The sequence below is a fragment of the Vibrio sp. OY15 genome, from assembly GCF_000742455.1.
GTDB lineage: Bacteria > Pseudomonadota > Gammaproteobacteria > Enterobacterales > Vibrionaceae > Vibrio > Vibrio alginolyticus.
Genome location: NZ_JPIL01000014.1, coordinates 57,672 through 115,342 on the forward strand (window position 1 = coordinate 57,672; position 57,671 = coordinate 115,342).

Annotated in this window: 46 protein-coding genes (2 of these 46 cut by a window edge); 21 read left to right on the plus strand and 25 right to left on the minus strand. The window is 43.3% G+C overall.

The window, feature by feature from the left end; translation table 11 throughout:
- Positions 1-182: the beginning of an electron transfer flavoprotein-ubiquinone oxidoreductase gene (locus IJ23_RS17920; RefSeq protein WP_033906967.1), read on the minus strand. 1,480 nt of this gene lie to the left of the window's left edge; the window shows 182 of its 1,662 coding nt (coding positions 1-182); it begins with the start codon at positions 180-182; its stop codon lies beyond the left edge, outside the window.
- Positions 183-320: 138 nt separating this feature from the next.
- On the opposite strand from IJ23_RS17920, the gene IJ23_RS17925 reads away from it, so the two are divergent.
- The gene (locus IJ23_RS17925; RefSeq protein WP_033906968.1) at positions 321-1,286 is read left to right on the plus strand and encodes an electron transfer flavoprotein subunit alpha/FixB family protein; all 966 of its coding nucleotides are present in this window, start codon (positions 321-323) and stop codon (positions 1,284-1,286) included.
- Between the two features lie 67 nt (positions 1,287-1,353).
- Here IJ23_RS17925 and IJ23_RS17930 read toward each other — a convergent pair whose 3' ends face one another.
- From IJ23_RS17930 to pdhA, 3 genes are read right to left on the minus strand one after another with little or no spacing between them, the layout of a single operon-like run.
- Entirely contained in the window at positions 1,354-2,502 is a 1,149-nt protein-coding gene (locus IJ23_RS17930) for a dihydrolipoamide acetyltransferase family protein (RefSeq protein ID WP_033906970.1), read from the minus strand.
- A complete protein-coding gene (locus tag IJ23_RS17935; protein ID WP_017634235.1) occupies positions 2,499-3,482 on the minus strand; it encodes an alpha-ketoacid dehydrogenase subunit beta in 984 nt (327 codons plus the stop codon). The genes IJ23_RS17930 and IJ23_RS17935 overlap by 4 nt, the downstream gene beginning before the upstream one ends.
- Entirely contained in the window at positions 3,475-4,569 is a 1,095-nt protein-coding gene (pdhA, locus tag IJ23_RS17940; protein ID WP_025998586.1) for a pyruvate dehydrogenase (acetyl-transferring) E1 component subunit alpha, read from the minus strand. The genes IJ23_RS17935 and pdhA overlap by 8 nt, the downstream gene beginning before the upstream one ends.
- A 65-nt stretch (positions 4,570-4,634) precedes the next feature.
- Between pdhA and IJ23_RS25045 the strand changes: the two genes are divergently transcribed.
- From IJ23_RS25045 to IJ23_RS17950, 3 genes are all read left to right on the plus strand, one after another.
- The gene (locus IJ23_RS25045; protein ID WP_152560954.1) at positions 4,635-4,829 is read left to right on the plus strand and encodes a hypothetical protein; all 195 of its coding nucleotides are present in this window, start codon (positions 4,635-4,637) and stop codon (positions 4,827-4,829) included.
- Positions 4,830-5,225: 396 nt separating this feature from the next.
- Positions 5,226-5,546 carry a DOPA 4,5-dioxygenase family protein gene (locus IJ23_RS17945; protein WP_005375836.1) on the plus strand — a complete coding sequence of 107 codons (321 nt, stop codon included), beginning with the start codon at positions 5,226-5,228 and terminating at the stop codon, positions 5,544-5,546.
- Between the two features lie 325 nt (positions 5,547-5,871).
- Positions 5,872-6,498 carry a hypothetical protein gene (locus IJ23_RS17950; protein ID WP_033906971.1) on the plus strand — a complete coding sequence of 209 codons (627 nt, stop codon included), beginning with the start codon at positions 5,872-5,874 and terminating at the stop codon, positions 6,496-6,498.
- A 350-nt stretch (positions 6,499-6,848) separates the two neighbouring features.
- Here the strand turns inward: IJ23_RS17950 and IJ23_RS17955 are convergent, their stop codons facing one another.
- The 4 genes from IJ23_RS17955 to IJ23_RS17970 form a co-directional block, all read right to left on the minus strand.
- Entirely contained in the window at positions 6,849-8,630 is a 1,782-nt protein-coding gene (locus IJ23_RS17955) for a sodium:solute symporter family transporter (protein WP_031781211.1), read from the minus strand.
- A gap of 685 nt (positions 8,631-9,315) precedes the next feature.
- Positions 9,316-10,032 (minus strand): 3'-5' exonuclease, encoded by a 717-nt coding sequence (locus IJ23_RS17960; protein WP_033906974.1) that lies wholly within the window; start codon positions 10,030-10,032, stop codon positions 9,316-9,318.
- A complete protein-coding gene (locus tag IJ23_RS17965; RefSeq protein WP_033906975.1) occupies positions 10,032-11,894 on the minus strand; it encodes a putative nucleotidyltransferase substrate binding domain-containing protein in 1,863 nt (620 codons plus the stop codon). Before IJ23_RS17965 ends, IJ23_RS17960 begins: the two co-directional genes overlap by 1 nt.
- A 142-nt stretch (positions 11,895-12,036) precedes the next feature.
- Positions 12,037-12,756 carry a FadR/GntR family transcriptional regulator gene (locus IJ23_RS17970; protein WP_005388529.1) on the minus strand — a complete coding sequence of 240 codons (720 nt, stop codon included), beginning with the start codon at positions 12,754-12,756 and terminating at the stop codon, positions 12,037-12,039.
- Positions 12,757-13,317: 561 nt separating this feature from the next.
- On the opposite strand from IJ23_RS17970, the gene IJ23_RS17975 reads away from it, so the two are divergent.
- The 3 genes from IJ23_RS17975 to IJ23_RS17985 all read left to right on the plus strand — a co-directional run bounded on the left by IJ23_RS17975 (position 13,318) and on the right by IJ23_RS17985 (position 16,753).
- On the plus strand, positions 13,318-14,034 hold the full coding sequence (locus IJ23_RS17975) for a FadR/GntR family transcriptional regulator (protein WP_017634231.1): 717 nt from the start codon (positions 13,318-13,320) through the stop codon (positions 14,032-14,034).
- Between the two features lie 189 nt (positions 14,035-14,223).
- Complete coding sequence (locus tag IJ23_RS17980) at positions 14,224-15,513, plus strand: MATE family efflux transporter (protein WP_025998585.1); 1,290 nt, start codon at positions 14,224-14,226, stop codon at positions 15,511-15,513.
- A 196-nt stretch (positions 15,514-15,709) separates the two neighbouring features.
- On the plus strand, positions 15,710-16,753 hold the full coding sequence (locus IJ23_RS17985; RefSeq protein ID WP_033906976.1) for a polysaccharide lyase family 7 protein: 1,044 nt from the start codon (positions 15,710-15,712) through the stop codon (positions 16,751-16,753).
- Between the two features lie 228 nt (positions 16,754-16,981).
- Here the strand turns inward: IJ23_RS17985 and IJ23_RS17990 are convergent, their stop codons facing one another.
- Complete coding sequence (locus IJ23_RS17990) at positions 16,982-18,727, minus strand: hypothetical protein (RefSeq protein ID WP_033906977.1); 1,746 nt, start codon at positions 18,725-18,727, stop codon at positions 16,982-16,984.
- A 570-nt stretch (positions 18,728-19,297) separates the two neighbouring features.
- Here IJ23_RS17990 and IJ23_RS17995 point away from each other — a divergent pair.
- Together IJ23_RS17995 and IJ23_RS18000 are read left to right on the plus strand one after the other, a co-directional pair.
- Complete coding sequence (locus tag IJ23_RS17995; RefSeq protein WP_017634227.1) at positions 19,298-20,071, plus strand: oligogalacturonate-specific porin KdgM family protein; 774 nt, start codon at positions 19,298-19,300, stop codon at positions 20,069-20,071.
- 76 nt (positions 20,072-20,147) lie between these two features.
- Positions 20,148-21,713, plus strand: coding sequence for a polysaccharide lyase family 7 protein (locus tag IJ23_RS18000; protein ID WP_017821221.1), 1,566 nt, complete (start codon positions 20,148-20,150; stop codon positions 21,711-21,713).
- Between the two features lie 469 nt (positions 21,714-22,182).
- Here the strand turns inward: IJ23_RS18000 and IJ23_RS18005 are convergent, their stop codons facing one another.
- The 3 genes from IJ23_RS18005 to IJ23_RS18015 all read right to left on the minus strand — a co-directional run bounded on the left by IJ23_RS18005 (position 22,183) and on the right by IJ23_RS18015 (position 28,605).
- A complete protein-coding gene (locus IJ23_RS18005) occupies positions 22,183-23,934 on the minus strand; it encodes a polysaccharide lyase family 7 protein (RefSeq protein ID WP_033906978.1) in 1,752 nt (583 codons plus the stop codon).
- A 322-nt stretch (positions 23,935-24,256) separates the two neighbouring features.
- Positions 24,257-26,437, minus strand: coding sequence for a heparinase II/III domain-containing protein (locus tag IJ23_RS18010; RefSeq protein ID WP_033906979.1), 2,181 nt, complete (start codon positions 26,435-26,437; stop codon positions 24,257-24,259).
- A gap of 2 nt (positions 26,438-26,439) precedes the next feature.
- A complete protein-coding gene (locus IJ23_RS18015; RefSeq protein WP_033906980.1) occupies positions 26,440-28,605 on the minus strand; it encodes a heparinase II/III domain-containing protein in 2,166 nt (721 codons plus the stop codon).
- 421 nt (positions 28,606-29,026) lie between these two features.
- Here IJ23_RS18015 and IJ23_RS18020 point away from each other — a divergent pair, with 421 nt between their 5' ends.
- The 4 genes from IJ23_RS18020 to IJ23_RS18035 all read left to right on the plus strand — a co-directional run bounded on the left by IJ23_RS18020 (position 29,027) and on the right by IJ23_RS18035 (position 33,240).
- Positions 29,027-29,362, plus strand: coding sequence for a cupin domain-containing protein (locus IJ23_RS18020; RefSeq protein ID WP_005450851.1), 336 nt, complete (start codon positions 29,027-29,029; stop codon positions 29,360-29,362).
- Between the two features lie 34 nt (positions 29,363-29,396).
- Complete coding sequence (locus IJ23_RS18025) at positions 29,397-30,329, plus strand: sugar kinase (protein WP_005437155.1); 933 nt, start codon at positions 29,397-29,399, stop codon at positions 30,327-30,329.
- 78 nt (positions 30,330-30,407) lie between these two features.
- Positions 30,408-31,031, plus strand: coding sequence for a bifunctional 4-hydroxy-2-oxoglutarate aldolase/2-dehydro-3-deoxy-phosphogluconate aldolase (locus tag IJ23_RS18030; protein WP_033906982.1), 624 nt, complete (start codon positions 30,408-30,410; stop codon positions 31,029-31,031).
- Positions 31,032-31,482: 451 nt separating this feature from the next.
- Positions 31,483-33,240, plus strand: a complete 1,758-nt coding sequence (locus IJ23_RS18035) for a sodium:solute symporter family protein (protein WP_033906983.1) — start codon at positions 31,483-31,485, stop codon at positions 33,238-33,240.
- A gap of 483 nt (positions 33,241-33,723) precedes the next feature.
- Here IJ23_RS18035 and IJ23_RS18040 read toward each other — a convergent pair whose 3' ends face one another.
- From IJ23_RS18040 to IJ23_RS18055, 4 genes are all read right to left on the minus strand, one after another.
- The gene (locus IJ23_RS18040) at positions 33,724-34,620 is read right to left on the minus strand and encodes an NAD(P)-dependent oxidoreductase (protein ID WP_309304222.1); all 897 of its coding nucleotides are present in this window, start codon (positions 34,618-34,620) and stop codon (positions 33,724-33,726) included.
- A 417-nt stretch (positions 34,621-35,037) separates the two neighbouring features.
- Positions 35,038-35,793, minus strand: coding sequence for an SDR family NAD(P)-dependent oxidoreductase (locus tag IJ23_RS18045; RefSeq protein WP_033906984.1), 756 nt, complete (start codon positions 35,791-35,793; stop codon positions 35,038-35,040).
- 607 nt (positions 35,794-36,400) lie between these two features.
- The gene (locus tag IJ23_RS18050; protein WP_033906985.1) at positions 36,401-36,874 is read right to left on the minus strand and encodes a copper chaperone PCu(A)C; all 474 of its coding nucleotides are present in this window, start codon (positions 36,872-36,874) and stop codon (positions 36,401-36,403) included.
- Between the two features lie 93 nt (positions 36,875-36,967).
- Positions 36,968-37,429, minus strand: a complete 462-nt coding sequence (locus IJ23_RS18055; protein ID WP_005375842.1) for a hypothetical protein — start codon at positions 37,427-37,429, stop codon at positions 36,968-36,970.
- Between the two features lie 439 nt (positions 37,430-37,868).
- Between IJ23_RS18055 and IJ23_RS18060 the strand changes: the two genes are divergently transcribed.
- Positions 37,869-38,918, plus strand: a complete 1,050-nt coding sequence (locus tag IJ23_RS18060) for a hypothetical protein (RefSeq protein WP_017634220.1) — start codon at positions 37,869-37,871, stop codon at positions 38,916-38,918.
- A gap of 476 nt (positions 38,919-39,394) precedes the next feature.
- Here IJ23_RS18060 and IJ23_RS18065 read toward each other — a convergent pair whose 3' ends face one another.
- The 4 genes from IJ23_RS18065 to IJ23_RS18080 all read right to left on the minus strand — a co-directional run bounded on the left by IJ23_RS18065 (position 39,395) and on the right by IJ23_RS18080 (position 42,213).
- Positions 39,395-39,673 (minus strand): hypothetical protein, encoded by a 279-nt coding sequence (locus IJ23_RS18065; protein WP_033906986.1) that lies wholly within the window; start codon positions 39,671-39,673, stop codon positions 39,395-39,397.
- Positions 39,674-39,676: 3 nt separating this feature from the next.
- Positions 39,677-40,258, minus strand: a complete 582-nt coding sequence (locus IJ23_RS18070) for a hypothetical protein (RefSeq protein WP_235213040.1) — start codon at positions 40,256-40,258, stop codon at positions 39,677-39,679.
- Positions 40,259-40,567: 309 nt separating this feature from the next.
- Entirely contained in the window at positions 40,568-40,864 is a 297-nt protein-coding gene (locus tag IJ23_RS18075) for a hypothetical protein (protein WP_033906987.1), read from the minus strand.
- A 149-nt stretch (positions 40,865-41,013) separates the two neighbouring features.
- On the minus strand, positions 41,014-42,213 hold the full coding sequence (locus tag IJ23_RS18080; protein WP_033906988.1) for a DUF5666 domain-containing protein: 1,200 nt from the start codon (positions 42,211-42,213) through the stop codon (positions 41,014-41,016).
- Between the two features lie 89 nt (positions 42,214-42,302).
- On the opposite strand from IJ23_RS18080, the gene IJ23_RS18085 reads away from it, so the two are divergent.
- The 3 genes from IJ23_RS18085 (at position 42,303) to IJ23_RS18095 (ending at position 45,251) form a co-directional block, all read left to right on the plus strand.
- On the plus strand, positions 42,303-42,971 hold the full coding sequence (locus tag IJ23_RS18085; protein ID WP_025767686.1) for a response regulator transcription factor: 669 nt from the start codon (positions 42,303-42,305) through the stop codon (positions 42,969-42,971).
- A complete protein-coding gene (locus IJ23_RS18090) occupies positions 42,943-44,184 on the plus strand; it encodes a sensor histidine kinase (protein ID WP_033906989.1) in 1,242 nt (413 codons plus the stop codon). Before IJ23_RS18085 ends, IJ23_RS18090 begins: the two co-directional genes overlap by 29 nt.
- Positions 44,185-44,321: 137 nt before the next feature.
- Positions 44,322-45,251: an SRPBCC family protein gene (locus IJ23_RS18095; RefSeq protein ID WP_033906990.1), complete on the plus strand. Its 930-nt coding sequence runs from the start codon at positions 44,322-44,324 to the stop codon at positions 45,249-45,251.
- A 146-nt stretch (positions 45,252-45,397) separates the two neighbouring features.
- Here IJ23_RS18095 and IJ23_RS18100 read toward each other — a convergent pair whose 3' ends face one another.
- From IJ23_RS18100 to IJ23_RS18120, 5 genes are all read right to left on the minus strand, one after another.
- The gene (locus tag IJ23_RS18100) at positions 45,398-45,853 is read right to left on the minus strand and encodes a hypothetical protein (RefSeq protein WP_033906991.1); all 456 of its coding nucleotides are present in this window, start codon (positions 45,851-45,853) and stop codon (positions 45,398-45,400) included.
- Positions 45,854-45,865: 12 nt separating this feature from the next.
- The gene (locus IJ23_RS18105) at positions 45,866-47,644 is read right to left on the minus strand and encodes a S8 family peptidase (RefSeq protein WP_033906992.1); all 1,779 of its coding nucleotides are present in this window, start codon (positions 47,642-47,644) and stop codon (positions 45,866-45,868) included.
- Between the two features lie 248 nt (positions 47,645-47,892).
- Positions 47,893-48,234: a hypothetical protein gene (locus IJ23_RS18110; protein ID WP_033906993.1), complete on the minus strand. Its 342-nt coding sequence runs from the start codon at positions 48,232-48,234 to the stop codon at positions 47,893-47,895.
- A 10-nt stretch (positions 48,235-48,244) separates the two neighbouring features.
- Complete coding sequence (locus IJ23_RS18115) at positions 48,245-50,158, minus strand: tetratricopeptide repeat-containing diguanylate cyclase (protein ID WP_081886429.1); 1,914 nt, start codon at positions 50,156-50,158, stop codon at positions 48,245-48,247.
- Positions 50,159-50,769: 611 nt separating this feature from the next.
- A complete protein-coding gene (locus IJ23_RS18120; RefSeq protein ID WP_033907092.1) occupies positions 50,770-52,026 on the minus strand; it encodes an aromatic amino acid transport family protein in 1,257 nt (418 codons plus the stop codon).
- A 379-nt stretch (positions 52,027-52,405) separates the two neighbouring features.
- Here IJ23_RS18120 and IJ23_RS18125 point away from each other — a divergent pair, with 379 nt between their 5' ends.
- From IJ23_RS18125 to IJ23_RS18140, 4 genes are all read left to right on the plus strand, one after another.
- A complete protein-coding gene (locus IJ23_RS18125; RefSeq protein WP_017634213.1) occupies positions 52,406-52,840 on the plus strand; it encodes a GNAT family N-acetyltransferase in 435 nt (144 codons plus the stop codon).
- Positions 52,841-53,132: 292 nt separating this feature from the next.
- A complete protein-coding gene (locus tag IJ23_RS18130) occupies positions 53,133-55,796 on the plus strand; it encodes a nitrate reductase (RefSeq protein ID WP_033906994.1) in 2,664 nt (887 codons plus the stop codon).
- 20 nt (positions 55,797-55,816) lie between these two features.
- Positions 55,817-56,722, plus strand: coding sequence for a uroporphyrinogen-III C-methyltransferase (gene cobA, locus IJ23_RS18135; protein WP_033906995.1), 906 nt, complete (start codon positions 55,817-55,819; stop codon positions 56,720-56,722).
- Positions 56,719-57,671, plus strand: the 5' portion of a protein-coding gene (locus IJ23_RS18140; RefSeq protein ID WP_033906996.1) for a glycosyl transferase family protein. 1 nt of this gene lie beyond the right edge of the window; only the first 953 of its 954 coding nucleotides appear in the window; it begins with the start codon at positions 56,719-56,721; only part of the stop codon is in view: it crosses the right edge, with 2 bases visible at positions 57,670-57,671. The genes cobA and IJ23_RS18140 overlap by 4 nt, the downstream gene beginning before the upstream one ends.

The window sequence follows — 57,671 nt, forward strand, 5'->3', positions numbered from 1 at the left end:
GTTTCAAAAACAGCGCCAGATAAAATATGTGCGCCCACTTCTGAGCCTTTTTCTACAACGCAAATTGAAAGTCCGTCATCTTCACTGTCTTGGTTGAGTTGAGCTAGTCGACAAGCTGCACTTAAGCCCGCAGGTCCGGCCCCCACGATCACGACATCAAACTCCATGCATTCTCGTTCCATCTCTATGCTTCCTTTCTATTATCGTCATCTGCGTGACAGGTTTTTGGTTTCTATACAGAAAACTATAGCTCAGTTGACGTTAACGTGAAGTGGACTAAGCTCAAGTAATGGATCTGACGTGTTATATGAGGCATGACCATGGAAGACCGACCATTAGCAACACTTGTGCTCGCAGAGCATGACAACCAATCGTTGGCTGTAGGGACGCTGTGTGCAATTAAAGCGGCATTTGAGATTAAGGATGATGATAAATCGCTTCCTGTTTCTGTGTTGCTTATTGGTTATCAGTGCCAATCAGTTTTGGATGAGTTGAATTGTGTTCAGGGTGTTGCAGAAATTATCTGGGTTGATGCGAAGGGATATGAACATGGATCAGCGGAAAATATCGCACCTTTGATCTCACAAGTAGCCAAAAACTACTCACACATTCTTTCTCCTGCCAGTACATTTGGTAAGAATGTGATGCCTCGTGTGGCGGCGTTGCTTAATGTTGGTCAACTTTCTGACGTGATGACAATCGAGTCTATCGATACGGTGATTCGTCCAATTTATGCTGGAAATGCATTGGCGAGAGTCACGTCGAATGATCTCTATAAAGTGATGACCATAAGAAGTACGGCTTTTGATGCCGCAGAGCTATCTGACACGCCAGTTGTCCCTAAGCTTACTCAAGTCGACACGGTGATTATCAATAAACTTAGTGAGTTTGTTTCGCAACAAACGCCAGAAAGTGAGCGACCAGAATTGCCAGCGGCTAGAGTAGTGGTGTCGGGGGGGCGTGCATTCGGGAGTAAAGAGAAGTTTGTTTTAGTAGAACAATTGGCTGACAAGCTAGGTGGAGCGGTAGGGGCGTCACGAGCGGCGGTCGATGCGGGCTATGTGTCTAATGACCATCAAGTCGGACAAACCGGCAAAATTGTTGCACCGGAGTTATACATTGCCGTCGGAATTTCTGGCGCGATCCAGCATTTGGCGGGAATGAAAGATTCCAAGGTGATTGTTGCAATTAATAGCGATCCTGATGCGCCTATTTTTGACATTGCAGATTATGGATTGGTCGGCGATTTGTTTGTGGTAATGCCTGAGCTGTTAGAGAAGCTGTAGATATAGTCTTGTTCCCTAAAACAAAAGGCTTCCGGACTGGAAGCCTTTATCATTTGATTTTAATAAGTTACTTTTCGCTCGGAAGTTGCAGGTGCTCTGCAAGTACTTTCGTAAACCTTGCAGCTTCACCACCAGTACAAGCGCGATGATCAAACGTTACGGATAGCGGCATTGCTTTCACCGAAATTGCTTGACCATTTCTTATCACAACTCGGTCGAGTATTCGGCCCGCGCCGACAATAGCGACTTGTGGCGGTGTGACGACAGGTGTTGCGTAAATACCGGCAATCGCGCCGAAGTTGGAAAGCGTAATCGTCGCGTGCTGCAATTGCTCACGACCGATTTTTCTCTCTCTGATCCCTTCAACGGTTTGATCGAGCCAACGACGAACATCTTGTGGCTCGTATTCATCTGCGTGGCGCAAAACTGGTACGTACAATCCATGACGGCTATCTACTGCAATTCCTACATTGACCGTTGTGTGTACACAGCGTGTCATGGTTTCGGCATCAAACCAAGCGTTTAAAGCAGGCTCTTCTTGACACGCATGAACAATCGCTTGAACAAGGCGGATACTGATATCTTCGTTTGGCAGCCAATCTTCCAACAACGCTTCTTCCGTAATGGTTACGGCGGCAACATGTTCGTGCGACTCGGTCATAGACGATACCATGGTACGTCGAGCGCCTTTCAAAACTTCGGTGCCTGGACGCTGTTTTCCGGCTTCGTCGTAAATATCGGCATCAACGATAAGTCCGTTCGGGCCACTACCTGACACGAGGTTAAGATCTACCCCAAGTTTTTGTGCCAACAAGCGAGCCGAAGGCAGGGCGGTAACGAGGTTACTTTCTGTCGTGTTGTGGTTGCCACCAATCCAGAAATCATCAACGTTAACATGATGCGCTTGGTGAGAAACGCTACCGACGACGGTTGCGGCGTCAGCAGTGGCTTTTTTCTCTGCCGTTACTTCTCTCCCGGCACCTGTTTCATCAATCTCTAGCAGTAATGCACCAATATTGACGATTTCACCTTCCTCACCATGACGGCTGACCACACGGCCCGAATAGGGGGCAGGGACGTCTACCGTCGCTTTTGCTGTCTCTACGGTTAAGATCACTTGATCTAATTTAACCATGTCTCCGACATTAACGTGCCATTTGACAATTTCTGACTCAGCGAGACCTTCACCGAGATCGGGTAAATTAAACGTCTTCATTTCCAATCCTCCACGAGTTCGCGCGCCGCGGTCACAATGTCTTCTTCCTGAACCATGAAATAATCTTCGTTACGGTAATAAGGCATAATGGTGTCCATTCCAGTTACTCGTTTAGGTGGGGCTTTAAGTAAGCACATGGCGTGTTCAGCGGTTCGAGCTAATAGCTCAGATCCCACACCACAAGTTTTACTCGCTTCATGAACAACGAGTAAACGTCCAGTTTTTTCTAGTGAGCTGAAAATCGTCGCGGTATCAATTGGCTTAATACTCGCCAAATCAATCACCTCGACTTCAATTCCCTGACTAGACAAGGTTTGCGCGGCCTGAAGTGACTCTACGACGCATGCGCCCCAAGTAACGAGCGTGATATCTCGCCCCTTACGTAAGGTGAAGCAGGTGTCGAGTGGGAGTGCTTCGCCGTTATCAACGACTTCAGATTTAACGGTGCGATATATGCGCTTCGGTTCGAAGAACATGACGGGATCATTGCTTCTAATTGCGGCGAGAAGTAAGCCGTATGCGCGTTGTGGTGAAGAAGGAATCACCACTTTAAATCCAGCAGTGTGAGCAAATAGCGCTTCCACGCTTTCTGAGTGGTGTTCCGGAGCGTGGATACCGCCGCCAAATGGCGCACGAAAAACCGCGGGACAAGTGAGCCGACCGCGAGTTCTGTTACGCATTCGAGCCGCGTGGCACATTAAGTGCTCCATCGCAGGAAAAACGAAACCTTGAAACTGAAATTCGGCGACAGGTCGTAATCCTTGCGTTGCCATACCGACCGCAACCCCGCCGATTAAGGCTTCAGCGAGGGGCGTATCGATTACTCGTTTAAGACCAAACTCTTGCTTTAGTCCAACAGTGGCACGAAATACACCACCATTATCGCCCACGTCTTCACCTAATACGACAACATTGGGGTCTTGTTGCATTTCGTGGTGCAGGGCAAGGTTTACTGCTTCAACCAACGTTAGCTCAGCCATGTCTGCCTCCCTGCATTCTCATTGCCTTGTTGATGAGTTCATCTCTTTGTGCATGAAGCTCTTGAGGTAGCGATTCATACAAATAATCGAAACCGGTTTCTGGTGCTTGTGGCGGTAAGCTCAGATAGCGTTCAACAGCTAACTCTACTTGCTCTTTACAGTAATCTAGCCATTGCTGTTCTTGTTCGTCGCTCCAAGCGCCTTGATTAAGGAGGTACGTTTTAAGACGTGCGATAGGTTCGTATTGCCATGCAGTTTGAACATCATCTTCTTTACGATAACGAGTCGCATCATCGGCCGTAGTGTGGTCACTCAGTCGGTAACTCACCGCTTCGATGAGTGTTGCACCTTTCCCTTTTCTTGCTCTCTCAAGGGCGGTTTTAGTTGCATCATAAACGGCGACGACATCGTTACCATCGACAGTAATACCCGGTATACCTGCACCTTGCGCTTTTTCTGATAAGAAATCGGCGGCACATTGGAGACTACGCGGCACTGAAATTGCCCACTGGTTATTGTTTACGACGAAAACAAGTGGAATATTCCAAGTACCTGCGCAGTTTATTGACTCAAGAAAGTCCCCTTTGGATGTACCACCATCGCCGCACATGACTAGCGCAGCTTCATGGTTACCTTGAATTTTTAGTGCGGAAGCCACCCCGACAGCATGCGTACATTGCGTCGCTATGGGTACACAGTAGGGAAGGTCTCGGCTAGGAACCGGACTGCCTTCAGGAGCAAAATCACTCCCGCGCTCATCGCCACCCCAGTATTGAAGGTTCTTTTCCATGCCAATGCCACGACACCACATCGCAGGCATATCGCGGTAGTAAGGAACAAACACATCATCGGCTTTAAGTGCTCTGCCGACCGCAATGCCTATGGCTTCCGCGCCTAAGTGTGAGGGATAGGTCCCTAGCTTACCGGTGCGTTGCAAGGCAACTGCTTTGTTGTCGTAAGTGCGAGTTAATACCATGTCTCGGTAAAACCCGACCAATGTTTCAGTGTCAGCCCAGTTGGGTAGTTGGCCGACGAGGTCCCCACGATGGTCGATAAACCGATGCATGGGTAATGCCTGAACGTTCATCTCAAGCTCCTTTTGACGCTGCGGGTCTTTTGGACTGCAGCTGTTCATACAAAACCAGAGTTTGTATGGGTACTCAAACTCTGATATCAGCGCAAAGGCCATACCTAAGGTTGCGTGTGCTTTCGATAGCGGTAGGCATCTGTTCGTCCCTTAAACTATTTGTCGATAACATCGCTGCGATTATTTCACCGCAAGATACAGAGAAAGGCTTTTCTGTATCTAACCCTCTAACTAAATCGTGGTATAGCCAGATACAATAAGTGTAAACAAATTGTTAAATTATGCTTCATTTTGACTTTCGCTCAGTAGTAAAGTTTTGCTTACACCCTGATTTTGCAGAGTAATATGCTGCTATTTTGTTGGTGGCATTTTTAAACTCGAATTTAATTACTGGTTAATGAAACATATTTGCAACAAAATTTGGCTGTAAAATTTGACAAAGTGAGTCATTATTAATGAATCAACTCAAACAGTTGCTATATGATGAATTGCAAATTTTTGTTGTGCTCGAAGCCTCGACCTTATGAGAATGCATAACTTCTTCCCAACTGAGTGGAATCAAGGTAGGGTGACGGCATTACAAATGTATACCCTCGGCAGTCCTTGAGCTTATCCAAAGTAGGTGGTGCTCAAGCGGAAGTGATTATGGAGAAGTTATGTACCACGCTCATGTTTATTTTCCCCTAAGAGAACAAGATAAAGCGCAAGCCTTGAACGAGATCATCCGTCAAGAGCGTCAAGATGTGCTGCGTGTGTTTCCATTAGTTGGACGGTTAGTTGGCCCACACAAAATGCCGATGTTTGAAATTCATCTAGAATCATTGAGTGAAGAGTTCTTGGCGTGGCTTGATACGATTCGAGGCGATTTTTCTGTGCTTATTCACCCAGTAAGCGAAGAAGAGTTGCTCGATCACACAGAACGCGCGATTTGGTTGGGCAGAGAGATTGGTGTATTTGAAGAAAAGTTAGAGAAATAGTTGCTTTCTCGCCCATGCATGACCGCTTTGAATCCTTCTCTTCTCATTGCGGTCGCAGCTTCTGCTTAACGCCTCATCTTCATTGATGGGTGCGGAAACCCTCTCTTACGCTTTGCTGTAGCTATTTTTGTGCTAAACCTAAAAGTAGGCTTTCGAACTTCACGCACAAAGCGTGAAAATATCGCTGTTTAGCATGCCATTAAATGAATTTTGGTGGTAATAAAATAATAAGTCTTTGATAAATCAAATAGGTATAGCAGGGAAGTGCAGTTTACGACCCCAACGCCATTGGCAGTGGCGCCGATAATTTATGAGGGGGAAGGGTATGTTTTCAATACTCTTGGTTATACTTGCACTCTATATATTTTGGCTGTTGTTTCGCTACGGGCCTGCGTTTGCCGGGCGTACCGCTCAAAAAAAACGTGACTGGGTTGGGCCTACCACCAACAAAGAAGAGTGGCGAGAATTTTGTACGGATGTATTTCAGCCGTTCAGTTCTCAAACGACTTTCTACGCCATTGCTTATTTTGCCAATTACGTAGCAGCAGCGAACGCAATATCTTGGTCAACGATATACGAAGGCGATTATCCGGTCATCATAAGCCGATTTGGTAGCTACTTCATTTTAAGCACGCATGATGCACTGGTCGTAGCTGGGTTTATTGCGCTTGCTTTCTTTATCATTAATTGGCAACTTGCCATGCGCTGCTCTGGTATTCTTAGCCAGTATCTAGTGCGGATTCTTATTATTAATCAAAAGCGCTTTGTCGCGATTAGCTTGGTGTTTTGCAGCTACTTTTCGTACCTACTGACGCTTGGTATATTCTGGCTGTTCCATGATGGGTATTCAATCTGGCATGGATTAATGCTTAGCCCTGTGTTCCTGCTGTTAGCTTTATTGGTAGCGGTTGTTGTGCCATCTGCAAAAAGAGAAAATAGTGTACCTAAGTAATCCCGAGATGGTTTGTTCAGCGGGAATAGTTTGGCTTGTAGACTAGGTAGTGGTGTAAAGGACTAGCCAGTCTAAATCACGAAGCGGCAACAAAGTATACGAGCCGAGATCTTTACTTCATCAGGTATTTGGATGGCTTTGGGGCGTTTACTTAAGCAAGGTAGGCTGCACTTTTAACTCGATCAGATTATCACGTTCTGGTTTAGCCTTATCGAATGACAAAATAAAGCTGCAATTCGATAACCCTAGACAAGATGATATGTCTTCGTAAAAGGGTGAAGTGTTCGTACTGGGAACTTAGAATTAAAAAACGCGGCCAAAGAATAGCCGCGTTTATTAGAATAAGAGATTTAACTTTCTGTCACAGGTTCAGAGGCTTGTTCAGCGCTTGAATCCACAGCTTTTACAAGTAGTAGACCAACACCTCCGACGATGGCACCACATAGAATAAACACTAAGCGCCCCCATACTGGGTTAGGTAGCAGAGCCATAAACATGACACCTATACCTGCGACCGCGATAAGTTTACCCAGCATTTGACGTTGCTTGTTATCGAGTTTTCTCTGTGCCACTGATTCCGCTACAAGAGGCGTTGATAGGTTTTCAAAGAACTTATCGACATCTGCTTGACGTTTGTCAGTTAGAGGCTTGTAGAATAGAGTCGACAACATGAAGAAGCCACCAGTTAGCGTCATGTGTCCGATTAGACCTATTGCTACTTTCACATCAGACCATTCTCGGCTAGTCAACTCCTCAAGGCCAAACGCCGATGACACCATATCAGCTGTGATAACAAACCCAACAAGGTAGGAAACGATGCCACCCACGACTAGAGTTCCCCAACCTGCCCAGTCTGGAGTTTTCTTGATAAAGAAGCCTAAAAACGCTGGAATTGTCATTGGGAATCCGATGAGCGCACCAACGTACATCATAGTGTCGAATAGACTCAGACCTTTTAGAGAGTTTATAAACTGCGCGATTAGAATAATTGCAACGCCAAATACCGCCGATGTTGCTTTAGAAACTGCGACTAGCTCTTTCTCTGATGCTTGGCCTTTACGAACGATCGGTTCATAAAAGTTCTTTACGAAAATACCTGAGTTGCGGTTAAGACCAGAGTCCATAGAGGACATCGTAGCAGCAAACATTGCAGCGACCAGAAGTCCAACCATACCTGCTGGCATGTATTCTTGAACGAAGTATAGGTACGCGAAGTCGCCTGCTTTGTTACCAGCATCTGGATAAGCTGCCGCTAAATCAACACCTTGGCCTGCAATATACCAAGAAGGCATGAACCAAATGAAAACTCCACCCAGCATCAATACACATGCTAGCAAAGCTGCTTTTTTTGCATTTTTAGAGTCTTTTGCAGCTAGGTAACGGTAAGAGTTCAACATATTGTTTGTAATAGAGAACTGCTTAACGAAGATAAAGAACGCCCAAATACTAAAGATGCTTAAGTAGTTCAGGTTGTTACCTGCAACAAAGCTCCCACTTTCTGCGACTGGGAAGTTAGAGATAATTTCAGTAACGCCACCACCTTGAACAATAGCAACGGCTGCACATGTGATTGTTACCGCCATGATGATGACCATTTGCATGAAATCGGAGGCGATAACCGCCCAAGAGCCGCCAGTTACCGACATCGCAAGTACAACTAAACCGGTAATCCAGATGGTTGCTGTCATATCAAAACCAAAAATACCTGAAGCTATAATAGCAAGGGCGTTAAGCCATACACCTGCAGAGACAACACTGTTTGGCATCGAAGACCAAGTAAATACTTGTTCGTTTGTTGTACCAAAACGCATACGAATGGCTTCTATGACAGTTACGACGCGTAACTGACGAAATTTCGGTGCAAAGTAAGCGAAGTTCATGAAGTAACCAAACGCGTTTGCAAGGAAAATAATAGCGACAGCAAAACCATCATTGTAGGCTTTACCAGCGGCGCCAGTAAATGTCCAAGCAGAGAATTGAGTCATAAACGCCGTTGCTCCAACCATCCACCAAAGCATGTTGCCGCCACCTCGGAAGTAGTCGCTTGTAGTACTAGTAAAAGTTCTGAACATCCAACCTATTGCGATTAAGAATAGAAAATAGATGCCCACAATGAGAGTATTGAGTTCCATCTTTAGACCTTTGAAGTAGTTTATTGTCCTAAGTAATAGTAACGTTCGCTCCCCTTATTTGTAGTACAATAATTCAAAATCGTGACCAGTAAGGCGTAATAAACCCTTTAATTAATCATACAAGTGATCGGTGTCAGATATTGCTTTTCTCTGAAGCTGCTAAAAGTGTCGAGTTTAGGCATGGGTTCTATGAATATACTTATAAAGAATCTTAAGTCCTCTAATAAGAATGGACGCGGATTTATGCATATCTGGCAGAGGGATATAACATCGATTGATGTAGGATTGTTAAAAAAAAGCCCATGCAAGCCTGTACTGCATGGGCCAAACGGTACCAGTACCGCGAGCTGTCGGCTGAAGTTCGCAACAGCGGCTTTACATGATTACTAACCACTGCAGATGACGTTCGAGGGGACATCACCTGAATTCGGTTGTTTATGTAACGCTGCTAGATCTTCGACAATCATTGCGCACATGCAATGCTAAGCTCTCTAAAATGTAGTTATGATATGGAGCAACTAATCAGTTTACACTCGCTCTGATGTTGGCAAGTGACAATGGCTATTCGTTGCATTTTGCTAACGTCGCCCCATTTATGATATTGTATTATTAATTAAGATAAATGCTGATGATACCAAATTGTGACAGAGAACATGTTTAGCAAATAGGCCTGTGATCTGGATGATTACAGGCTAAGCCGATAAAGGGGCCCGACTGTCGCTTTTGTCTGAGGTGCGATACGGGTTTGTTGAACTAATAGTAACTCTGCAGTTGCAATTGCATCTGCAAGTGCATTATGGCCGTTGTAAGCGGGTAACCCGTAACGTTCCCTTGTCGCTGCTAGAGTCACATCTGATTCATCGGAAGCATTGATAGCTCTTTGTAACCTTTTTTCTATTCGCAAGGTGTCTATCCAAATGAGCGGCAACTCTTTTATGTTGAAAACTCGCTGTAAATATTGATTAATAAAGCTAGTTTCGACTATACATCCGTGCGCAACAATAACTTTGTTTTCTGCTGCTTTAAAGAATGTCCGCATTGCTTCATGAATAGAGATTCCATCAGTCAGCATTTGTTGGGTAATATGGTTAACAACTATGGTTTCGGGCTTAATTTTTGAGTCGCTATGTACATAAAGGTGTTGGCTTGTTGCTAAGTCAATATGGCCTTGTCGAATCTCTACCCAGCCCATGGAAAGAATGACTTCGTCCTCACTGTCTAAGCCAGTTGTTTCAAGATCTAGAACGATGAACTCAGTGTCAAAAGCTCGTTGATTTACGTCCAGATTTGGCGAGCGAAGCAGCTTTTTAAGATAAAGAGGGATGTGCTTCTTTTTACAGTGCTTTTGTCTCTGACGATTTTTTCGTGTCAATGGATGAAAGTACTCAAGTAAGCGCTTCATTATCGGCTCCCAAAACGGAGTTTGGCGACTTCTTGTAGATCTGCAATGATGCGGAACGCGTCTTTTAAATGTTGACGTTCAAAACTACCGAACGTATTGGGGTCAATGTGGTTATTTGGCTCATCTCCACTTTTTAGTGCTTCTAATTGATGGGCAAATCGAAACGACAAGATGAATTGATATGCGTTTATTATATTTTTGTACGCGTCATGGCTGAGCAGCCCTTTTTCGTTGGCTGCTTTAAAACGCTCATCAGTTGCAGTGAGGTCACATTCAACTGCAAGACCATAAATCCTTGCAAGATCAATGATTAGATTAATCGCGTATTTTTTTACGTCGAGCGTTTTCTTGTTCTCTCCCGATTTTTGTAATACTAGGCTATTGAATATTCCTAGCGGTGGGTTTGTTTTCACCGCATCGTTAACTAACATCGTAAGGAATTCTCTATTAGCGTTGATGTTAGAGTGAAGCTCATCGCGAAGTATCTGTTCAAAGTCTTTGTTTCCATAAACGGTTCGGATTTCTAAAAAGACACTGATATTGAGGAGGCGCTCGTATTCAGGATTTGCCACCCATTTCTTATAGTACTTTTTCCAAACAGAGAGAGGCTGGCACCATTTAGGGGTCGCTGCCATAAACTTCCCTGGACACAATGGATAGTTACATTTATTCAGGCCATTACTTACTATCATTGCTAAATGTTTGAAGTAGATACGGTCGTTATCTGTTGCCGAATCATCTAATACGATGGCGCTATCTTGATCTGACAGCATATGTACTTCTTGGCGAGCATGAGAGCCTGCCACAATCCAAGAGAAGTCACAGGGAGGTGTTCCCAACTTATCAATGGCTATTTGTATTAACCTACGAGTGTACGCATCCATAATCATGGTCATCACTTTACCAATGATTTCTGGTGAAACCCGTCCTTCGACTAATGCTTCAAAAATAGCTTGGCGCTCAGACGTAAAACTAGACAACGCTTTGACACTGCCAGCATATTTGATCTTTTCAATTAAAAATATTGCTTGGACTCGATGGTTTTGAACCAAGTGCGTTGTTGTCAAAACGCCAACGACGTTATTGTCTCTGACTAGGGGTAAATTTCTTATGTTGTGCTGCATCATAATGGAGGCTGCGTGCAGAACTAAATCGTCAGGATGAATTGTTTTAGGATCAGGCGACATGACTTCGACGACTGGTGTTGAGATGCTTAATCCTTTGGCGATGACTCGCTTTGTCATATCTCGGTCGGTAATCAGTCCAACTATTTTATTATCACGATAAACGACAGCGCAGGGAGAGCACTTATCGATCATCTCGTTGGCGACTGACTGAATGGATTGCTCAGCGGTTACAATTGCAACTCGACCACTAGCAACTTCCTCTACACGCCGAATAAACAACCCTTTTTCTTTGTTAGACCACACGACATCTAATGCTGACTTTAGCCGTACCTGAGCTTGTGATGCAAAATGTTCAGCACATTCAGGATGAGAAGTGCACAACTTTTTCAGCGCAGCATTTGGAATTACATAAACTAATGAATTTTCGATTGCAATTGCTTTGTATTCTTTTCCGCTTTCGACTTCGTTACCAAGAAAAGTGAAGCCAAACAAATCTTCCGGACCAAGTTTAGCTCTCAATATGCCATCAGATTTACGCTGTTCGATAGAGCCAGTTCTAATAATATAAAGTGACTTTTCGTTCTTAGAAGAACATTGATCAACAACATCCCCCTTGCTTAAATAAGTGATCTTAACAGATGAAGCAAGCTCGCGAAGTGCACCTTTAGGTACCTTGTCAAACGGATCAATCTGGCTGATAAACTGTATGATATTTGGCAGTAGCGAGTCGGTCATAACACAACATTCTCAAAATACATTTGTATTACTATATATCAAAATATTGATGGTGTGCCATAAAGAATTGGAGGAAACGAAATTAAAAAAGCACGCGAGATGCGTGCTTTTGCCTAGTTATTAGATCGCCCAAGCCCTAAGCTTAACTGGCTTCGGGTAAGCGATGTTTTGACTCCAACAAGTGGTTAGCCGAAGCTTGACGTGCTTTTTCAGCATTGCCTGCCATTATTGCTTCATAAATCTCACGATGTTCTTCGATGCACGTATTGCCTTCCTCAGATGAGTGAGCAATAAAGTTAATGAACATTGTAGTCAGAACATGCCCAAACGGTAAGAAAAAGTCGTTTCCGGTTGAGTTAAAAATAATGCTATGGAAACGAATATCTACATCCATCCAGCGCGCTTTGTCCAGTTCGTCTGCTTTAGCGACTTCCAACATATCTTGGAATGCTTCTGATAGCTGAATTCGCTGTTCCGCAGTGGCATTTTTCGCTGCGAGTGCACAAGCTTCAGGCTCTATCGCGCGTCGTAACCCCAAAAATTGATGACAGAACTGATCTATCTCTGTTAGACCGTCCATCCATTCAATTAATTGTGGGTCTAAAAAGTTCCAGTACGCTCGGTTGATGACTCGAGTACCAACTTTTGGACGTGACTCGAGTAAACCTTTTGATGTTAAAAGTTTTACGGCTTCACGCAAAGCTGTGCGACTGATACCAAACTGTTCACACAGGGACATTTCTCCTGGAAGAATGGACCCTTGAGGGATCTTGCCTGACAAAATGCTACGAGCAATTTCGCGAGCTACTTGTACATGTAAGCTGCGCTTGGAACCGGAGATAGAATGAAATTCACCAGACATAAAATCACTTATCGTTAAAATTGTATTATTTAAGCTTGGACTATATCATCCAAAGTGTAGCTCACCAAGAAGATGTTTACGTAATAACAGCTGTCTTCACAAATCCATTTTGAATCTCCGACTGCTTTATGAAGCCTTCATGATTATGATACTTAGCGTATAACAGATGAGGCCACCGATTCTTACATCATTCCTTATTTATTTGTTAGCTCAATATGTTAGTTAACTCTAGTCGCGCCTACTTATTGTACTCACTGATTTTCAATACACAGCACACAATTTGAATAGAAGATCAGGTTTCTTGTTAAATAAAGTGATATTGTATTATTATATACTAAAGATCGGTGTGCATGATGTTACTACTCGACCATTCAATATTGAGTTTGGCCAATATACCTCGCGAGTAAAAATCATATTCATAAGATCGTTAGATTTTAGACGCTAAATAACAGTGCTTTACATTTACACAGAAAGTCTCCGCCTTCAAAGCGTGTTTCATTTGGCCTTTTCTTAATTATTAGCTAAACAAGTCGTTTAGGCTGCTGGCAATGAGGAATATAGATGGCAGAGTTTTCACTTCTCGGGAATTCAAATCACAAGATACATGTACAAGTAGCAAGACAGATTTCTCGCAAAATATTGTCAGGAGAATTAAGTCAAAATGAGAAGCTCCCGAGTGAAATAGAACTGTGTAAGTTGTTTGGTGTTAGTCGGACAGCACTACGAGAGTCGACGAAGTTGCTGTCTGCTAAAGGCTTAATTATCTCTAAACCAAAAGTTGGAACTACGGTACTACCAAGAAACTATTGGCATTTTCTTGATCCTCAACTCTTAGAGTGGATCCAAGATTTAGAAGATACTAAGCCGTTTCTATCTCAGTTTTTAGGATTGCGTAAAGCCATAGAACCAGAGGCGTGTGCGCTGGCAGCCCAAAATGCCAATGCTGAGCAAAGAAAGCTGTTGTCAATTGTATTTCAAAGAATGACGATGGCAGCACGATGTCACGATTATGATGAGTGGATTGCTAACGATCATTTGTTTCATCAAACGATATTCCTTTGTACCGATAATCAATTCTACGTTCCCTTCAGCAATATACTTTCGACCATATTTAAGGTGTTTATTGACAAGTCAGTTGAAGGAGGGAGGTTCTGCCTTAATGAGCACCGTGCAATTTATGATGCAATTATGGTCGGAAACTCATTTCAAGCTCGTTTAGCCTCTCAAACGCTGTTAAATGATGAGAATCAGAGGCTTTCCGACGCCGTGAATAGTTAAGATCTTGCGTACATTTTTATTGACTAAAAAGAGTTTTCTGTCGTTTCTTTTTGTCATGAACTTTGCCTAATGACAGGGCTCTTTAGTTTAAACGTTTAACCTCATTACAAAGGTTTACTAATGTTTTCCCAACCATATATAAAGAAAAACTTATCTCTTGCTTGGCCGCTTGCTCTTAATGCTTTGTTGATGCAATCAATGCTTATGATTGATACGCTGCTTGTTACGCCATTAGGTGAAGTTTCACTTGCTGCTATGGGGATTGCTACAACAATAGTTTCTTTTGTTTTAGGTATCCAAATGGCTCTAGCAAATGGGTCTCAATTGGTACTTAGCCGTGCCGTAGGCTCTGGTCATTATCTATCGTTAAATAAAGGTTTCTGGGCAGCTTTAGTTATCAACGTTCTAGTCGCATCCTTATTCTGGCTGTTGATTACTGTCTTTGATGAAGCGTTAATCAGTAAGTTGACGGATAACGTTGATCTCTATGCGGAGACAAAATGCTACCTTGCAATTGCTAAGTTCATCGTCATATTCAATGCCATTACTCAGGTTATGATTGCGGTGTTCAATGCGCTTGGACGGACCAAAGTTCCATTTAAAGGCTATTTGATTGAATTGCCAGTCAACGTGGCGATGTCTTATGTTCTGATTCACGGCCTGACTAATTTTGAAGGTATTGGCGTTCAAGGCGCCGCGGCGGGTAGTTTGGTTGCTATTAGTATTCGGCTGTTATATTTAACCATGTGCATTAAGCTTGATGATTCTATCATCTTGTCTATTAAGAAGCTTGATGCGTCATTGAAAAGCAATATACATAAGCATTTTAAAGAGATTTTCCCCGTCGCGGCGAACGTCACAATGTTACAAACTGGCGCAACGATATACATGTTGCTGTACTCGCAACTGACCTTAAATGCTTATGTCGCTATGACTATCGTGATGCCTTGGATCAAAGCGGGTACTCAGTTCATTACTGCTTGGGCGCATTCATCGGCAATCACGATTAGCCAAGCAATTGGATCAAGAAAAATGGATGAGCTGCGTAACAATGTCGATATTAGTATTGATATGGCCGTGATGATCTCGTTCGTTTCAGCATTTTTCTTTTTTGCACTTAGTTTCGTGCTTCCTGATTTGTATCCCGACTTAGACCCGAGTACTTACAAAGCGTTATCCGCGATTGCTCCACTTTACATACTGCTACCGATAGTACGTGGCTATAACACCGTTCATGGTCATATTTTGAGAGCGTTAGGTAAAACAACGGAGGTGTTTAAGATTAACTTTACCGGTCAGTGGGTAATCTCAATACCGTTATGTGCTTTGATGATTTTATACTTGGATCTTTCAGTATTTTGGGTGTTTGCAATCATGCCGTTTGAAGAAATTGTTAAGGCATGGCCATTTAGGCATTTAGCACGTAAGTCTCTGAAAGATTTCGATATTAATAAGGCAGACAAGCTAATGTACGATTGATCCTATGACTATTGGATTAGGTCGAAAATATTGTAGATGCTATGGACTAAAGAGGAGTATGTCTAGCTTATCATTTTGGGGTTTATCGAGTTTATAAATTGTGATCAATAGAGCACATCATAACTTCTTTCCTCGAATCATTCCTTTGCAAACCTTATTATATGTATGACAATATTACATATAATAAGGTTTAAACATGAAACTCAATCTACTCGTAGCCGCAATGGCTGTTACCTTACCAACTCTTGCTATCGCTTCTGATTTAAATAATGGCGTTGATTATCCAGTCCCTGCCGATAAATTTGATATGCGAAACTGGAAGATCACTATTCCTTCCGATATCAATGAAGACGGAAAAGTGGACGAAATCGAGGGTGTGGCGATGCTGAGTTATTCACACAAAGACTTCTTCTTCTTGAACGAAGAAGGCAACTTGGTATTTGAAGTGCAGAATAAAGCGGTAACGACAAAAAACTCAAAGAATGCACGCTCTGAACTACGTGAAATGCCTCGTGGCGCTGACTTTTCTATTCAAACCGATGATTTAGCAAACCATTGGGCTTTATCGAGCCACCCTCAGGCTGCTAAACACAGTCGCGTAGGTGGAACGTTGGAAGCGACCTTGAAAGTGAACCATGTTTCTGAACACGCCAAATTTCCAGAAAAAGGGCCTGCTCATTCTGTTGTTGTCGGTCAAATCCACGCGAAAAAAATTGATGCAAGAATAAAAGAGGGTAAAGGTTATGGACATGGAAATGAACCCATTAAAATCTTCTATAAAAAATTCCCAGAACACAAAATGGGCTCTGTATTTTGGAACTACGAGCGTAACCTAGCGAAGGAAGATCCAAATCGTATTGATATTGCATATCCAGTATGGGGAAATACTTGGGATAACCTTGAAGAACCAGGCCAAGCAGGTATCGCTCTTGGTGAAGAGTTCAGCTACAAGATAGAAGTTCAAGGAACTATGATGAACTTGACGTTTGAAACAGAACGCCACGAGACAGTGACTTATTCCATAGATCTCAGTAAGGGGATTGATAGTAAGGACTTTGAGCATGGCTACGCAGAAGACATGTTCTATTTTAAAGCAGGAGCTTATGGTCAATGTAGCGTCAGTGAGTCTCACCCTGTGTGGGGTACAGGATGTGCGGGCACCGGTGATTTTACAGTCGACAAGAAAAACGGTGACTATAACAGCGTGACATTTTCTAAGCTCAAGCTAAATCAAAATTGAAACTAATAGAAAACTAAGAGCTACTCGATTTCTACTTAAGCCTCATCGATTTGATGAGGCTTTTGTTTTCAGTGGAATTCTTTAAAAGGTAAGAAACAAGATAGAGCAAGCAATCACTGGGACTGGCTTGAATTTAGAGTATTGTGTTGAATTTTGTTCTTCTGAAGAGGTAAAAAAATAAAGCCAGGCTCGAAAGCCTGGCCTAGTATCAAGTGCTACAAAATAACACTAGAGTTGCTTTGAATCGATGTTATCGAAATATGCTTTTGTTGAAGCACCACTTGTGTCCCCTACGTAAATAGTTAGCTGTGATGGTGTATTCGTTGCGTCTAAGCCTGTTTCGGACTGGCTTGGCGCATCAACCGTTTTTCCATTAATAGAAACGTTAATCTCATCACCATCCCAAGCTAGGGACATTGAGTTCCAAGCGTCAGTCGTAATAGTGCCTATTTCTACGTCATCTGATCCTGCTTCGGCTTCAACTTTACCACTGCCCGAAATTCTCAATTCGTAGTAACGATCTGAGTTGTTTTTACCTGAGCCAACATTAATGTATGTAGTTTTTTCGTTGTCTGACGGAATGTAAACATCGAATGACACGCTACCGTTTGATGTTGCTCCGTTTGAAAACTCGCGCGTAACGTATGGTTTGTTGGTCGTATCTGTGTCGGATATTAGCAGAGAGTTAGCGCCGCTCTTTGATACGTCATCACTTACTACAGCCACGGACGTCAAGGTGGAGGAGTCATCAGCAACCGTATTGTATTCTTTCCAACTAGAGTTTGCTGAACTGATATTTGTTCCTACTGGGTATGAGTCAAAGTTTTCACTCACGTCTTCTGACGGTTTATCAGGATTAGAACTTCCGTCTGAAATGACAACCGCTTCGCTTGATGCACTGTTGTAAATTGTCGCGAGGTCTAAGCCTGGAATGTAGTTGTCAAAATCCTCTTCTAGAACCAACACTTCAGAGCCAGAATCACTAGAGTAAATCTTCAAGTTGTCTGCATTTAATTCAAAGTTTGTAGTGTTGCCATTATCACCTAGTCTCAGTGATACATAGGTTACAGCGGTGCCATCAGCGACAGGTAACATTTCACCTATTTGTTTACCGTTAACCGAAAAAGAGAAGAAGTTTTCTATCCAACTGACTTCTATCGCGAGGTTTTCACCTAACTCAAACGTGTCGCCTGTTTCCGTCAAGTTTCCACTTGCATCGCGGTATTTGATTTTGCCGTTTTCAAATGCCACTTCGCCATGCAAGTTGGAATTCGAGGTTTTTGCTGCATAAAATGAGATGTAAGCATTGTCACCAGAACCGTCGGCTTCCTGTTCTGTTTCTTCATGATGCTGGTAAGTTAGATCTACAGTTAGTCGGCCTGTTGAAATTTCTGAAACACTCGTTGAATCAGACAGCTTGATTCGTAACTCACCGGTGTCTTCTTCTGTTCCACCTTTATTGGTATCCAAAATTTGTACGACGTTGTTATCGCCAGCGTCATTATTTGCCGCTGCAACTGCATCTTTCACCGCATCGTTTTCTGATTCATCGTTACCGGTGAAGTTTCCGTCATTTGTTCCTGAGATGGTTAACATGCCGTTTGAAACTTCATAAGTCCCTGTTAACTCGGTAGGGTTACCTAGATCGCTCTCGTCATAAAGGTTGAATGTAAGCGTCTCTGTATCTTTATCTTCGGTATAAGTTGAAGTGTAGATTGTGTAAGTACCGAAGTTATCATCATCGTTATAATACTTTTGCGTACCGTCTTCAAAGACATAGACGTTTGGCAGGTCGTGCTCATCATCGGATTTCGCCACAGTGGCTGGTGTTGAAATATCCCACATACCTTGGCTCAACTCAGACTCAGTTTCTGTTGGTGGGGGAGCCGATGGTGCATCCCTTAAATCAGTGTTACATCCGGTTAACAAACCTGTGGAAATAGCAATTGCTGCTGCAATTTTTGTTACTTGCATGGTAGGTACTCACTTCTATGTGTTTTTATTTATGTAATATTGTTAGACAAATAATTTCTGTCATCTAGATGGTTTTATCAATAGAATGATCCGACTCACACTAGATACAATGATTGCTCACTGAAGTGATGAATAAGTCACACAAAATAGTTGAATATCAACATCAATAAGAGCTGAACCTTTATGAGGTTGACAGCTTTCTTTATAGAGGAACAGCAAAAACTAAAGGTGATTTAGGAAAGAAATTTGATTTTACATCAAGATTTTTGATTTTAAGCCATTGAAATTATTGTTGTTTATATTTTTTTAATCTTCTTCTTTATCATATGAAACGAGTTAAAACATTTCTCTGTAAGTGATGTCTACAAAGGTCGTTTTAGAATCAGACATAGCTAACACTTTTGAATATATAATAATACAAATTGTCAGTTGAGGGGCACTTACATGATTAATATCACAGAACTCTCATGATGAATTAACTAGTATTTGTCATACATTAATTCAATAGTGTTGAATCAAATCCAGGGATTTAAGTGGTATCCCAAAAAATATATACAGAGAGATATAATCATGAAAGCAGTTACAACAATGTCCCTATTCGTTGCTTCCACATTAATGGCGGGAGCGGTTTCCGCAGCAACTTTAGACTATCGCGCAGAATATAAGCATGAGAGTGAAACTTATGCCCAACGTATCAAAATTAGTGGTAGTTCTAAAATTAACGATCAGACCAAACTGAACTTTGGTGTAGAACAAAAATTCCATAGTTACGACAACTCGCATTTTTGGGATCAACTCGTTGCTGGTGATTCTGAGTTTGATTGGGGAGTTCGCTACCAAATAAATAAACAATGGTTTATCCAACCAGGGATGCCTATTACTTTTGGTGATGATGACGAAAAAACCACTTATAAACCACAAGTTCGTGTTGGTTACAAATCCTCTTTTGGCTTAAGTACCGCTTTACGTTACCGACACGAATTTCAAGTTTATTCAGATGGTGCAGGTAACAAAACACTAACGGATGGTACTTCGGTAAGCGTTGCTGGGAAAACAGTTGAACAAGGTAAGTGGACACTGACAGGCTCTTACGATATGCGTCAGTTTGATAACGAGTACCTTGATAACGTCAAGCTGAGCTATGAGATCAACTACAACAAAAACTATGACGAAGTGCGTTTATCTGATTGGAAAGATTCTGAGTGGGATGCTGGCTTAATTGTTGGTTACCAAATGGGAGATTTCCGTCCTTACTTTGAATTGTGGAATGTCAAAGGTAAGGATGGTTCAACCACGGATGACCGCCAATTGAGAACACGCCTTGGCCTTAAATACAGCTTTTAACCCGAGTGTTATTGCCTAATTGTTGTTACAGCAAAAGAGCTGTTAATTCATTTTTATATTGTAGGTGTTAGATTACATGAAGCATATTTTCTTCAAAAGCTTGTTAGCTTCTTCTATTTTACTTGCTGTGGGCTGTAATAGTACGGCGACCATGGTAGATCCATTTCCAAACAACCAAGAAACTGGTGCTGATATTCTGACTCCCGTTACGATAACGGCGAGTAGTCATGATGGTAATGTTCCAGAGCAGTTGTTTGACCAAGATATTATGACACGTTGGTCAGCAAATGGTGATGGTGAGTGGGCGATGTTGGATTACGGCTCGGTTTATGAGTTCGACGCAATTCAAGCCTCGTTCAGCAAAGGTAACGAACGCGTCAGCAAATTTGATGTTCAGTTTAGTACTGATGGTGAAAACTGGGTGACGGTTATTGAGGGTGCGCAAAGCTCTGGTCGCGCACTTGGCTTAGAGCGCTTCCAGTTTGAGCCTGCAGTAAAAGCACGCTATGTTCGTTACGTTGGCCACGGTAATAGCAAAAACCAATGGAACTCAGTTACTGAGTTAGCGGCAGTTAATTGCGGAATTAATGCCTGTCCGGCAAGTCACATCATTACTGATGACGTCGTTAACGCTGAAGCGGCTATGATTGCGCAAATGAAAGCGGAGCAAAAGGCACAAAAGGATTTACTCAAAAAGAATCGTAAAGGCGACTTTGGAGCACCAATCGTCCGTCCTTGTGAAACGACTGTGACGTGTGATCTTTCTAAAGCGATGCCTTACCCTACGTTACCGAAAGAGCCACTCGCTACAAATGCTCCGGGTGAAAACTTTGACTTAACACGTTGGAAACTGACGACACCTTTCGACCATGACAAAGATGGTCGTGCTGATGATATTGATGAGTGGGACTTGGCTAACGGCTTCCAACACTCTGATATATTCTACACAGCAGATGATGGCGGAATGGTATTCAAGAGCTATGTGAAAGGCGCTCGAACTTCTGAAAACACTAAATACGCGCGAACTGAGTTACGTACCATGCTTCGTGCTGGTGATAAGTCTTACAGCACAAAAGGTGTAAATCCTAATAACTGGGTATTCAGTTCTGCACCAGTTGAAGATCAAAAAGAAGCGGGTGGTGTAGACGGTACGCTTGAAGCTACTCTGAAGATTGACCATGCAACCACAACTGGTCAGTCGCATGAAGTTGGCCGCTTTATTATCGGCCAGATTCATGACAAAGATGATGAGCCAATTCGTCTTTATTATCGTAAGCTACCAGACCAACCAACAGGTACAGTTTACTTTGCTCACGAAAAAACCAAAACTGGAACAGAGGATTACTACAGCTTAGTGGGTGATATGACTGGTGAAATCGGTGACGATGGCATCGCGCTAGGTGAAAAATTCAGCTACATCATTGATGTGAAAGGCAACACAATGACAGTTACGGTAAAACGTGATGGTAAAGATGATGTTGTTCAAGTCGTAGATATGAGTGACAGTGGCTATGACGAAGGTGGCAGATATATGTACTTTAAAGCCGGTGTCTATAACCAGAATATGTACGGTAATCCAGATGATTACGCACAAGCTACTTTCTATAAATTAAAACAATCTTTTGGTAAGTACCAAGGCTAGTTCTATCACTTATAGTTGATTGAAGTCCTTTGCCCTCAGCTTTGTAGCTGAGGGCTTTTTTCTATAGAAGAATAAAACAGCTCAAATATTATTTTAATTGACATAGATAAATTAATTTAAAAATTTATCACTATAGATAGGTAATAATTATTGATTGCTTTTATCTTCTGACAATGTTTATTTTTAAGTGCGAATGTATATTAGAGTAGTTTAATTGGTTAAATTTAAAATAACTCTGCGTTAGGGTAGATAAATATCTCATGAAACTATAGAAGCTGTTTTTAAGCTGCCTAAGTGGAGGTTGATTTATATATTTATCGTAGAAGGAAACACTATGCGTGAAGCGAGTTGAATTGTGGTGTTCTAAAAGAAGAGGCCACGAGAAAATAAATTTCCCGTGGCGGCAGTATGAGCTTTGTTCGTTGCTTTAGAGCAAAGTAGCAAGCCTATTGCTAAGAGATTGAAATGACTATTGATGAAGAGTGCTCAAAGCACTAAAGCTCACATCAAAGATTTCTCCTCGATATGCATTATCAGGTTTAAACTGAGGGTAAATTCCGGCTTTGAAGTAAAACGCAATATCAGGCGACGCCCATCTTTCAGTCAGAGTATAGGACTTGTTGTTAGCGGTGTCTGAGTATGCTTCTCCCCACTTCAGTGTGTGCGAGACCATATTACTGCCATCTGCATCGTAGGTGGCTAAAAACAGTCCTTCCTTATCGGCACGGATCGTATATTGCCAGTCTTCGTTTACCGCGTAGGTACCAAGCTTAACGCTGAATGCGTTGCAATCAGTACAGTCTTTGTTGTTATCAAGTTTGTAGTTATCGTTCAGAATAACTCGGACTGGCTTATTGTCACCTTCCCAAAGTAGCTTCACGAGTGCTTGGCTGATTTTCCAACCATGTATCTGGCCTACCACGACTTTTGGTAATTGACCGTCGATTTTAGGGTATTCGTTAATTCTTAGTGTTGCGTTTAGCGTATGCGAAGTTGCGCCGGTACGACTATCTTCAATATACCAACTTGTCTCTTCATCGCTGGTGCTGCAATCCGGGGAGTTAGTACTGATGTAGAGCTCTCGCAATTCTGAACGGATGTAACTGGAGTTGGCCGTTGACGTGCCGTAACCCATATCGGCGCGGAAATGCATGCTACCGTCAATAACATTGAAGTATGATAAATCAATCTCGCGTTGGTAAACGCTCTCTTCGTTAGACAGAAGATCTTTACTTGAATTACAACGCTCAGGCTCTAATTCAGCCGCGCTGTCACCGCCAAAACCATACCAATCATTTTTGCTTGCAGGAATGGTTAATTTCCAATCGTCAATATTCCAGGCTATTGAATCAGTATGGTCAGTTTTGGTTAGTCCTAACTGCTTAAATTGTACCTTTGCTTCACCGTTTTCAAACTGGTTGTAAACTCCGGCTTTAAAGTAGCTCAGGAGGTGCTGCCAGTAGGATACATCTACATTTACCTTTTGTTCATCGTTCACTTTAATGGTTAATGTGTTTTCTCCGATTTTTACTTCGAATCGCGTGAATGCGTTGAGATCGGCTTTTCCTAAGTCATAACGATCATATGATGTTGCATAACAATCTGATGCGCTAGAAGGTAGACTGCAATCTATGGCATTGTTCTTTACTACCGCCCAGTAATGACCAGTGATACTGTTTCGTTCTTGTTCCCAAACGATTCGTAACAAAGGGTGTGGGATAGCACCTGTACCAGAAGTATCTGTGCCTTTGTTATGAATTTGCAGGAAAGTGACTTCATCATGGTTTGCAGGGGAGCTAGCCATTGCAAGGTTAATCTCTGGTAATCGAACATCTGCATACAAAGTTCTAGAGACGCCTTGTTCTGAAATGTTGAAGTTTTCTCGCTCACGAACTTCTGAGCGCATTTTGTAGTTCGACATTTTAAAGACAAGGTAATTGGAATCCTTTTCTGCGTAAAAGTGGTCACTCTTATAATCCGAGAATGCTCCATTTTTGACGTCACTGGTTTTATTTCCCTCCTTCCCATCGGGATCTGATACTTGTAAATCTGAATTTCTCAATATGTTTTGAAATTTTGCTATTGAGTATGGTGCTACATGCGCTTGGTGCGGAATATTTGGTTTATCATCTTGGCTTGTAGTGGCGGTATTTCCTCCACAACCTATTAATCCAAGCCCAGAGAAGCTTATTAGAAGCAATTTAGTTGATTTTATAAACACAGTAGTAAGCCTCTTACACTATTTAATATTTGTAATACAATATCATTTTAGTGTTGTTGGGGAGTAGTTTAGTCATAAGTTAAATAGTAAAAGTGTTAATTAAATCTCAGAAGAGTTCTATATCTATAAGTGGTGTCTTTGATAAGGCGTAAGGTTAAGTTATGTCTGTTTTTCCTAAGAGTTATTAACGGTTTTACTATGATTAAACGCTAATTGATAAGTTCATCTAGAGTCATGTAAACAATCAAAAAAAGCCGGACATGACGTCCGGCTTTGAATTAGTTCCCGATTTTTACATTAATTTTTAGTGACTAACTAAAGATTAAATTTGTGCGAATGCGCCTTTCCAAGTGTAAGTCACACCGTCGAACTCAACGCGATGTGCCGCGTTCTGTTTGTCTTCGTCTAGGTTGCAGATAGCGAAGTGGTAAGCGTTGCCTGTGGTTGTTTGCAGACGAATCACGGTACCCACTTCGTTGTTGCCAACGATGGTTACTGACTCTACTAGGCCACGAGCGCCAACCGATGCTTCGATAGACTCGTTGAAGTAACCGTGCGTTTCTAACACAGAGGCAAACACGTGGTTCTGACCAGATTGACGTAGGATCAGTGCTGGTTCGCTCTTCAAGTTGAAGTCTGGATCATTTGCGCCTGTGCGAGTGAAGAACACTTTGCCACCGCTCGTTGCGCTTGTGATTAGTGAGTAGTAGCTGTTGTCGTGCAACCAGCTTACAAGCGAGCTGCCTTCAACTTGGCCTGAACCCACATTCCATAGATGCTGGTAGCCGTTGTCTTCGCCCATTGGACGCAACGTGCTTTCGACATCGTATTCAAAATCCGTACGAATGATTTGACCAGAGTAGTGCACTGGCAGGTCGTATTGGTGCTCTTGATCTGCTTCGATGCGGTAAACATCAATCACAAGTGGTTTTTCGAATTCTGGCAACTCAGCAAGAATGATGCTGCGCTGCATGTCTACGCCGTTGTAGTAACCAGAAATACGACCGCTCATGCCTTGCAGTTTTTCGTCATCAGCTTTGAAGAAGTGCTTAGAACCGAACTTGGTTTCTGCTAGCGCTGTGTCGAAGTTGTTTTGCGTCTTTTGGTCAACCGTTACTGTGTTGTGCGCGACGGTCTGCTTACAGTAAGACTTGTTCTCTGGAATGTAACGACCGCCAAACTTAGGCTCAACGTTTACCCAGCGACCAAAGCCGTAATCGTGCAGCACTTCATGACCGCGGTTAAACACGCTCAGGTGCAGACCATCGTAGTGACCGTGGTCTAGCGCTGAGTGGTATTGGTGATCGCTGCCGTGTTGACCAAACCAGATAAGCGCCATTGTATCTGCGGTATTGGGGTCGTCGTCTTGTTCGTCACGGTGACGAAGAATGCTTACGCCGCCTTTTTCGCCTTCTGGACCGTCTGTTACGAATAGGCTACCCCAGTTGAATGGTTTGATGTTATCTGCAGCTGCAACTGCGTCAGACAATGTTTTGCCTGAGATATGAACCCAAACGTCTTGCTGGTGGTCTGCCATGCCAACTAGCGTTTCAGATTGCTCGTAACGGTGGAAACATACTGACGTTGCCATGATTACGCCTTCATCGTTAATCGAAATCGTCTTCGATGAATCGTTCAATGCTGGCAAAGTACCATCTGGGAATGCCGTCTTAAATACCGCGTAAGACGTGGTCTTGATGACCGAGTCGTTGAACTCGTAAATACCAAGCTCAGGCTGACGACGTTCAATCGCTTCTGCGAATAGGTAGATTGGACGCAGCGAGAAACGGTGGTAGTAAGGACCTTCCATGTAGTAGCCATCTGGCGAGAACAGTTGGTCTAGCTGAGCTAGGAAGCCGCCGCTCACTTTGTCCAGTTTCAAGCCGTAAAGCGCTTTGTCTACTGCACCTTGATCGTTGATTGCGTAACCACAGATACCTACTGCTGCTACCGCCCACAGACCGTGGTTGTGTACGATGTCGAAGTCGTGACCGTAAGTGACTACGAACAGCTCAATCATTTGTTTGAACAGGTCGTTTTCAATCAGTGTTTTTTGCTCTTCTTCCAACGTGTGGTAAATGCAGCTGTACGCACAAGAGGCGTATAGCATCCACATGTTCTCGTTCAGAGTTTGGTGGAAGATCTTACCCGGAGGGTTAGAGTCACGGCTGGTGTTGCTCTCTAGCGTCGGGTATACCTTCGCGTAAGCCGTTAGCATGTCCACGATGTAATCGCGGTACTTCTGTTCGCCAGTGATAAGGAATAGGCGACCCGCTAGATCAATGTGGATGTAGTTTTGCTTGTGACGGTTGTGCTCGTAACCGCCGCCTTCGCCGTGACCTGGAACTTCAATACCGACCTCAGCCATGTAAGCGTCAGTTTGTTTGATGTCACGTGCTAGTGCATTTCCTAATAGGCTATCCGTGCCAAGTGCTTTGCTTAGTTCTGCCGCTTCTTCAAAGTTCATTAATAGCGGTTGGTAAGACTGGGTTTGGTAGCTCATTATTATTTCTCCTGCCCGAATGCGTTCACTTCTAGAGAGTAGAAGCCATTCCAGCTGTAGGTTTTACCGTTCATTTCTACTTGGTGTGGGGTTTGGTCGTCAGCGCCTAGCACATTGCTGATCATCACAGTAACCAGTGATTTTTCAGTCATGATTTCTACGATGCTGCCAACGGCGTTGTAACCCACGACGCGGATATCTTTCACCTGACCACGTGCATTCACCGACTGCTCAAACTCTTCGTTGAAGTAGCCGTGTGTTTCTAGCACAGAAGCAAATAGCGTCGATTCGCCCTTGCTGCGTAGAATGAATGCTGGTTCGCTACGTAGGTTAAAGCTCGGGTCATTGGCGCCAGTGCGAGTGAAGATAACTTCATTGTCACCGTTTTGTTTCGCGCTGCTGCTTGTGCCTAACCAAGTGTAGTAGGTGTTGTTTTGTAGCCAGCTAACCAACGCCGTATCTTGCACTTTGCCGCTTGCTACTTTCCAAAGGTGTTGATAACCGAAATCATCGCCAAGCGTGCTCAGTTCACCAAAGCTTTGGTAATCAAAGTTAGTACGTACGATTTGACCATCGTATTGATGAGAGTAGTCGTACTGATGTTCGCCTTCACCTTCGATGCGGTAAAGGTCTAGAAGTAGCGGTGCTTCAAGCTCATCGAGGTTAAGCATGAACACACTGCGCTGCATGTCTGTATTCGGGTAATGGTCGTTCGCAAACGCACTCATACCGTTGATTTCAGTGCCTTCTACTTTGAAGAAGTGAGGCAAACCGTGCACTGAATCAGCGCGGTCTACATCGAAACCATTCTGACATTGCTCATCAATCGTTACCGCGTTATGCGCGATAGTTTGACGTGCGTAGGATTTGTTTTCGTCTACGTAACGACCGCCGAATTTAGGCTCAACGTTTACCCAGCGACAGAAGCCGTATTCACGCAGCACTTCTTGACCACGGTTGAAGAAGGTAATGCCAAGCGTATCGAAGTTACCATGTCCCATGCCGTGTTGACCGTAGTTCATCACAAGCTGTGACACATCACCGGTTTTATCCTGCATACGGATAAAGCCTTGTGCACCGTTGTTACCAGTTGGACCTTCGTTAAGTTCCACGCTCGGCCAGAAAGGCATGCCGATTTCACGGTCTGCGATGGCTTTATCATAGGCTTGAGAAAGCTCAAGACCACAAGGGTGCATCCAAACTGCGTTTTGAATCTTCGCCATGCCTAGGATGTTGTCATCCATACCGTAGTGTTTGCTGTAAACGCTCACCGCAACTTGAACACCCATATCTGTAATGCTCATGGTACGAGATGCGTCGTTTAGGGCAGGGAACTCACCATTCGGGTAAGCCGTTGCCAGCATCGCTTGTACTGTGTTGCCAATCACTTTGTCTTTGTAGTTGTAGATGTCTACTTCAGGCATATGACGGTGTACTACTTCTGCAAATACACAAGTTGGACGAATCGCATAACGATGGTAGTAAGGGCCTTCCATGTAGTAACCAGAAGGGGCGAACAGTTGTGAGATTTGCGCTAGGAAGCCACCGGTATCATCACGGTCTTGACCGTATACCGACATCTCTAGATATTCAGGTTTACCAATAGCTAGACCACAAATACCAACAGCCGCAACTGCCCAGATACCGTGGTTGTGAATACGGTCGAAATCGTGCGCGTATTTTACTGTGAACATGTCTAGCATTGGTTCGAAAATGCGCTCAACAACGGCTGTGCGCTCTTCTTCCGTCATCACTGATGCCACGCAAGAGTAAGCAAGGCTAGTAAACATTAACCAACAGTGTTCATTAAGGATCTGGTGGAAAAGACGACCTGTTGGGTTAGTGTTTTTCTGTACGTGGAAATCAAAAGTGAGGTACTTCTCTGCGTAAATAGCGAGAAGATCTTTAACGAACTGCGCGTACTTTTCTTCTTGAGTGATCAAGAACAAACGACCCGCTAAGTTCATGTAGGTATAGTTTTGTTTGTGGCGGTTGTGCTCGTAGCCACCTGCTTCGCCGTGACCTGGTACGTCTAGAGGCAGACGCATGAAGGCTTCAAGTTCCTTGCGATTCGCTTCAATGGACTTGCCCATTAAGCTCGGCTTTCCGACTTCCTTTCTTAGTAGTTCGACTTCTGCTTCAGTCAACAAAATCGGTTGTGTAGTCATTTCTTTACCACCCTCAGATGAAGTGTGTTGTTTTCTTAAACTTTCTATAAAGTAATACAATATTAAGTTTGGGTGTAGTTTTTGTGGCAAAAAGGGAGAGTGAAATCACGCGAATTTAGCTAACTTATTGATTTGTATTGTTGTGGCAATCCTTGTTGTGGCTGATGTTTCGGCGTTATCAATCGTTAAGTGGAATGCTTTAACGAGCACCGTTTGATGAATATCACATATTTTTAGATATATTGTATGACAATTAAAATAGATCGGATATGCTAGTTACCAATTCGACAGCAGACCCTTTCGCTTCGCGTTTCACTTTTATCAATACGACGCTTTTTTAAGAGAACCTTTTAATAAAAGCATGGTTAAGAATGAAGTGCCGTAGGGTTCGCTTTAATAGAGACTTTTTAGGAGTATGACGATGAATTCTTTCTTTGTATTAGATGAGAACCCGTGGGAAGAGCTAGGCGGCGGTATCAAACGTAAAATTGTTGCTTACACAGATGACCTAATGGCGGTTCACCTATGTTTCGACAAAGGGGCGATTGGTGCTCCACATACTCACGAAATCCATGATCAAATTGGTTACGTAGTACGTGGCAGCTTTGAAGCAGAAATCGAAGGCGAGAAGAAAGTCCTAAAAGAAGGCGATGCATACTTTGCTCGTAAGCACATGATGCACGGTGCGGTTGCACTAGAGCAAGACAGCATTCTTCTAGACATCTTCAACCCAGCTCGTGAAGACTTCTTAAAATAATCTATAGCGCAACCTCAGTTGCTAAGGTGACAACATGAAATCATTAAACATCGCGGTCATTGGCGAATGTATGGTTGAGCTACAGAAAAAGGAAGGTCAGCTAAAGCAGTCATTCGGTGGTGATACGTTGAATACCGCACTGTATTTATCTCGTTTGACCAAAGCTCACGATATCAAAACCAGCTATGTAACGGCTCTGGGTAACGATCCTTTTAGCCAAGAAATGCTATCAGCATGGCAGGAAGAGGGCATCGATACTAGCCTCGTTCTTTCCGTTAAAGAAAAGCAACCAGGTATCTACTACATCGAAACCGATGAAACTGGCGAACGTTACTTCCACTACTGGCGTAACGAAGCGGCCGCTAAGTTCCTATTCGAACAAAATGAGTCTCCGCTATTAGTCGACAAACTTTACTCGTACGATGCGGTTTACTTGAGCGGTATTACATTAGCGATCCTTACTGAAGAAGGTAAGACGCAACTGTTTGGCTTCCTTGAGCGCTTCAAGGCACAAGGTGGTAAGGTTATTTTCGATAACAACTACCGTCCTAAATTGTGGGAAAGCCGCGAGAATGCCATGTCTTGGTACCTTAAGATCCTTAAGCACACAGATATTGCACTGCTCACATTTGAAGATGAGCAAATGCTTTACGGTGACGAGCATCTAGAACAGTGCATCGAGAGAACCTCTGCCCTGGGTGTGGATGAAATCATCATCAAACGTGGTAGCAAAGATTGCTTGGTTGTGGCGAATGGCGAAGCGCAATACGTGGCGCCAAACAAAGTCGACAACGTGATTGATACAACAGCGGCTGGTGATTCTTTCAGTGCGGGCTTCTTGGCGAAGCGTTTGACTGGCGGTAATGCAGCTGAATCGGCTTACTCTGGCCACTGTATGGCTGGCGCGGTAATTCAACATAAAGGTGCCATCATTCCACGTGAAGTGATGCCAGATCTTCCTTTGTAATTCTTTTGCGGAGCGTTGAGTAATCGGCGCTCCGCAGTGATTTATTGAACTCAAGTTAATGACGACGAGTACACTCTTATGACGACATTAAACGAACAATTAGCAAACCTAAAAGTAATTCCTGTTATTGCCATCAACAAAGCAGAAGATGCGATCCCTCTGGGTCGCACCTTGGTTGAAAACGGTATGCCTTGCGCAGAGATCACGTTCCGCACAGAGTGTGCTGCAGAAGCGATTCGTGCTATGCGCGCTGAGTTCCCAGAAATGCTGATCGGTGCAGGTACGATCCTAACTAACGAGCAAGTAGACCAAGCGATCGAAGCTGGTGTGGACTTTATCGTAAGCCCAGGTTTTAACCCTCGCACGGTTCAATACTGCCTAGACAAAGGCGTGGCTATCGTACCTGGCGTAAACAACCCAAGCCTAGTTGAGCAAGCGATGGAAATGGGTCTGCGTACACTTAAGTTCTTCCCTGCTGAGCCATCTGGCGGTGTTGGTATGCTTAAAGCACTAACGGCGGTTTACCCAGTGAAATTCATGCCAACAGGTGGCGTGAGCCTAGGTAACGTAGACGAGTACTTGTCTATCCCTTCAGTACTGGCATGTGGCGGTACTTGGATGGTGCCAACAAAACTTATCGATGAAGGTAACTGGGATGAACTGGGTACACTGGTTCGCGACGCAGTAGCTCACGTAGCATAAGTGTCGTAACACCCCGATAAAACTAGCGAATAGAATATAAAGCGAGCCTCAGGGCTCGCTTTTTTGTGTTTGAAAGTTTGAAAGAGGCGAGAGTTAAAAATCGCATTCATATAAATCCTACTTTCTATCCAATTTTTTCGAAACATCTCATTACGTTTCCTTCAAAGAAATGCCGCGCATTTTTGATCTTCAGACAAAGCGCGAAGAAGAAAAATATTCCATACTCTAATAAATTTCAATTAGACAATTTGTATTACAATATGTTGAGGTGTTCTGAGTGGCAATTATCTCCTAGAAAGCCATTGGTCTAAGAAAGTAAGGGATTTGACGTGTTTTTTTCGTTGAATAACTTATGCTTCAGATCACAATTAAAGCTTATTGTAGTACAAATGGGGTTGTGAGAAGAGTAGTCTAGACGTTAGAAAATGATCAAACTTGAAAGGCTGAAAAAATGACTATTGATACTCTTGTTGTTCTTGCCTACTTCTTCTTCTTAGTTGCAATTGGTTGGATGTTCCGTAAGTTCACTACCTCAACCAGTGACTACTTCCGAGGGGGCGGTAAGATGTTATGGTGGATGGTAGGTGCTACCGCCTTCATGACGCAATTTTCAGCATGGACGTTTACAGGTGCCGCAGGACGCGCGTTCAACGACGGTTTCGTTGTTGTAATCCTATTCTTAGCCAACGCATTTGGCTACTTTATGAACTACCTCTATTTTGCTCCAAAGTTCCGCCAACTACGTGTAGTGACGGCGATTGAAGCAATTCGTCAACGTTTTGGTAAGACTTCAGAGCAGTTCTTCACTTGGGCTGGTATGCCAGACAGCTTGATCTCGGCCGGTATTTGGTTGAATGGTCTTGCGATTTTCGTGGCAGCGGTCTTCAACATTCCTATGGAAGCGACCATCATCGTTACGGGCTTAGTGCTAATGCTAATGGCGGTAACAGGCGGCTCTTGGGCGGTTGTTGCATCTGACTTTATGCAGATGCTGGTTATCATGGCAGTGACGATCACTTGTGCGGTGGCGGCATACTTCCATGGTGGCGGTATTGGCAACATCGTGTCGAACTTCCACGGCGACTTCATGCTGGGTAACAACCTGAACTACTTCAGTATCTTTATCCTTTGGGTTGTCTTCATCTTTGTTAAACAGTTCGGTGTCATGAACAACAGCATCAACGCTTACCGCTACTTATGTGCAAAAGACAGTGAAAACGCACGTAAAGCTGCAGGTCTTGCATGTGTGCTGATGATTGTTGGTCCTATCATCTGGTTCCTACCACCTTGGTACGTTGCGGCATTTATGCCTGATTTCGCAGAGCAATACGGCTCAGTAGGTGGTGATGCAGCATACCTAGCATTCGTACAAAACGTAATGCCAGCAGGTATGGTGGGTCTTCTGATGTCAGCAATGTTTGCGGCGACCATGTCTTCAATGGACTCTGGTCTTAACCGTAACGCGGGCATCTTTGTGATGAACTTCTACAGCCCGATTGTGCGTCCACAAGCGTCGCAAAAAGAACTGGTTATCGTGAGTAAAGCAACGACTATCGTGATGGGCTTCATCATCATTGGTATCGGTCTATTCATTAACTCACTACGTCACTTGAGCCTGTTCGATATCGTACTGAACGTCGGTGCATTAATTGGCTTCCCAATGCTGATTCCTATACTACTTGGTATGTGGATTCGTAAGACGCCGGATTGGGCTGGTTGGGCAACACTGGTTGTTGGTGGCTTTGTTTCTTACATCTTCGGTATCTCACTACAAGCAGAAGATGTAGAGCGCCTATTCGGTCTAGAGCAAGCGTTTACAGGACGTGAGTGGGCAGATCTGAAAGTTGGCTTGAGCTTAGCGGCACACGTTATCTTCACCGGTGGTTTCTTCTTGCTGACAACGCGCTTCTACAAAGGTCTATCACCTGAACGTGAGAAAGAAGTGGACCAATTGTTCGAGAACTGGAATACGCCACTTGTGGCTGACAGCGAAGAGCAGCAGAACCTAGATACAAAACAGCGCGGCATGCTTGGTAAGCTTATCAGCGTAGCGGGCTTCGGTATCCTAGCTATGGCTCTAATTCCAAATGAACCATCTGGTCGACTACTGTTTATCTTGTGTGGTGCGATTGTTCTCTCGGTGGGTGTTCTATTGGTGAACGCAGCCCGAGGGCCTAAAAGCCCAAAGTTAGCTAACGCGAAAAACTAACCAAAGTTAAAGACTCTCAATGAAAAATCCCGCGGTGTTAAAGCCGTGGGATTTTTTGATCAAGCTGACTGAGAAAGCGTGGCGCATCGTTTGTTGTTATTCGTTGTATTGGGGAACTCCCAATAAGGTGCGACTATATTCACATTAGAGTCGTCAGCCTAAAGCGAAAAAGCAATCTAACTTTCTTTGCATGCCGTGTTTACACTTTACACCCCAAACCTGATGCTTTGTCTATTTAAATAAATATGTGTGCCTTCTTAGCAAAGAAAAAGCATTAAATCAGACGTAGCTTTAATGAGGCGTACGCCAGAAATAGGAGAGAGGTTTTGAAGTGTGAGTGGAAAATATATAAGAGAATTGGAAGAGGCTGCCCTGCAAAACTTTAAAGGAGTGGCTAGGGTATCAAGGAGTGATGAGCGTTTGGGAAAAACAAAAAAGCCCAGCTACATTGGTTGCTGGGCTTATAGTTGCAACTGAGTGTGACTAAGCTTCTAGCTCTGCAAAGTAGTCGAAGATGACTGGAACGTCATTTTGACCAAGGCCTTTATCAACTGCTGCTTGTAGACTCTTAGAAGTGCCCTCTGCAATCAGGGAAGTTGTACCAAGCTCTTCGCATAGAGCAAGGAAGTAACCGAGGTCTTTGTTTGCGTTTGCAACAGAGAAGCCTAGTTTTTCTTCGCCATCTACGGCGTAAAACTTACAGAATTGCATAAATGGTGAGTTTGATGGTCCTGCAGACATGATGTCGAATAATTGTTGACCATCAACACCAGCACGTTTAGCAACAGCAAATGCCTGAGACATGGTTGCTACGGTTGTCATACCCATAAAGTTATTCACAAGCTTAGTTACGTGACCAGAGCCTAGTGCGCCAAGGTAAAATACGTTTTCACCTTGATCGTCCAGTACTGGCTTAACCTTATTGAATGTTTCGACGTCGCCTGCGGCCATGATGTTTAGTAAACCATCTTTTGCGTGGGCAGGTGTACGACCTAGAGGCGCATCAATCATACCAGCCCCTTTCTTAGCGAGGTCAGCGCCAATCTTCTTCGTTGAAGCTGGAATAGATGTACCGAAGTCGATGAGTGTTTTACCTTCTGACATGCCAGCTAGAACACCAGTGTCTCCGTAAACAATTTTTTCGACAACTTCAGATGTTGTTAGGCACAGCATCACGATATCACTTTTCTCTGCTAGCTCTTTACCTGAAGAAGCTTCAGAAGCGTTTCCACGAGCTAGTACTGCGTCAACAGCATCTTTATTGAGGTCCATTACAGCAACTTCGTAACCACGTTTCTGTAGGTTTTCAACCATGTTTCCGCCCATCAAGCCTAGGCCGATGAAACCAATGATAGGTTTAGTCATTTTAACTCCAAAAATACTATTGTATGATTATATTGCTTGTTGATAATCATAATGACTATTGTGGCTTTTGCAATTGAAAATTATGAGCATAGCGGGCTTGGGATGGATTTTTTCTAAAAGTGAGATGTAAGTAAGGTTTGTGAGGGTTTTATTCATCAGTGTATATAAGAAAAGCGGATTCATCACGCTTCCATTTTTATCGTGAACAAAGCCTTTAGGAGGCTTAAATAACGTAAAAAATAAAATTTATTGTAATACAAGTGGTTTTGTTTCAGCTAGAGGAATACTGTCCATACCAAAAAATGGGTGAAACGTTACAAATGGGGTGAAAGGCGAGGTGGTATAAGGATAAGCCGCAGTACAAACATACTGCGGCCGTTATCAAATCAGTACTAAAGCGTACTTACTGATAGGTAAAAAGACTTATTGGTACTAAATGCCTAAAGCTTGACCACCACCAATTTGCAGTGTTTCTGCGGTAATGAATGATGCATCTTTACTTACCAGAAAAGAGATAGCAGAGGCGACTTCCTCTGGCTTGCCTAGGCGTCCAAGCATAATACTGTCTGCCCAAGAAGCAAATACTTCAGGCTTGGTTGCTTTGATTTGAGCATGGAATGGTGTATCGATAGTGCCAGGAGATACTGCATTGACTCGAATTCCAGCCGGAGCTAACTCTTTAGCTAAAGCGCGAGTTAATGTATGAACGGCGGCTTTTGATGTACCGTAAATACCTGCACCTGGACCACCTGCATTCCAAGCAGCGTTTGAAGTGAAGTTGATAATTGATGCGTTATCAGACTTTTTTAGAAATGGAATCGCTGCGCGTGATACGAAGAATGCACTATCGAGGTTTAAAGCCATGACTTTACGGAAAAAAGCAGTTTCCATACCTTCAATAGGACTACGACCACCAAGACCACCTGCGTTATTAACGACAACATCGATTTTGCCGTATTTTTCACCAATAGCATTGATGTTTTCATCGACGGCATGTTCATCTGTAACGTCAAAACCGTAGTATTCAGCCTCAATTCCTGCGTTATGTAGTTTGGAGACACACTCCGAACCTTTTTCATCTTCAATGCCGTTTAGAATGACCGTGTATCCATCCTGACCAAGACGCTTTGCCACTTGGAAGCCGATACCGCCAGTAGCACCAGAAATAAATGCAATTTTAGTAGACATAATGGTGTTCTCTCATGTTTGTAGAGTTGGAAAGGATTTTTTATTTAACATAGGGTGTTATTGTAATACAAATTAGTTTAATAAACAGAGAAACACCAACAATGAGAAGTCGATCACGTACTTTCTTTAGATGCTGACTCATCCAGTGGCATATATCGACTTTTACGGTCGTGCATGATTTGTATCTAGTCAGGATAATCGGGATATATAAACAATTGAGCTTATAGCTGCGGGCTTAGCTCGTTGGGCCGAGGTTTGTTGCAAGTAGAAAGAAAGCCGATTAACCGTGGGTCTTTGTTGCCAAACTTATGATTTCATTTAGGCTTGCCAAGTGATGGTTGGATAACTTTGTCGAGAGGTTGAGTTTTAAGCGGGTAGGGAACCTTTTTAGGATCTTAAGTCTTTCAAGGTCATTCTGAATAGCGAGGAACGAGCGTGATTTAGAATCTCTTGCCCGAGCACGCTGTTATGATATATGACGCCGTTTCGCCAAGCGTTATTTATCACCATTATTCTGAAGAGTCGAGTTAGGACCTATTGGATAATGATTTTGACTAAGCTGAGATAAAAATGCCCGCTAAATCAGCGGGCATTTTTGTTTACGTCATTAATGGTGCATGTGTTTTTCCATGTGACCTTGTTTTTCAACCGCCATTTCTACTTCCACTTTACCCGCGTTTTTGAATGTTAACGTCATAGGGAAGCGGTCGCCTTCTTTGAGCGCTTGTGTTGGATTGAAAATCATTAAATGGAAGCTGCCTGGCTTAAACAACACTGAGTCATTGGCTGGAACGCGCACTTCGTCAATCTTAATCATTTTCATCACACCATCTTCTTTCTCATGCGTGTGAATTTCGACATGCCCTGCGATTGGGCTTTCTGCTGCGATCAATGCATCTTCACTGTCACCGTGGTTGGTTAATTGAAAAAAACCACCGATAACAGGTGCGTTTGGTGGCGCTTCGCGGCTCCATGGATGGTCGATATGAATTTTTCCTGCTTCATAATCGTGCGCTAAACTCAGTGGGCTAGCGATGACAGCAATAAGCGCGATAGCGGCGGTTTTAAATGATTTAAGCATGTGTTTTTCCTTTTGAATGAATAGCTTCTCTGAATGGACAACAAACAGAGTCATCGTTATTTTTGAATAAAGTTGTCAATGATTAGATGCCTGTTAGGCAGGAAAAACACTCGGCGGAGAGTGCTTAGGCGCGATGTGTTTGTAAACGAACTTATCGCATTTTGAAAAATGATAAGTCGTCAGTGCATACTTTACTCGGCGCAGCCAATGGATGGTTGTCAGGTAAAGCCCAATCGCAACCAGAAGAAAGAATTGAACAGCTTGAAGAAGCGGACATTCAAACTGAAAGCCGTCGTGTAAGTTAAGATCTTGGATGAGCTTAGAAGAAGATTGAGCGTTAGCCTCAATCAACGTATTGATATCCACCCATTTGAAACCATCTGCGGTACACAGTAAAACCTTTTCACTTTGGACTTTGTTGAGCCAAGTTGTGCTGTGAACTTGTGTAGGATTAAGAGCGGCTGTGGACGCTAAATACAACTGAAACAACACCGCGATAATAACCGCAATAGCGTGCAAGCGATGGTGTTTGTGCTGTATTAGAGTGTTTTCCATACAATTGAGTGCTTATCTTCTTCGGCGCGGGATACTAACAAATTAACCAAACAATGTAATTATCAGTTTACTAAAAGGTGATGCAAGTGTGCATTATTTGTTTTGTTGCCTATTTTTAACGCTTTAATGTCTTGATTCGGCTGACATTCACAACCTCCAATTCAACTTGTCAGTCTTGCTTAGTCGCTTCTGAAGATACCGAATTAATCTCTCTTATATGTCACTGAAGCTTCGGTTAGTGGGTGTCGTGGTGGTGTTTTTACGTGCTAGATTTGGCTGATATCGATTCAAAATGCACACCGAATCTTCACTTGTTTTCCATTAACGGAATTATGACAGTAATTTAATAAAGGATACGGTATTCTGCGCTCCTTTGTACATGCCAGAAACGTCCGTCCTACTTAGTCGGAGGGGCGATTAATCTTAAGAAATTTCTCAAATGAAATACGAACAACAGATTGGATATCGATACCCTAAAGGTCGATTTGCCATGGTGAGTGTATATGCATTCACCGGTGCTGCGATTTTAGCATCGACTATTTTTTCTCTATTGCTATTTTTGTCTATCGACGAAAACCCGATGATGCAAACCTTATTTGGTGGTTTAGCGATCATTTTTGAAGCGGGTAAATTTTACGCTTGGTATGAATACGGTGAGCGCCGAGCCCATCGCAACTACACAGGAGCAGCAACCGCTCTCGTGTTTTATTTAGTTTTAGCTGCGATTTCCATTGGCGGTAGTATTGGTGGGATTAATAGTGCAACCAATAGTGCACAAAGTCATATTTCGGTAGAGCAGGCGAAAGTGGAAGCGTTTAATCGTCAGATTGCGGCAATCGATAAGCAGATTGAGCTCAACAATATGGCAGCGCAGAAATACATCGAGATGGAGCGTATCGCGACTGGTGTAACTCGCATTCAGGATCAAAACAAAACCTTACGTGAAGAGCAGCAACGCTTGGCTATGGAGCGTGATAGTTTACCGCCGGTGACGCAAGGCTCAGTGATTGGTTTGATTGATAGCCTAGCCAACGCATTTGGTACTACCTCTCAACAAGCTCAGCTTGGCTTGGTTGTATTTCTTTCGATTCTTTTGGACTTCTTTGCTGCATTTTTTGTTGGCTTGATTGGTGAAGAGCAACGGTTCCGATATTTCTATCGCAGAAATGAGGGCATGATATTGAAAACAGTTCGCGATATAGATCCAGCGCCTGCGGGTTATCTTCCTCATATAAAAGAGGAAGAAGAGCAAGAAATACCAGCTGCGCCGGAGCCAGAAGAACCAAAGGAACCGAAAACCTTGTTAGAGCAAGTTAGCGATGCACTTAAAACGCATCAAATTACGTGCACCAAAAAAGCCGTTGCTAAACAGTTTAGGCTGTCTGCGGAAGAGGTAGACAAGGTATTTGAAGAATTGGCAGAGCTCGGTTTAGTGGGGAAAAAAGCCAACCACCATTATCATTGGATAGGTGAAGCAGAGACTGCATAATTGGTTATCTATTAAAGTTCGGAAAGAGCGTCAATCGGCGCTCTTTTTTGTATTAGCTACCCATGAACTCGTTTCTATTTGTTAAATAAACTATGAGCAATTGGTCATACAAACTACAACTTCATTTGGATGTAAGTTGAGGCTAGATTTGAGATGTCCGAGACAGCTAGATATTCACGAGCAAGGTATATGTGTTTCAATACAGAAATAATTTTCTATCATGGTACAGCGAATAATTCCGACGTCTCAATGGAGGGTATGAACTATGTGCATTCAGACGTCCAAGAGCTCTAATTCCCCGAGTCAAAAGGTTCTCTTTCCTTCATTAAAGAAGTCATGATAGCGGTCTCGTGCTCGAGGGTGAACGTGAGAAGACATTCGAGTCGACCTTACTCGCCAGATCAGTTATTAATACACCAACAATAAAATAGGCACCAATTTGATGCCTTTGTTGATAGCTGTACAACCCGATACCACTAATCTCTTTCTGACTTAAAACGATACTGTTCCGACAAGCAGACCAGAAGGCCAACTAAAGCTGAGACTAAAACTACACACACTTGGTAGCTGGTTTTCTCTACATTAAGATCGTTCAAAATCTCGATAGTCGCAATCATAGGGAGCGTTACCGTGATCAACAAGCTTAATAAGCGAGAAACCCTAGATTTCTTTCCATGTCGCTTGGTATAGAAGTAATGCGCGTAATCCGAGTACATGATAAACAAGGAAACCAAAAGACCCAGTATCCAAAACATAGCTTACAAATCCTCTATTCTAAGCATATTACGTCGTAACAACTCTTTCTTTGCAGCTAGCGCATCTGCCTCGTTAAAGCCTTTGAGTACAGTAGTGAGAATAACAGCTACAAAAAATGCTCTCGCGCCAGCTTGTTGTGCAGTTAATGAGAGGCTGAGGTTTTTGAAAGTCTCTTCAGCGATGTGCACTGAAGCCATTTCTTTAATCAATGCAGCCCCTTGAACTTTTGATAGTGCGTATATAACAGCTGCCATAAAGCCGACCTCAAGTTTAATATCGATGGTGATAAACCATGTAGAAAGGAAATTTGCAACTGCCTTATGAGTATTAAAATACTGGCGCAGCTCACCATCTGACAGGCTCCAAGGGTTCCACATTGGCTTAGCAATACTTTGCGCTACCAGCATTTGAATCTTACCGAAAAATTTCGAACTCCCTAAAGCCTGTACCTGCTCAAGGACTTTTCTTTGGTCGAGTCTATTGAGCTGTCGATACAAAATGACACCTGTGATTATAGGCAAAACCTTTTCTCTGTTGTTTCTGATGAAGTTCAAATCGGCATCTAAGCCAGTCAGTACCGCCAATTGAACTACAGTTCGGTTTTTAGAGTCTGTTCACTATAACCTCTAACCATCGTTAAACCGATATAGTATGTGTACAATATAGGCAAGCAATCTGTATGCAATGCATTGCGCATTTAGTTAGACTCAAAGTCTCAAAGTTAGGAGAAACTATTACTAATTTTTGAACTTGTGTAGTAAAAACAGTGTGTGGTCAAATGCAGTTTTTGGAATATGAAAAAACCAAGATTAGACGTGTGCTTCAAACAACAGGTAAATAGCCACTTGATTCTAGGAACATGTTTTTACGCTCAAACATCTATGATGTAGGTGTTAATCTTTATTGAGCTTTTTGGTTACGTCTTTCACCGTTTTCTTCTCTTTTTCCGGTGTCATTGCATCAACAGCTTTACCCGCCATCCCTTCATCTGGCAATTTGTCTTTTCCTGCATCAACTGCGGTATCTTTCAGTGCCTCTTTAGGCGTACAGCGACCACCAACACCAACCACGGCTTTTGTCGCAGCGGCTTTAGCTGCCTTTTCTGCATCGCAGTCAGGATCCATAACGCTAGCTAAGCTCGTGGCTGAACCAAAAAACAAGACTAACAAAATGAGGTTGCGTTTTTTCATAGTTGTCACCAATTTTGTGGAACATAGGTAAAGTGTAACGGAGAGAAAAGGCTTTGGCTGAGAATTTGTTGGTTTGAGCTTGGGAAGCAAAGTAAGGTGAAAAGAAAAAGTGCCATCGAAGTGACACTTTTTCTTAAGCGTAGAAGGGATTAGTTGTCGTAAACGTCTAACTCCACTTCACGGGCAATATTTTGGTTGTTAATGATCACACCTTCGACTTCGACACGAGCACCATTTAGGTTAAGTTCTTCAATGCCTTGGAAGCGTGTTTGTGCATCAATCACAACGGTGGTGTTACTTAGTACTTGATCAGCATCATTCTCACAATGCTCAACTTCAAACACTCTTGAATCAGCATCGTAGTTTGATACATAGCCTTCACATTCAAACTCTTTACCCCGCCATTGGTTGTCATTGTCAAACTCCGACCGCTCAAATTCGATGACGGTAGCTGTGCGTTTGCCATTTTTCATCACAGAGGTCACTTCTACTTCTTGACCTTGTTCTAGATTAGCTTTGCTACCATCCTCAAATCGTGTTGCGTTATCAATGGAGAAGGCTCCTCGATAGTTTAGAGAGAACTCACTATAATCCTTGGCAACCCAAGTCACGATACCTTCCACATCGCTGTCATTTTTTAGATCGTCGTAGTCTTCAACTTGTACCTCATGTGCCATGAAGATACCGTTTTGCATTTCACCTTCGGCTTCAATCCATTGACCAATGCTAAGCTGGTTAACGTTGTTATATGCCACCGTTACTTTTCCACCTAACTTAAATGTTCCAGCATTTTCATCGATACTGGTAATACGGCCTTCCAGTTCGTAGTCGTTATCAAGTACTGGGTACTCGTTATCTACGTCGAGTTCGACCACAGACAACACTCGATAACCCGCATCAGCAGTTGGCAATGATGACACCATTACCCAGTCGTTGACTTCTATATCATCACTTAAATCGTCAAACTGCAGCTCTATGCCGTTTACCGTGAATGTTTTCTTCACATGATCAATCGCTGTGACACGTCCTGTAATGGTTGGTTCAAGTGTGACTCGGACGCCATTGTCCGAAGCTTGCCGAATATCTGACCCCACGCGAACCACCATTTTGGGTTTTACTTCGGCCAATTGCACTTGTGTGTCGTCATAAACCACCTCAGACACACGATACGTATGTCCATTGACGGTCAACGTGCTTTCTTCAGCGTTGACCGCTTCAACAGAGCCAATCGCTACACTTGGTTTCACTGTTGGTTGAGTTGGTGTGCTATCGCTATTGCTGCCACCACCTGAACCACCACAACCAGACAATGCCAAACCTACTACAGAAATAAGAGCGAGTTTTTTCATTGTATTAACCTCAATTTACGAGCGAGTTTAGGAAATTGCCTGTATCTTATTGGGCATATCGTGAAGAGATCGTGAAGAAATGTGATTTTATGAAAATTTTAATTGTAGATGACAACCATAACGTCTCGGAGACGATTGCAGACTATCTTGAGCTCGAAGGCATGATTATCGATTGTGCGTTTCATGGAGAGGCTGCGATTAAGTTAATCGAGGAAAATCATTACGATGTAATTATCATGGATATCATGATGCCGAAGCTCGATGGCATCAGTACGGTACAGAAGCTTCGACAAGATAAGTTATGTGGAACGCCAATTCTCTTCCTAACGGCAAAAGATACGCTAGATGACAAAATCGCGGCTTTTAAAGCGGGGGGAGATGACTATTTAATGAAGCCATTTGCGATGGAAGAGCTCAGTTTGCGTGTTCATGCTTTGGCTAATCGTGGTCCAAGACAAGATATCGGAACGCTCAAATTTGCAGATATTTGTTTAGATGCGCGTACAGGAAAAGTAACGAGAAAAGACAAAGAAATTAAGCTGAGTCGAATTCAAACTAAAATTTTAAAATTGCTCCTCCAACGTGCTCCAGCAGCGGTCTCGCGCACAGAAGTGATCGATAGTGTGTGGGGAGACGAACCACCTGGAAGTGATGCACTTCGTAGCCATATTTATGGTTTAAGAACCGCACTAGACAAAGGTTTTGAAGAATCACGATTAGAGACTATTCATGGACAAGGTTACCGACTTAAAGCATAACGAATATCCAAGCATTTATCGCAAGATCCGTTGGGGTTTTGGGGTCATGACGTTTGTGATGTTTACTCTTTTTTGGTCGCTGATTTATGTGGCAGAAAACAAACTTGAAGTGCTGAGTTTACATCACTGGCTTGATACTGAAGCGGCGCTTTATAGTGAGAATTTCGAGAAACAGGGCTGGGATGCGCCATTGCCAAACGTATTGGAGTTCAACTCATATTGGAGTGAAGCTCCGACACCGGATTGGTTGCTCTCTTTTACTTCGCCCGGTTTTTACGAATATCTGCTTGGTGAAGAAGACAAACACTTTGTCGTATTGAAACACCCCTCAGGGAAGGGGCTTATGTACATTGTATTTCAAGATGACTCCGATGATTACCTCGACGAATACGAAAGCTCGCTGCATCAGTTTACGCTACTGCTCGGTGGCTTATTTTCATTTGTTATGGTCGGGTATGGCATTTATATGGTGCGAATATTGTCTCGACCACTAGCGCAAATCGAAGAAAAAATTAGCCAAATGTCACCGGATCAACCCGCTTTCCAAGTTGAAACTAAGTTCAGCGAAACACGCCAGATAGAGCAAACTTTGCTGGATAATAAAAACGATATCGCGGGCTATTTCAAACGAGAGCAAGAATTTAGCCGTTTTGCATCGCATGAGTTGAGAACGCCAATCATGGTGATTAAAGGCTCAACAGACATTCTGACGCGTATTCATGACCAACCTCGAGTTGCGCAAAAAGCCATCACGAGGATGCAGTCAGCTTGTGACGAGATGCGTGTACTGACAGAAGCGTTTCTCTTACTTGGTAAAGAGAAAATAGAGCCTCAGCATTACGGAGAGCATCAGCTTCTCACTTGTTTACAAAAACAGTTGGAAGAGCTAGCTCCTTTATTTGCCAAGCAAGATTCGAATTACGCTTTGCACGAACAACATAGTGGTGTAGTGAAGGCACCAGAGAGTTTTGTGGCCATTGTTATCAACAATCTGATTAAAAACGCCTTTAGCTATAGTGTGGGAGATATTGAAATTGAGTTGAAAGGTCATGCGCTTAAGATCCTAAATCGTCACGATGGCAACGAGACGTACAACGCTGGTTATGGTTGTGGGCTTGTTATCGTACAACGAATATGTGAACGGATGGGATGGGCGTTAGTACTGGACGATGATGGTGTTCGATTTAGTGCAAAAGTGGAGTTCTGCTCTTAGCTTTGCGCGTATTGATTCAAGTGAGAATTAACGCTCTGGATTTTTCTTGTCGTACGCATCTAACCCGTAGTCAAACAAGAAAAAACTGGAATTTGAATTAGACTGAAGTTAGTGAAGCGGAAACTCGAGGAACCGTTATGCTCTCTTATCAGGTCAGCCGAAGTATTGAAATTAATAAGAATCAAAGTGAAATTATTGGCTATCTCAAGAACTTCAATAACTGGCCCAGCTGGTCACCATGGATCATTCTTGAACCAAGCTGCGAGCTGACATTCAGTGATAATCAGGGCCACGTTGGAGCTGGTTATCAATGGAATGGTGAGCGTATTGGGACTGGCGCGATTGTACTGGAAAGTACTCAAGAGCATCGATTAGATATGGAGCTACATTTCTTTCGCCCAATCAAGAGCCATGGAAAGGTGACTCTGATCGTGACGCCGTCACAAAATGGCTGTTTAGTCGAATGGCAAATGCAATCTCGCGTCCCTTGGTATCTGTTCTTTCTGAAAAGTATGTTTAAGTCGATGATAGAGATGGATTATCAACGTGGGTTACGCATGCTCAAAAGTAAGCTTGAAACCGGAAGAGTGCATTCAGACTTAGTCGAAATAGGTAACCGAACGTTGCCTCAAATTCATTACATTGGGATCAAGGGTGTGGCTAGCTTGCAGGAATTAGGTTCGGTAATTGAGAAGCATGTTCAGCAACTAGAACAGTTAATTAGTGACGAAACCCTATCCGTGAATGGTGAATTGTTTTGTTATTACCAGTCGATGGATATGCAGAAAGGTACATTCGAGTTTATCACTTGCTTTCCTCTTCATAACTCAGTACCAGCGCCTCAAGGGGCGGTTACCGGTACCATTCCTGAGAGTGAAACATTTGTCGTTGAACACCGAGGTGAATATCAGTTTTTGGGAAATGCATGGGCGTTAGCGATGAACTTGGTTCGTCAGAGTGGTATGAAAGTCAAAACCAGTCCTTTAGGAATCGAACGCTATCTGAATAGCCCGAAGGAAACCACGGAAGAAGAGCTAAGAACGGAAATTATTTTGTTTAAGAAATGACAGGCGCAGGCGAGTAGGGTGTTTAGGTATCATACTAGTTATGCGAAATGTTACTAAAGAATAATAGCGTATCTGTTCCTACCCATAAAAATGCCTCAGCAATCGCTGAGGCATGGTTTTACAGGCCAACTTCTCTTGTTAGAGAATTATTGTGCACGGTATTTACCGCTGTTTAGTTCAATTTTAGACGCTTTTACCCGGGTGTCTGCGTTTAGGTAGTCGCTAATACTTAGCAGATCTTGATCTTGAGATGCTTTTAACACCGCTGATTCCCCCTCTGCGAAGATAACTTCTAATTTTAACTCTTTGGCGACTGCTTTCGCTTCGTTAGGATTGTTTACGGTGATATAAACCAGTCCAGTGGCTTTGGATACGTTACTAAACGCATTCTTAAACACCTCATCACCCGCTTGAAGTTTTACGTCTTCAGATAGGGTTCTAACAGTGCCAGTTTGCACTTTTCGATAATCTTGGCCATTAATCTCAACCGCTTCTGATGGCACAAACAGTTCTGGTGCAGGTTGTTGAGAGAGCTGTTGCTCAGCGTATACACTCGACGTCATGATAACGAGAGCCAGCATAGAAAATGATTTGTATTTCATGTTATTGACTCCTTAGTGTCCAAATATGCGCATCGACCAGTTCTTAATAACACCGGGCTGAGCGTTGTTTGCCATCGGAACGTCATAGATGGTGGAAGAGTTGAAATATGCAATGTAAGAATAGACTTCATCGCCGTTCGTATCTATTGCTCGCAACGTCCATTCGCCTTTTGCATCTTCGCCATAAAATTGGTTGGACAACATTAATTGATCTTTGTAGCCTGTAATCGTTGGATCAAGAGATTGACCAACAAGACCATTGCGCGGTGTTTGCAAAACGGAACGAGTCCCTGATGGCGAAATGAGCTCGATAGCTAAGTCGGGCAGACGAGCGTGGTCCAATGTCAATGTCACTTGAACGGATTCTACTGTCAGCTCATCGGCAATGGCGATACTTGAAGAACCACCAACTAGACTTGCATCGGGTACACTTACTTCTGTAGCGTTATTAACCCATGGCGTAATGACTTGAGCTGGTAAAACACGATTCGTCATGCGAGCACGTTGAATCGCTTCATCTAAATCTACAGCGCCGAAGCCATAAAAAGTATGGAAATCTACGCCTGCTGCGTTTTTCTGCCAAGGGGCAATTGCCTCGTAGCTAACCTGTTCACCTTTATGGTTAGTAAATTCAAGCTGTACGCCTGGATGCGCTTTATCCGTTACTTTTGCTGTCTCCGCTAGTAAAGCACGTACATCACGAGCAGAAAGTGCGTGGTTGGTTGACATGATTGCCGCGATGGCACCCGATGTGTTTGGCGCAGCCGATGAGGTTCCGTTCATCGTACTGGTATAGTTACAGTTCGGGTCGAGATCCGTTCCGCCGTGTAACCCATTAATGCCAAGGCCTTCACTGGTATTTTGCCCTTCTTCACAACCCATTAAATCAGTGGTGACCATAGCAGGGAAATCTTGCCCATATTCACCTGCTGGTGCTGCAACCCACACGTTCGAACCCACCGATGAGTAACTCGCTCGCGTACCATCCGCTCGTAGTGCACTAGTGACTAAATTGAAGTAATTGGCGTTATCATAAGACTGAGCAGAGTTGTGCATCGGTAAGCCTTGATTGTCTCCACCAGCAAAGAAGTTACTTGGCAATACGAAGAATCGCCCTGCATTGAAATAGCGGTAACCATTACCTGCTGACTTTACAAATACAGCACCTCGACCCCAGGCGTTACTCTCGCTGACGTTTTTCATCACGTCCATTTCAAGTTTTAGTTGAGGGTCGCTTTCATCAAAAGTAATCGGGTTTATAGGGCTGAAACCGTAACTTTGGTTAAATACGCGAACATCGCGTGTTGCTGGGTCCATGCCATGGGAGATTAACCAGCCTTCTAATGTCTGGTTGGCTAACCAGTTAAAACCGATGAGGGAAGAGTGAGAAGCGACACCGCGTCCGCCTTCACCGTTGTTGCCGACGGCGCTAATCAAACCGGCTACAGCAGTGCCATGACCATTAGTATCAACCGGATAACTTGGTGGGAATGAAGAGTCTTCGACGAAGTTTCTGCTACCTGTAACTATATTACCTGCAAGGTCGGGGTGATCGATCTGCACTCCAGAATCAATAACGGCAACTTTCACACCAACACCTGCAATCCCCATTGCCTGAGTGAGCTTAGTGTTTAAGTCGTTCCCAGCAACAGCAGGATTAGCCGCAAACGCAGTTTGCCCCGTGTTGTCTAAGTGCCATTGTTCAGAATAGAGTGGATCAAACGCCGAGACGGCAGGTGCAATGCCTACTGCCAACATAGCAGCAAATAGGCGATTAATGCGTATTTCCATTTTTGACCTCATGTCTTTGTTTGGAATTTTTTAGTTCCTGTTTCATATTCCGCTAACAGGAACAAACAAAGCTAACGACAAAGAATAAGGACGAAAACCATTTACAACTTGTTTACATTAAAAGTTCGATGGACAACATAAGTCTTTGTTAATTTACTGAAACTATGAGGTTTTTATATGTCGCATCGAACATGCATGAAAAGTGAAAAGCAGAAAATACGAGTGTACCGTCTGCTTCAAGAGGGGGGTTATTTAGTTGAAGCGGGTTGAATAGTTGCCATTGGTTTCTTAGGTTCGGCTTTTTCCTTAGGCAGCACGTTATCAATCCACTTTTTAATGTACAACTTATCGAATTCTTTATCACACCACTTTTTGTTTAATCCACGTCGATTGAACTCAGCACCAATCGCCACTTTGGTTTGGTTAGTTGCACGGTTGTAGTAGAGAGTTTCACATAGTTGAGTATTACTCATTTGCTGGGCATATACATTGACACTGCTGCTGCGCATTCCCAGTTGAGATGCTTGCTGATTACTACACGCCATAAGAAATAGAGGCGCAAAAGTAATAATGATTAGATTTTTTTTCATGTGTGCTTTTTTATGATGTAGGATGAATGATGAACTGGTTTCTACCAGCTTGCTTCGCATCATACAAAGCTTGGTCTGCCAAGAAAAACCACTGATCCCATTCTTGTTTAATTGTTTGTGCCGACAGTTTGTCCACTGCTCCAAGGGAAATTGTCGCGCTTAATGGTTTAGAGTCAACCACCAATGGCGTGTTTTCAACAGTATATCTCAATCGCTCCAAAAACTTAGTGCAATCTTCGGCTCGCTGTACTTCGAATAATAGGACAAACTCTTCTCCACCCCAACGAATGAGTAGGTCACCAGAGCGGGTGGATTCGTTAAATAGCGTGGCAATATGAGTCAGCATTTTATCGCCAATATCGTGTCCATATTGATCATTAAAGGTTTTGAAATGATCGACATCTAAAACGGCTAAGGCAAATGTTCTATCTGGGCTTCTACGAGCCATTTTGTCCAACCAAATGTGAAGATAGCGACGGTTATGCAATTGAGTTAATGGATCGGTAGTATTTTCTTGAGTGAGTGCTTTATTAATACGTCTAACGCGCAGTACGTAACGAAAACCAACGACTCCAATTGCCGCAATAGCGATAAAGTAGAACATTTCTCGATAGCGCTGCGAACGCAGTTCAGACGCTTGTAGCGCATTTTTTGTTTCTAGCAATTTGAGTTCTTTCTGGGCTAACTTAGCTTCGAGATCAAACTTAATGTTAATCATCTCTTCACCATGAATATGATGAGAAAACTCAGCCTCTAGCTCTCTTAATTGGGTTAAATAATGAAAAGCAGCTTCATAGTCATTAAGAATTTGATGAGCGTTTACCAGTACCGAAAGCATATCAATACGCTGCCGCAGCTCTAATTCACTGGTTGATTTGGTTTGTTCTAGAACGTCAAGCGCTGTTGTAATAGCTCTATCGTATTGTTTGTTTGCGAGGTAAGCCTCTGCAAATGCCTCGTAACAAGACGTTTTTAGCATTTCTAGATTTTTTGGAATGGGCAGGTCTACGCAACGTTGTGCGACCATTAATGCATCATCAATTTTTCCTACCGAGCTCAACATTTGTGAAAAGCTGGATAAAGAGTGGTGCTTGACTGTGTCCGACCCCGTTTGCATTGAAAGTCGAATGGCTTCATTGAAATAATATTCCGCTTTTTTGTTATCTCCGAGGCTCGAGTGAACGATGCTAAGGTTTGCGTAGATAACCCCCATAAAAAAGCTATTATCGTATTGATATTCGCTCTCTAGGTAAGTGTCGAGAGCTTGCGTTAGGTAACTGTTGGCCCGAGCCCAATCTGATGCGTCGATGTAGACCGTCCCAATGTTGTTCAGTGTCATCGCGACTTGTATTTCAAACACTGTTTTTTCTAATAACTCATAGGCATTGCGATAATATTTTAGGCCACTGCGTAGTTGATTTCGAGATACTTCTAGATTGCCTAACCAGCGGTAAGCACGGCCTTCTAATGCTAGATAACCAAGATCACGAGCTGTAGAAACAACGTCATGGAGTAACAATTCTGCGTTCCAGTTATCGTCTTGCTCAATCATTGTTACAGCCTTATTGAGCTGTGCTTCAGCGACGACCCATTCCAAATGGTGCTTTTTACCGAATTCGATTAAATCGGGCATATCTTTCGGTAATGGAACGCCTTCGTAACGCTTAAGGTACTTTCGTGCAAAGTAATACAGAGCAAGAGACTCCGCTGATGCATTCTGTGGCGCATTTAACTCATCTTTTTGAATTGATCGCGGCTTACCCATCGAGCGAAAGTAGAGTTTTAACATGGGCTTGCTTTCTGCTGAAATGTGTTCTTCCAGATAAGCTTGCTTTTCGGTACTCGCCAGTACGTTGGTCGTATGCAAGAAAAGTCCAAGTGCAGTACAAAGTGCGCAAGCCAGTTTTTTAATTGAGAAGTGCATGAGCGTATTAATAAAATGTGATCTCTTAACCGAATACCAGTTAAGTCTACCATTTCTTGTTGGTTAAGTGCGGATGGATTCCCAGTGGCAAAGTGCTTTGGGAGTGAGAGACGAGAAGGATCTTTATAATATTATGATTTATAAAAACAAAATCTATTGAAAACTTATGTAATGATTGGAAGATGGCATAGGTAGGGTAACGATGGAAGGTAAGTGAGCATATTCGGTGGACTCAATCTAATGATTTAAGCCGCGGATTCATCGCTCGAAATCAGGGTGAAGTGTAAAAAATTACGTTTCTGTCATAAATATTTAATGTTTGTATGGGTTGTTAAAAAACTGGATATTAGACATAGTGTTATTAAGCCAATAAAAAATGGCTTTTATAATAAATAGGAGATTAACTATGCATAATGAAATGATTCAACCTTCGCACTTCGGCATTATCGGCCGTACCTGCATCGCTTCAGTACTTATGATTGCGGGTGTTTTCGCTCTTATTTAAGAGTCAAGGGTAACGATGATTACCTTTTAAAGAGTAAGAAAATTCAGGGAATCACCTTAACCTTGTGTAAGGTATTCCCCTGAAAATCCAAGCTAGTCTTTAGTTATTAGCTGAAGAAGCTAAAAATCAATGCACTTACCGCCACAATGCCTGCTGCTAGAACAAAGTAAGTAGAGACATTTCCTCGATATTGTTTCATCGCCTCGATTTTATACACCGCTAACATTGGCATAATAAATAAGATCATTGCAATAACAGGCCCTGACAATGCTTCCATCATACCAAGAATACTTGGGTTCATGATCGCCGCCGCCCAGATTGAGAAGAACAGTGCTGCCACGCTGATACGATCAACACGCTTCTCAGGTAGGTTAAAATGCTTGTTAATTAAACCATTTAAGCTTTCACGCGCACCTAAAAAATGCCCAAGGAAAGATGAAGTGATAGCGACAAACGCGACTAAAGGACCAAGTGTTGCAATAAATGGATTATCGGTTGCGTTCGCTAAGTAAGACAATACGGATACGTTTTGTTCTTTTGCTTGAGCCAATTGTTCAGGTGACAGTGTTAGCACACAGGAAAATACAAAAATAAGAACAAAGGCAATCAGCATGATGCTAGTGCGACGAAGAATAACTTCGGATTTGGCATCTGCCTGCTTACCGTAATGGCGACGTTGTACATTTGCAAAGCTTGAAATTGCAGCTGCGTGACTAAACGAGAAAATCACTACAGGAACTGCTAACCACATAGTGCTAGCAAAAGCTGACGCTTCTGGCACATCCATGACAGGCATGGTCCAGTTCGGTATTAAGTAAAATGATAGAAAGGCAAGAATGGCAACAAGTGGGAACACCATAATGGCAAAGGCCCGTAGCATTACTTTTTCACCCGCCATCATAATAGCAATTAGTGCAAACACTAGTACGCCAGAAAGCAAAGGTCTAGGTAAAGAAGCCATATCAGCCTGATTTACCATGAAGCTATCTACTGTGTTTGTTATTCCAACACCATATATCAACAGGATCGGGAAGATCGAAAGAAAATACAGCAGTGAAATAGAACGGCCTGCTTTTGCGCCGAAGTGCTCTTCCACTACATCAGTGAAGTCTGCGTTTTTGATCTTAGAAGATAGTACAAAACGAGCTAAGCCACGGTGCGCAAGATAGGTCATTGGAAAAGCAAGTACTGCCATCGCGACTAAAGGCCAAAAACCACCAATCCCAAGGTTAATTGGCAGAAACAGGATGCCTGCGCCAACGGCTGTTCCAAATAGGCTAAGAACCCAATGTGTATCATGTTTTGACCAAGCTGTGGCTGTGTTTATTTCACTAGGATTTAAGGCATTTCGAGATTCTTTCACTTTAAAACTCGCTTTTATAAAAATAATAATGCTGAAAATGGTAAAGGTTTTAGTGTTTATTATCACACGCGAAGCTTGGTGAATAATGCTGTGAATTTGGGGTGGTTGTAAATTATCCAACTATGAATTTTTCAATAAACCAGAATAAAGCTCTTAAATGTAATGCATTTAATGGTTATATGTATTGAAATTTTCATCTTGTGTGGTTTTTGATTTTGCGGTTAAAACTTAATCACGGATGTATGTTCTAAGTGAGTTAGGCCTAATTTTCAGGAAGAATATTACATTTCTTAAGCACTTAATTGAGATGTTTGTGTCCCGTCATTTAGATGAGATTTAGGTATACTGCTGCCATTCATGTTAAAGAAGGAGTCATTGAATGGACATCTTGTCTGCGCAAAAAGAGGACTTATTTGCCATATATAAGCTCGAAAATACTTTATTTGGAGAACACGCCTATCCTCAATTTTTCTTTCGGCAAGCTTTTGATTGTTGGGGAGAGAGTTTACTGGTAGCAAAAGAGGGAGAGCAGGTCGCAGGGTATATATTGCTAACGACTAGCACAAATGCACATCAATATTGGATCATGTCATTGGCCGTCGATATTCAACATAGAGGTAAAGGTATTGCGCGTTCCCTCCTAGAAAACGTTATTGCGTCGTTGACGTTAGGCTCAAGCGTGAAATTGACTGTCGATCCTAAGAACCAACCTGCATTGTCTTTATACCTCTCCCTTGGCTTTAAAACGTTAGAAGAAGAAGCGCATTATTTTGGTGACGAAGAATCCAGGTTAGTTATGGAATTAGTAAAGTAATACTGCACGATAATGACCGAAATTTGCACACAATCAGTGCGTAGCATTACGTTGCTATAATTGGTTTTAAGCTAACCCTTTGTATGGTAAGGGTTTTTAATCTTGGCACCTCACTTGCTTTACATAAACGTTCATCGATAACTCGATGCGCCGCTCTTAATAGCAGGCGAGAGCGGTATAGGGTATTACTTTTTGAAAATGTACTAACAGCGTTAAAGGCATTGCTGCCTCTCTCGATTCGGGAGAGGCTTTTTTTTGCTAGTAAGTTGGGCTGAATCGCACTGGAGGTGTTATGTCGCAAGGATGCAAAAAAACCACTTGTCCCTATTGTGGTGTTGGATGTGGTGTCGAGGTCAATGCGAAAGGAATCGTTGGGGATGCGTGTCATCCTGCAAATGCGGGATCACTGTGCGTGAAGGGTGTCGCGCTGGCAGAGAGCTTGAATATGCCTTCGCGCTTGTTGTATCCAAAGCTTGTCACCAAGCAACGACCTCAAGGGCAAGAGGTGCAATGGCAACAAGCCACGGATCTGATTGCTGAAAAGATTCATCAAGCGAAAGCGGAGTTTGGACCGGATTCCATCGCGATGTACGTGTCAGGGCAGTTGTTAACGGAAGACTATTACGTCGCCAACAAACTCATGAAAGGCTATGTTGGCAGCGCAAACATCGATACGAACTCGCGTTTGTGTATGTCTTCGGCGGTTGCGGCTCATGTACGAGCATTTGGTGAAGATGTCGTTCCCGTCAATTACGACGATATTGATAAGACTGAGCTATTGATCATTTGCGGTGCTAATACCGCTTGGACGCACCCTGTTTTATTCCGACGTATTCAACAAGCGAGAGAAAACAATCCTAACCTCAAGCTGGTGGTCATTGACCCGCGTGAAACGGTCACCGCACAGCAAGCGGATTTGCATCTACCGATTAAAAACGATGGTGATGTGTCACTCTTCAATGGGCTGCTCAAGTTTCTTATTGAACAACAATTGATTGATTCTGAATACATAAATTCTTATACCGACGGATTTAATGCACTTAGAGAAGAAGTTTCTGATTTGCGTTACGATGTCACTAATTTGACGTCTTCCATTGGCATTTCAGAAGAAAAACTCACGACATTCTTCCAATGGTTTGCGCAAAGCCCAACCGCAATTACGTTGTTTTGCCAAGGGGTAAACCAAGCCGAAAATGGCGTCGACAAAGGCAATGCAATCATTAATGCACACTTGGCGACGGGTAAAATTGCCAAGTCAGGTTGCGGGCCGTTTTCTATTACAGGTCAGCCGAATGCGATGGGTGGGCGAGAAGTCGGTGGTTTGGCAAACCAGTTAGCGGTTCATCGTGCTTTTGACGCAAAGTCTATCAAGCAAGTGCAAGCGTTCTGGGATTCACCAGAAATTGCCACTCAGCCCGGTTTAAAAGCCGTTGAACTGTTTGAGGCGGTAGAACGTGGTGAGATTAAAGTTCTGTGGATTATGGCTACCAATCCTGTTGTCTCTTTGCCAGATAACCAATTGGTAAAACGTGCACTAGAGATTTGTCCGTTTGTGATTGTTTCCGATATCACAGCGGATTCGGATGTAGCGCATTACGCGGACCTATTGCTACCCGCCGCTGGCTGGGGGGAGAAGCAAGGCATGGTGACCAACTCTGAGCGTCGACTTTCAAGGCAGCGTCAGTTTCAAACGCCTCCCGGTGAAGCAAAATCAGATTGGTGGGCGATAAGCCAAGTTGGACAAGCTTTGTGTGCATTGGAAAAGACACAAAATGGTTTTGCGTTTACTTCTGAGCGGTCGGTATTCAGGGAATATGCGGCGATGACAGGCATGAATGCAGATTCACCTTTGAAACTCGACCTGTCTCAACACGCGAACTTAACCGAGCAAGAATACGAAGAGTGGGTACCGACACAATGGGGAGGAGAGCACCCTTTTGCTGATGGCATCTATTCGCACCCAGATGGTAAAGCGCGTTTTGTCGTAACCAGTGAATCTCCAACACGTTTAGAGAGAACAAAAGGCTGGTGGCTCAATACGGGTAGGCAACGCGACCAATGGCATACCATGACGCGCACAGGTCATATCGCACACCTTGCCGCCTCTGAGTTAGAACCAACCGTGTACATGAACACACTCTCTGCTACTCAAAATCGCTTGAAAGCAGGACAACTCACTAAGCTGTTTCAGCCTACTTCAAACACCAGTATTTATGCCAAAGTTGCCATTGATGAAGGTTTGGGTTTTCAGGAGCTGTTTATGTCAATGCACTGGGCGGGTCGATATGGTGGTGAAAGCAGTGTTAACGCGATAGTAAACAGCGCAAAAGACCCTATTTCTGGGCAGCCTGCGTTTAAGTCATCTTATGTTGAAGTGCAAGAGGCGGCGGTAAAAACTTACGGTATGTTCATTGGTACACAGTTTGATTCCGGCAAGTTTCTCTACAGCGCATTTCAAGCAGAAAGTAATTTAGGCATCTGGCGCTTTGCACACGACAAACGACCAAAGAAGCAGAGTTTTTGTCGAACGGAAAAGAGCCGCAGAATTACGATAGATATTGCCCAAGGTTGGCTAGCAGTGGATTACGACCTTGTTGGAGACGTTCGTATCATTCGTTCTGTTTTAGTGGTGTCTAGTGAACCGATTCAAACCGACTACACCAACTTTACCGACTTGATTGGCAAACCGATGGAGCTATCGCAACTGCTTACCATCACTCAATCGCAAAGCAGTGCCAAACTGGTTTGTAGTTGTTTCCGCGTTACCGATAAACAAATACATGACGCGATGGAGAAACAAGACTGCACGTCAGTGACCCAACTTCAAAACAAACTCAAATGCGGTACTAACTGTGGCTCGTGCGTCTCTCAAATCAAACAAATGGTCGACAGCCATCAGCATCAAAAGGGCAAACAGCAAGCGAACCAGCAAAGTTTGGCTATTCAAATAAAGTAAGTCATAAAGAGGATAAGCACATGGAAGCGCCTTATCAAAAGTCTTGGTTTAAGAAAGGACAAGCGAGTCAGAAACAAGAACGCTCGTCTCGCTTTTCTAAGCATGATCAAGCAAGCAAACTGAACCAACTTTTAGAAGACCATTCACTAGACCTGGACGCGAACCACAAAGGTTTTGTCTCGATTGTCGGAGCAGGGCCGCACGATCCTGACTTGTTAACGGTAAAGGCTGTGAAAGCGATTATGTCGGCAGAGGTACTGTTGTACGACCGTTTGGTTAACAAAGATATTTTGGAGTTGGCTTCGCCACAAGCCGATTGGATTTACGTGGGCAAAAGATGCGGACAACCTAGTATTGGTCAGGAAGAAATTTGTGACTTGATGGTATCGCTCGCTCAACAAGGAAAGCGAGTTGTACGCTTAAAAGGGGGAGATCCTTTTGTATTTGGCCGTGGAGGTGAAGAGGCGTTAGCACTCGTCAAACACTCAATCGCGTACGAAGTCATTCCCGGCATTACCGCTGCGATTGGATGTTCAGCAAACAGCTTGATTCCGCTGACTCATCGTGGCGTTGCTCGTAGCGTTACCTTTGTGACGGGGCAAGTGGTAACAGGCGCATTTGAAGCGTGGAGCCAACTGATGCAAAGCGGACAAACGTTAGTCTTCTATATGGGGTTAGAAAAGTCATCGCAAATACAAACGGGTTTAATAGGCTCTGGTTTGAGAGCAGATTTCCCAGTCGCGATCATCACTCATGGTTGCAGCCCTCAACAACAAGTGCATGTTACACAACTCAATCAGCTCAATGATTTATCGATTACACTTAAAGGCGTGAGCCCAGCATTGATTGTGATGGGAGAAGTTGTCAAACTGCGCGAACAACTAATAGAAACCGTACAGTCAGTGACGGAATACGAGGGAATATGAGCAGCATTTTGGAATGTATTAGAACAGTCGGTCGTGGCGAACGTGGTAGAAAACCACTGAACTTTGACCAAGCGTTTCGAGTTATGGATGAATACCTAAACGGTGAGTGCGATGATGATCAGATGGCAATGTTATTGATGCTGATCCGCGTACAGAACGAGACTCAACAAGAAATCGCTGGCTTTGTGAAAGCATTCCATTCCCGCATGCCAGCTATTGGTGCAGATATTGATTGGCCATGTTATGCGGGCAAACGTGAAGCGGCAGGTCAGCCTTGGCATCTGCTGGCAGCGAAGATCCTTGCCGATAATGGCCACAAAGTGCTGATGCACGGCTATCATGACCGTCAATCTGGTCGTTTACACGCTGAAGACTACCTCGACAAATTTGCTATTACGAAAGCGGAATCAGCAGAAGACGCAAAGCGTGTCTTAGAAACACAAAACATTGTGTATCTACCGCTAAGTTCGTTTGCACCCCAAGCAGAAACCATGATCGGTTGGAAGAATCGTTATGGGCTTAGAACGCCGATTAATACCGTGGTTCGTGCATTGAATCCGGGGCAGGCGACGGTTGGTATTCGTGGTAGTTTCCATCCGGGATTCCAACAACTTCATGCTGAAGTCGAATACGAGATTGGTCAAACCGCTCATGCCGTTGTGTCATTCAAAGGACAATCTGGTGAGTCAGAATACAACCCGAAAGTAAGTCAAACCGTATGGTTAAGCCAAACAAGCGGCGTGACATCGCACTACTGGACGGAGCAAATGCTGTCTGAGGTGCCAATGCCTGCGAACTGCCCATTTGGGACGTCAGAAGACGACATGAACCAAATGGCAAATACGGTTCTTGCTACCATGACAGTGGTCTTGTTTGCACAAATGCACGACAGAGAAAAAGCATTCGAACGTGCCTTTTCTTACTGGCAAGCCTATTGCGGCCAGCAATA

What these genes read in the sequence shown, in the direction of transcription:
- IJ23_RS17925 (WP_033906968.1), top strand. Translation starts at nt 321, where the DNA reads ATGGAAGACCGACCATTAGCAACACTTGTGCTCGCAGAGCATGACAAC.
- IJ23_RS17930 (WP_033906970.1), bottom strand. Translation starts at nt 2,502, where the DNA reads ATGAAGACGTTTAATTTACCCGATCTCGGTGAAGGTCTCGCTGAGTCA.
- IJ23_RS17935 (WP_017634235.1), bottom strand. Translation starts at nt 3,482, where the DNA reads ATGGCTGAGCTAACGTTGGTTGAAGCAGTAAACCTTGCCCTGCACCAC.
- pdhA (WP_025998586.1), bottom strand. Translation starts at nt 4,569, where the DNA reads ATGAACGTTCAGGCATTACCCATGCATCGGTTTATCGACCATCGTGGG.
- IJ23_RS25045 (WP_152560954.1), top strand. Translation starts at nt 4,635, where the DNA reads ATGGGTACTCAAACTCTGATATCAGCGCAAAGGCCATACCTAAGGTTG.
- IJ23_RS17945 (WP_005375836.1), top strand. Translation starts at nt 5,226, where the DNA reads ATGTACCACGCTCATGTTTATTTTCCCCTAAGAGAACAAGATAAAGCG.
- IJ23_RS17950 (WP_033906971.1), top strand. Translation starts at nt 5,872, where the DNA reads ATGTTTTCAATACTCTTGGTTATACTTGCACTCTATATATTTTGGCTG.
- IJ23_RS17955 (WP_031781211.1), bottom strand. Translation starts at nt 8,630, where the DNA reads ATGGAACTCAATACTCTCATTGTGGGCATCTATTTTCTATTCTTAATC.
- IJ23_RS17960 (WP_033906974.1), bottom strand. Translation starts at nt 10,032, where the DNA reads ATGAAGCGCTTACTTGAGTACTTTCATCCATTGACACGAAAAAATCGT.
- IJ23_RS17965 (WP_033906975.1), bottom strand. Translation starts at nt 11,894, where the DNA reads ATGACCGACTCGCTACTGCCAAATATCATACAGTTTATCAGCCAGATT.
- IJ23_RS17970 (WP_005388529.1), bottom strand. Translation starts at nt 12,756, where the DNA reads ATGTCTGGTGAATTTCATTCTATCTCCGGTTCCAAGCGCAGCTTACAT.
- IJ23_RS17975 (WP_017634231.1), top strand. Translation starts at nt 13,318, where the DNA reads ATGGCAGAGTTTTCACTTCTCGGGAATTCAAATCACAAGATACATGTA.
- IJ23_RS17980 (WP_025998585.1), top strand. Translation starts at nt 14,224, where the DNA reads ATGCAATCAATGCTTATGATTGATACGCTGCTTGTTACGCCATTAGGT.
- IJ23_RS17985 (WP_033906976.1), top strand. Translation starts at nt 15,710, where the DNA reads ATGAAACTCAATCTACTCGTAGCCGCAATGGCTGTTACCTTACCAACT.
- IJ23_RS17990 (WP_033906977.1), bottom strand. Translation starts at nt 18,727, where the DNA reads ATGCAAGTAACAAAAATTGCAGCAGCAATTGCTATTTCCACAGGTTTG.
- IJ23_RS17995 (WP_017634227.1), top strand. Translation starts at nt 19,298, where the DNA reads ATGAAAGCAGTTACAACAATGTCCCTATTCGTTGCTTCCACATTAATG.
- IJ23_RS18000 (WP_017821221.1), top strand. Translation starts at nt 20,148, where the DNA reads ATGAAGCATATTTTCTTCAAAAGCTTGTTAGCTTCTTCTATTTTACTT.
- IJ23_RS18010 (WP_033906979.1), bottom strand. Translation starts at nt 26,437, where the DNA reads ATGAGCTACCAAACCCAGTCTTACCAACCGCTATTAATGAACTTTGAA.
- IJ23_RS18015 (WP_033906980.1), bottom strand. Translation starts at nt 28,605, where the DNA reads ATGACTACACAACCGATTTTGTTGACTGAAGCAGAAGTCGAACTACTA.
- IJ23_RS18020 (WP_005450851.1), top strand. Translation starts at nt 29,027, where the DNA reads ATGAATTCTTTCTTTGTATTAGATGAGAACCCGTGGGAAGAGCTAGGC.
- IJ23_RS18025 (WP_005437155.1), top strand. Translation starts at nt 29,397, where the DNA reads ATGAAATCATTAAACATCGCGGTCATTGGCGAATGTATGGTTGAGCTA.
- IJ23_RS18030 (WP_033906982.1), top strand. Translation starts at nt 30,408, where the DNA reads ATGACGACATTAAACGAACAATTAGCAAACCTAAAAGTAATTCCTGTT.
- IJ23_RS18035 (WP_033906983.1), top strand. Translation starts at nt 31,483, where the DNA reads ATGACTATTGATACTCTTGTTGTTCTTGCCTACTTCTTCTTCTTAGTT.
- IJ23_RS18045 (WP_033906984.1), bottom strand. Translation starts at nt 35,793, where the DNA reads ATGTCTACTAAAATTGCATTTATTTCTGGTGCTACTGGCGGTATCGGC.
- IJ23_RS18050 (WP_033906985.1), bottom strand. Translation starts at nt 36,874, where the DNA reads ATGCTTAAATCATTTAAAACCGCCGCTATCGCGCTTATTGCTGTCATC.
- IJ23_RS18055 (WP_005375842.1), bottom strand. Translation starts at nt 37,429, where the DNA reads ATGGAAAACACTCTAATACAGCACAAACACCATCGCTTGCACGCTATT.
- IJ23_RS18060 (WP_017634220.1), top strand. Translation starts at nt 37,869, where the DNA reads ATGAAATACGAACAACAGATTGGATATCGATACCCTAAAGGTCGATTT.
- IJ23_RS18065 (WP_033906986.1), bottom strand. Translation starts at nt 39,673, where the DNA reads ATGTTTTGGATACTGGGTCTTTTGGTTTCCTTGTTTATCATGTACTCG.
- IJ23_RS18075 (WP_033906987.1), bottom strand. Translation starts at nt 40,864, where the DNA reads ATGAAAAAACGCAACCTCATTTTGTTAGTCTTGTTTTTTGGTTCAGCC.
- IJ23_RS18080 (WP_033906988.1), bottom strand. Translation starts at nt 42,213, where the DNA reads ATGAAAAAACTCGCTCTTATTTCTGTAGTAGGTTTGGCATTGTCTGGT.
- IJ23_RS18085 (WP_025767686.1), top strand. Translation starts at nt 42,303, where the DNA reads ATGAAAATTTTAATTGTAGATGACAACCATAACGTCTCGGAGACGATT.
- IJ23_RS18090 (WP_033906989.1), top strand. Translation starts at nt 42,943, where the DNA reads ATGGACAAGGTTACCGACTTAAAGCATAACGAATATCCAAGCATTTAT.
- IJ23_RS18095 (WP_033906990.1), top strand. Translation starts at nt 44,322, where the DNA reads ATGCTCTCTTATCAGGTCAGCCGAAGTATTGAAATTAATAAGAATCAA.
- IJ23_RS18100 (WP_033906991.1), bottom strand. Translation starts at nt 45,853, where the DNA reads ATGAAATACAAATCATTTTCTATGCTGGCTCTCGTTATCATGACGTCG.
- IJ23_RS18105 (WP_033906992.1), bottom strand. Translation starts at nt 47,644, where the DNA reads ATGGAAATACGCATTAATCGCCTATTTGCTGCTATGTTGGCAGTAGGC.
- IJ23_RS18110 (WP_033906993.1), bottom strand. Translation starts at nt 48,234, where the DNA reads ATGAAAAAAAATCTAATCATTATTACTTTTGCGCCTCTATTTCTTATG.
- IJ23_RS18115 (WP_081886429.1), bottom strand. Translation starts at nt 50,158, where the DNA reads ATGCACTTCTCAATTAAAAAACTGGCTTGCGCACTTTGTACTGCACTT.
- IJ23_RS18125 (WP_017634213.1), top strand. Translation starts at nt 52,406, where the DNA reads ATGGACATCTTGTCTGCGCAAAAAGAGGACTTATTTGCCATATATAAG.
- IJ23_RS18130 (WP_033906994.1), top strand. Translation starts at nt 53,133, where the DNA reads ATGTCGCAAGGATGCAAAAAAACCACTTGTCCCTATTGTGGTGTTGGA.
- cobA (WP_033906995.1), top strand. Translation starts at nt 55,817, where the DNA reads ATGGAAGCGCCTTATCAAAAGTCTTGGTTTAAGAAAGGACAAGCGAGT.